The following is a 55785-nucleotide window of genomic DNA, read 5'->3' on the forward strand; positions in this document are numbered from 1 at the left end:
AACTCCTGCACCGGCCGAAGAAGAAAGTGGCGGCTGGCGCAGCTGGTTCGGCCTGGACAAGAAGAACGAAGAGGCGCCGCCGGCGTCCGACGCGCCGCCGCCCCCGCCCAGCAACTGAAGTCCCTGTCATGAAGAAGTCGAAGTTCCTGCCTGTTGCCACCGCTCCGCGCCTGCTCGTGTTGTCGTTGACCTTGCTGCTGGGCGCCTGCGCCACCGAGGCGCCGCCGGAGAGCCCGGCCGTGGCCACCCGCACACCGGCGCAGATGCTGGCCGCCGTACAGCAGGCCGGACAGGGCCAGGACGAACGCGAGCTGGACGTGCAGCCGCTGCGTGACAACGAAGTGGAAGATCTGCGCGAGATGGCCGTCGCCGCCACACGTCGTGGTGAAAACGACGCCGCTGCCGCTTCGCTGGACCAGGCGCTCGCGATCGTGCCGCAGGATCCGGCGGTGTTGCAGGAGCGTGCCGAGGTGGCCCTGCTGCAGTCCGACTTCGATCGCGCCGAGGCCGACGCCCTGCGCGCGATCGCGCTGGGGTCGGAAGTCGGCCCCTGGTGTCGCCGTCATTGGGAAACCGTGCACCAGGTGCGTGCGCGTCGCCACGAGGTGGCGGCAGCGCCGATCAAGCGGCCCAACGAGGAAAAGCTGGCCGAGCAGGCGCGCGCACTGGCCGACATCGATCGCGGCATCGGCGAAGCCAGGGACAAATTGGCCGCCTGCACGGTCCCCGGCATCAATAGAATGTAAGTCCCCGCACGGCGCGTCCTGTCGCCGTGCCCCGGATTGTCGAGACGATGTCGCAACTTGCCCATGCCAGCCGCGAAGCGCTCAGTGAAGGTGGCGCGCTCGCCAGCCGGCTCGAAGCCTTTGTTCCGCGCGAGGCGCAGCAGCGCCTGACGGGCGCCATTGCCGATGCGTTCGACAGTCGCGACGCGCTGATTGCCGAAGCCGGCACCGGCACCGGCAAGACCTTTGCCTACCTCGTGCCGGCGTTGCTGTCGGGCCTGAAGACGATCATCTCCACCGGCACCCGCGCGCTGCAGGACCAGCTGTATCACCGCGACCTGCCGCGGGTGCGCGAAGCGCTGGGCGTGGGTTTGAAATCTGCGCTGTTGAAGGGCCGCGCCAATTACCTGTGCCGCTACCGCCTGGAACAGGCCAAGGGCGAACCGCGCCTGATTGGCTCGTTCACCACGCGCGACCAGGTGGATCAGTTCCAGCGCATCATCGCCTGGGCCGGCCGCACCCAATTTGGCGACATGGCCGAGCTGGCCGCGCTGCCGGATGATTCGCCGCTGCTGCCGATGGTGACCTCGACCACCGACAACTGCCTGGGCACCGAGTGCCCGTTCTGGGAAGAGTGCTTCGTGGTGCAGGCGCGGCAGCGTGCGCAGGCCGCCGATGTGGTGGTGGTCAACCATCATTTGTTGCTCGCGGATCTGGCGCTCAAGCAGGAAGGCTTCGGCGAAATCCTGCCCGGTGCGCAGGCCTTCGTGATTGACGAAGCGCACCAGCTGCCGGAACTGGCGGCGAACTTTTTCGGCGAAAGCTTCGGCATGCGTCCTTTGCAGGAACTGGCGCGCGACTGCCTGGCCGAATGCAAGGACGTGGCCGGCGCACTGGCCACCTTGCAGGATCCCGTGCAACGCCTGGAGCAGGCGCTGCGCGAACTGCGCCTGGCGATGGAAGGCCTGCCCACGCGCGGCACGCGCGAACGCGCGCTGGGCAAGCGCGAGGTGGCCGAGACCTTCGGCAGCGTGCTCAATGTGCTGGGCGAGCTGTCGATCGCCGTGGTCGACATGGCCGAATCCTCGCTGGGCATGGACGCCTGCGCCGCGCGCGCGCAGGAGCTGTCCGCACGGCTGGCGCGCTGGCTGGGCGAGGACGAACCGATTCCCGGCTTCGACGATGAACCGGTCGCGGCCGATGCCGGCGATGTGTTCTGGTACGAACTGACCCCGCGCGGCTTCCGCTGCCAGCGCACCCCGCTGGATGTGTCCACGCCGTTGCGCCAGCACCGCGAACAGTCGCGCGCGGCCTGGGTGTTCACCTCGGCCACGCTGGCGGTGGGCGGCCGCTTTGATCACTACGCCGAGCGCCTGGGCCTGGATGATCCCACCACCTTGCTGCAGGCCAGCCCGTTCGACTGGCCGCACCAGGCGCTGTGCTACCTGCCGCCCTCGCTGCCCGATCCGGCCTCGCGCGAGTACGGCAGCGCGATGATTGCGGCGGTGCGGCCGGTGCTGGAAGCCTCGCAAGGGCGGGCCTTCCTGCTGTTCGCCTCGCACCGCGCGCTGCGCGAGGCCGCCGATGCATTGCGCGGTGGCCCGTGGCCGTTGTTCGTGCAGGGCGAGATGCCGCGCGCGACCTTGCTGCAGCGCTTCCGCGAATCCGGCAACGGCGTGCTGCTGGGCGCCGCCAGCTTCCGCGAGGGCGTGGACGTGGCCGGCGATGCGCTGTCGGTGGTGGTGGTGGACAAGCTGCCGTTCGCCGCGCCGGACGACCCGGTGTTCGAAGCGCGCCTGGAGGCGATTCGCCGGCAGGGCGGCAACCCCTTCCGCGACGAGCAGCTGCCGCAGGCGGTCATCGCGCTGAAACAGGGCGTGGGCCGGCTGATCCGCACCGAGCGCGATCGCGGGGTGCTGGTGCTGTGCGATCCACGCCTGCTGGGCAAGAGCTATGGCAAGCTGTTCCTGGAATCCCTGCCGCCCTTCACCCGCACCCGACAGCTGGACGATGTGCAGGGCTTTTTTGCACCAGAATCGCTGCCACTGACGCCAGGAGCAGGACCATGACTGACAAACCGCGCGTGCATGGCCTGGGGGGCGTGTTCTTCAAGGCCGACGATCCCAAGGCGCTGTCCGACTGGTACGGCCGCCATCTGGGCCTGGATGTGTCGCAATGGGGTGGCGCGATGCTGCCGTGGAAGCGCGCCGACACCGGCGAGGAAGCGCTGACGATCTGGTCGCCGTTCAAGGCCGACACCACGTATTTCGAGCCAAGCCAGAAAAGCTACATGCTCAATTTCCGCGTCGATGATCTGGAAGGCATGCTGGACGCGCTGCGCGCCGAAGGTTGCCAGGTGCTGGAGCGACGCGAGGATGGCGAGCAGGGCAAGTTCGGCTACGTCGTGGATCCCGAAGGCGGACTGGTGGAATTGTGGCAACCGCCCGTCGCGGATGACGCCACATCATGAAACTGCTCGCGTTCGAAACGGCAACCGAAGGTTGCTCCGTGGCGCTCTACCTGGATGGACAGGTGCGCGAGCGCTTCGAAATCGCACCGCGGCGACATGCCGAGCTGGCCTTGCCGTGGGCCGAGGAATTGCTGGCCGAGGCCGGCGTGGCACGCAGTGCGCTGGATGCGATCGCGATCAGTCGCGGGCCGGGCGCGTTTACCGGCGTGCGCCTGGGTATCGCCCTGGGCCAGGGAATCGCGCTGGCCATTGATCGGCCGCTGGTGCCGGTGTCCACGCTGAAGGTGGTGGCGGCTTCGCTGGTGCTGCCGTATGGCACGGAACCGGCGGGCGGCAAGCAACGGATCTTCGCCGCCATCGATGCGCGCATGGGCGAGGTGTACGTGGGTGCGTTCCAGCGTGACGGCGCGGATCTGGTGGCGCTGTCCGACGAGATCGTCGCGGCGCCCGATGCGGTGTCACTGCCCGATGACGGACGCTGGCATGGCGCGGGCACGGGCTTTGCCGCGTTGGAAGGTGCGCTGCTGACGCGGCTGCAGCCGCAGTTGGCGAGCGTGGATGCGAGCGTGTTGCCGCATGCCTCCGACCTGGCGCAATTGGCGTCGTTGGCGTTTGCGCGCGGCGAGGCGGTGGCGCCGGAGTTGGTGGAGCCGGCTTATCTGCGCGACAACGTGGCATTGACGCTGGCCGAGCAGGAAGCGTTGCGCGCTTCCAAGTAACGCGGCTCACTCATCCCGCACTTCACCACCCGGCAGAAACTTCCACGTCCGCGTGACATGCAGGATATCCACCTGCTCGCTGGTGTCCGGCAACGGCGGGAACGGCGTGGACAACTGCACGATCCGCAACGCGGTGGAATCCAGCAACGGCACCCCGGATGACTGGATGATCCGCGTCTGCTCGACGGAGCCATCGCGGCGCACTGCCACGCTGATCACCAGCGTGCCACTCAAGCGTTTGCGCCGCGCCTCATCTGGGTAGTTCAGGTTGCCGACCTGCTCGGCGCGATCCACCCACGCACGCAGGTAGTTGGCATACACGTACTCGCGCGTACTCGCCGAGACGAACTTGCGCTTGGGGCGCTTGGCGTACAACTCCGAACGCAGATGGATCTCCGCGGCCAGCCGCGCCATCTCCGCATCGTGTTCAATCTTCTTGTCACCCAACGGCAGGTCCGTGCGATCCGGCACCGGCCGCGTCTGCGCCTGCGGCGCCTGCTGCGCACTGTTGCGGGTGGCAATCACGCGTTCCTGCGGTGGCGGTGCGGCCGTGGGCGATTGCGCACGCAGCGGCTGCGGCGCCAGCCCGGTCTGCGCCTGCGGCACCCAGCCGGCCTGGCTGTCGCGCGGGCGCTGGGATGTGTCACGGTCGCCGCCGCCCTGCTGGTTGGCGGCAGCCAGGAAGTCGGCTTCCTTCGGCGTCAACGGGGTCTGGGTCTGGCTCAGGATCACGTCCAGCGTCGGCACCACCGGCGCGCTGCGCTCCAGGGTGAAACCCACGCCCAGCACCAGCATGCCGTGCAGGATCAGCGACAACGCCAGGGTGGCGCCCAGCCGTTCGTTCTCGCTGACGCGAGGCGGCGGGACAGCAACGGCATTCATTGCGCGGCGGCGAGCTTGCGTTCGATGGCGTCGAACAGCAGGGCGGCGATGTTCAAGCCGAACTGCGCGTCCAGTTCGCGCACACAGGTGGGGCTGGTGACGTTGACCTCGGTCAGGTAGTCGCCAATCACGTCCAGGCCGACAAAGATCATGCCGCGGCTCTTCATCGCCGGGCCGACCTGGCTGGCAATCCAGCGATCGCGATCGCTCAGCGGGCGGCCTTCGCCGCGACCACCGGCGGCCAGGTTGCCGCGGAACTCGTCGCCCTGCGGAATGCGCGCCAGTGCATAGTCCACTGGCTCGCCGTCAATCAGCAGCACGCGTTTGTCGCCGTCCTTGATGCCGGGAATGAAACGCTGGGCCAGGGTCAAGCGACCATCGGCAATCAGGGTTTCCAGGATCACGTTGGTATTGGGGTCGCCGGCCTTCACCCGGAAGATCGAACGCCCGCCCATGCCATCGAGCGGCTTGAGCACCGCCTCGCCATGTTCCTGCACGAATGCCTTGAGTTCGGCGGCGCTGCGGCTGACCAGGGTCGGCGGGCAGCATTGCGGGAACAGCAGCGCGGCCAGCTTCTCGTTGAAGTCGCGCAGGCCCTGCGGGTCATTGACGATGAAGGCGCCGGCCGCCTGCGCCACCGACAGGATGTGGGTGTCGTACAGATACTCGGAGTCGACCGGCGGATCCTTGCGCATCAGCACCACCTGGCCCGGCCCGAAGGCCTGATCGGTCGGCTCGCCCAGCTGGAACCAGCCGGCCTTGTCGTCCTGCACGGTCAGCGGCGCGGTGCGCGCCATCGCCACCCCGGCACGCAGCGACAGCCCGCCAGGCAGGACGTAGTGCAGGCGATGGCCGCGGCGCTGGGCCTCCAGCAGCATCGCGAAGGTGGTGTCCTTGGCAATCTTGATGGACCCGATCGGGTCCATGACGACGATGACATCGAGGGGCATGGGGGTGGCAAGCGCGCTGCGGAACAAGGAGCAGGATGTTAGCAGGGGCGGCACCTTGGACTCCCTCCCCCGCACGGCGGGGCAGGGTGGGGGTGGGGCGGAGCCGAGCCAGCGTCTTCACGCGTTCGCGAGGGTCAGGACTGCGACGCGCGTCGCATCGGCGTGTTCAGCAAGACCCCTCAAATGTGCCTCGCTTGACAGTCCGCGTCCGTACTGGAATAAAGAGCCCATCGCAGCGGTGCCGGTAAGTCTAATGAAGCACCGCGCGCACGGGGAACCAATTGATGACGCAGAACGCTGACCGGGCCGGGGCATTGAACGGCCTTCGGGTCATGGTGATCGATGATTCGAAAACCATCCGCCGCACCGCGGAGACCCTGTTAAAACGCGAAGGTTGCGAGGTGGTGACGGCGACGGACGGTTTCGAGGCCCTGGCCAAGATTGCCGACCAGCAGCCGCAGATCATCTTCGTCGACATCATGATGCCGCGCCTGGACGGCTATCAGACCTGTGCGCTGATCAAGAACAACCAGGTCTTCAAGAGCACGCCGGTGATCATGCTGTCCTCCAAGGACGGTCTGTTCGACAAGGCGCGTGGCCGCATCGTCGGCTCCGAGCAGTACTTGACCAAGCCGTTCACGCGCGAGGAACTTCTCGACGCGATTCGCGCCCACGTTAGTACCTGAGCGCGGACCTGAACGAAGTGAGCATGTCCATTCCCAATTCGCGAGCAGGGGGCGGGCCATGATCCGCACACCATTCGACATCCTGGCCGAGTACGAGCGCCGCAGCCTGGCCCACGCCGTGGCATTGCCCGCGCGCGAGGAAGCGCCGGACCAGTGGCGTGGCGTCGGTTACCGCGTCGGCCAGCGCCGCTTCGTCTCCAACTTCGGCGAGGTGGTGGAAATCGTGCCGCTGCCGCCGATGACGCCGGTGCCGGGCGCGCAGCCGTGGCTGCTGGGCATCGGCAACCTGCGCGGCAACCTGTTCCCGGTGATCGACCTCAAGCAGTTCCTCGAGGGCGAGCGCACCGTGTTGCACGAAGGCCAGCGCGTGCTGGTGATGCGCCAGCCTGGCGGTGACGTCGCGCTGACCATCGATGAGCTGTACGGCCAGCGCAGTTTCAATGAAGCCCAGACCACCGAGCCGGGGAGCTTGGCCGAAGGGCGGTATGCACACTTCGTCGATCGTGCCTTCCACGGCGACGAACATGATTGGGGGGTGTTCGCGCTTTCGTTGTTGGCGCGCACGCCGGAGTTCCGACAAGCCGCGCTCTGACGCGGCCTTTCAGCACGTCTTTTCCAGGGGTTTCGAACAATGAGCACGGCCGCGGATTCTCCCACTCCCAGCAAGCTGGGCAGTTTTGGCAGTACGTTCTGGCTGCTCCTGCTGATCCTGGCGGTGGTGGCCTTCGGCGCCAACACCGGCGTGGCGACGTGGCAGGGCAGTCGCCTGTCCGGCGCCAGCACCAGCGCATCGGATTTGCGCGTGCTCTCGCAGCAGCTGGCCAACCAGGGCCGTGAGGCCGTGGCCGGCAACGCCGACGCGTTCAAGTCGTTCAAAGACACCAACCAGCGCATCGATGAAGCGGTCGCCACCTTGGAAAGCCGCTACGGCAGCGAGCGCGACATCGCCGGCCCGCTGACCCAGCTCAAGACCACCTGGTCGCCGCTGGACAAGAGCGCCGAGCAGATCATCACCTCCGAAACCGCGGTCCTGGCGCTGGCCGGTAACGCCGACCGCTTCACCACCCAGGTGCCGCAGCTGCAGGCACAGTTGAACGAAGTGGTGCGCGCCATGTCGCAGGGCGGCGCGCAGTCCTCGCAGATCTACAGCGCACTGCAGCAGGTGGTGTTGGCCGGCACCATGGCCCGCCGGGTAACGGAAATCCGCGCCGGCGGCACCGGCGCCACCATGGCCGGTGATGCACTGGGCCGCGACTCGGTGCTGTTCGGCCAGGTGCTGGACGGCCTGCAGAACGGCAACCCGGATCTGGGCATCGCACCGGTCCGCGGCGCCGCCACCGGCTCGCTGCAACAGGCGCAGAGCCTGTGGGCCAACATGAAAAAGGATCTGGACGCGATCCTGGGCAGCTCGCGCAACCTGTTCGCCGCGCAGTCGGCGGCCGCCGCGCTGACCAACGGCTCGACCAAGATGCTGGAAGACAGCTCCTCGCTGTTCAACGCGTTCACCGCGTTCGGCTCGGTGCGCGATACCCGCCTGTTCCCGAACTTCTGGATCTCGATCGGCGCCGGCATCCTGCTGGTCGTGTCGATCGGCGGCTTCCTCTGGACCTTCTACCGCAGCCGCCAGCGCGAGCAGGATTCGCGCTACCAGACCCAGGTGGAATTCAACAGCCGCAACCAGCAGGCGATCATGCGGCTGCTGGACGAAATCTCCTCGCTGGGTGAAGGCGATCTGACCGTCAAGGCCTCGGTGACCGAGGACATGACCGGCGCCATCGCGGACGCCATCAACTACGCCGTGGACGAACTGCGCAACCTGGTGACCACCATCAACGACACCTCGGTGCAGGTGGCGGCCTCGACCCAGGAAACCCAGGCCACTGCGCTGCAGCTGGCCGAAGCGGCAGGCCACCAGGCCGACCAGATCAACACCGCTTCCGAACGCATCAACGAAATCGCGGTCAGCATCGACCAGGTCTCGCGCAACTCGACCGAGTCGGCCGACGTGGCCCAGCGCTCGGTGTTGATTGCGACCGAAGGCGCCGGCGTGGTGCGCGAAACCATTCGCGGCATGGACCAGATCCGCGACCAGATCCAGGAAACCTCCAAGCGCATCAAGCGCCTGGGCGAGTCCTCGCAGGAAATCGGCTCGGTGGTGGAACTGATCAACGACATTTCCGAACAGACCAACATCCTGGCGCTCAACGCGGCCGTGCAGGCGGCATCGGCCGGTGAAGCCGGTCGCGGTTTCGCGGTCGTGGCCGACGAAGTGCAACGCCTGGCAGAACGCACCTCCAATGCAACGCGCCGCATCGAATCGCTGGTGCAGGCCATTCAGGCCGATACCAACGAAGCGGTCAGCTCGATGGAACAGACCACCGCCGAAGTGGTGTCGGGTGCACGCCTGGCCGAGGACGCCGGCACGGCGCTGGGCGAAATCGAACGCGTGTCCAGCGACTTGAACGACCTGATCAAGACCATCTCCGGCGCGGCCCAGCAACAGGCCGTGGCGGCTACCGACATCACCGAAACGATGGGCGTGATCCGCCAGATCACCTCGCAGACATCGCTGGGCGCCAAGCAGACGGCCGACTCGATCGGTCACCTGGCGCAACTGGCGACGGACCTGCGTCGTTCGGTCGCCGACTTCAAGCTGCCCGGCTGAGGAACACGCACGAAATGAGCGCATTGCGTGAAGCCATGAGTCATGCCGTACTTGGCTGGGTCAAACCCGAGCTGGACGAAACGCTGCGCCTGGCGCGCGGCGAAATCGAAGCCTTTGTCGAAACCCCGAGCGATACCAGCCGCATGCGCTTCTGCGTGGGCTACCTGCACCAGGTGCAGGGCACCCTGCGGATGGTGGAGCTGTACGCACCGGCAATGGTCGCCGAGGAACTGGAGCTGCTGGCGCTGGCGCTGCAGGAAGGCGCGGTGGCCGATCGCGACGAGTCCTGCGCCACGCTGATGCGCGGTGCGGTGCTGCTGCCGGATTACCTGGAGCGCCTGCAGGACGGCCATCGCGATATCCCGATCGTGCTGCTGCCGCTGCTCAATGAAATCCGCAGCGCGCGCGGCGCGCCGGTGCTCAACGAGAGCATGTTGTTCCCGCCGGGCAGCCAGCCGGACGAAGCCTCGCAGCCGAGCGAGGAAGAAATCGATCACGCGCGCAGCAGCATCAGCGGGCGCAACCGCGAACTGCTCGACACCGTCGGCAGCGCGGTCAAGGAAGAACTGCTGCGGGTCAAGGACGCGCTGGATCTGCATCTGCGCACCCGCGACAACCCGGCCACCCTGCAACCGCAGGTCGCCGAACTGGGCAACGTGGCCGACACCCTGGGCATGATGGGCCTGGGCGTGGCCCGCGACGTGGTGCTGCAACAACGCGACGCCCTGCGCGAAGTGGCCGAAGGCCAGCGCCAGGCCGACGAAGGCACGCTGCTGGATATCGCCGGCGCGCTGCTCTATGTCGACGCTTCGCTGGATGATCAGGTCGCCCGTCTGGGTGGCCCGGTCAACGACGGCGGCGCCGATGGCAAGCTCACCGATTCGCAGCGCACCGTGGAAGTGCTGGCGCAGGAAGCGATCATCAACTTCGCCGCCGCGCGCGAGAAGTTCGTCGCCTTCATCGAGACCAACTGGGAACACAGCGAGCTGGCCGAAGTGCCGCGCCTGCTCGACGAAGTCACCGGCGCCATGCGCATGCTGGAACTGGGCCAGGCCGGCGACTACGTCACCGGCGTGCGCCGGTATGTCAGCAACGAACTGATCGGCAAGCGCCGCATCCCCGGTGGCCAGCAACTGGACACCCTGGCTGACGCGCTGGCCAGCCTGGAGTACTACCTGGAAGCGTTGCGCGAGCGCCGCCCCAATCGCGAAGACATTCTGGAGATTACCCGCAGTAGCCTGGAAAACCTGCGCTACTGGCCGCTGCCGGCCGAGCTGCCCAAGCAGGGGCATGCCGCTTCGGCCGCGCCGATCGTCAGCACGGCCGCCGCCACGGCGGTGAAGGAAACCGTGCCGGCTGAAACCCCCGTCGCGGTGAGCAGCAGCGCCAGCATCGAGCGCGCCGCGCCGGTGGAAACCGCTGCCGCCAATCCGTTTGATCCGGTCGGCTTCGAGTTTGCCGAAGACACGCCGATGGAAGCCATCAGCGACGTGCCCGTGCATTGGGAGCCGGTGGAACTGGGTGTGGAAAGCGCGCACGCGCCGGTGTTCGACGAAACCGCCGCGGTGTTCGCCGATATCCAGGCGGCCGCCGCCACCCTGACTCTGGAACAGGACAGCGCACCCGTCGCTGCGCCGCTGCCGCCCGAGCCGACCCCGGAACCCGCGCCGGTAACGGCCGGCATCTCCGCGATGGCCGGTGGCTTCGATGGCGAAGCCGGCGACATCGACGATGAAATCCGCGAAGTCTTCCTGGAAGAATTCGACGAGGAAATCGTCAACCTGCGCCAGCTGCTGCCGGTCTGGCGCAATGCGCCGGACGATCTGGATCGCCTGCGGCCGATTCGCCGCGTCTTCCACACGCTCAAGGGCAGTGGTCGCCTGGTTGGCGCCAAGACTCTGGGCGAGTTCAGCTGGAAAATCGAGAACACTCTCAACCGCGTGCTCGATCGCACGCGTCCGCCGAGCACCGCCGTGGTGGTGTTGCTGGAGCAGGTCTGTGACGTGCTGCCGCAGCTCAATGCCGCGCTGCGGGGCCAGGCGCCGGTCAGTGCGGATCTGGAAGGCCTGAAGGCCATCGCTGATCGCGTCGCCGGTGGCGAGGAAGCGTTCTACCAGGCCAAGGCCGAGGGTTCCGCTGCCATCGCGGTGGAAGCGGGCAGCGCGAACGACAGCGGCGTTGCCGACAACACCGGCGAAGTCGCCGTTGCAGCGCCCGGCGCCGCCACGGAGTTCGAACCGGTCACCGATGGCACGCCCGCATCGGTGGACGCGGTGCTGCGCGAAATCCTGGAAGCCGAAGTCGCGACCCATCTGGACACCGTCAACACCTGGCTGGCCCATTCCAGCGTGGCGGCGCAGAAGGCCAGCGAGCCGCTGCTGCGCGCCATGCATACGATGAACGGCGCGTTCGCGATGGCCGACGTGCCGGAGATCATCGAGGTCACCGCGCCGGCCGAGCAGTACATCAAGCGCCTGCTGGCCGCCTCGGCGACACCCTCCCAGGAAGGCATCGTGGCGTTGGCCGCGACCGCCACCGCGATCGCCCGCAGCGTGCACGCGCTCAAGCAGCCGGCGCCGCGTATTCCCGTGTTTGCCGAACTGGCCGCGCGCCTGGCGGCATTGCGCGATGGCTTGCCCGATGTGCGCGCAAGCGTGCAGACAGTCAACGACGGCGCGCAAGGCACCTACGCCGGTGCGTTGGGCGTGGGCGAGGGCATCGTGCCGCTGGCCGACCTGCACCTGGCGCCGCACGATCTGTCCGCGTTCCTGGATCCCGAACACCAGGCGGCCAGCGCGGAGTTGTACGAGGAAGTCGTGCTGCATGCGCCGCACGAACCCTCGCTGCGCAACCCCAATGACTTTGTCGACAACATCGTGGCCGATCTGGTCGGTGACGATGCCGACGCCGCGGTTCCGCCGGTCAAGGGCGCCGCCGACGGCGTGCAGTACTTCGACGTCGAGTTCTCCTACTCCATGCGTTCGCGCCAGGAAACGGCGCCCGCCAACGAGGACGACGGCGACCTGGCCAGCCTGGAACGCCAGGCCGAAGCCGACGAAGATCTGGACGTGGAAGCGATCAGCCTGGAAGACGCTGCGCTGGAAGAGGCCGCGCTCGATTCCGGTGCCGTGCCCAGCGACGAGGACATCGCCGCCCTGGTCGCCGAACTGGATGCAGCCGAAGCACCGGCGGTGTCCGACGATCTGGTGGTGGAAGAGATCACCCTGGAAACGCTCGACGCGGCCGAAGTGGATGCGATTCCGGCCGTGGCCGAGGAAAGCCCGCTGGAAGCCGCCTTCGCCGGCGAAGCCTCCAACGAAGCCGACGCCGAAGCGGCGGCCGCCGAAGCGGATGTCGCCGAAGCGGATGTCGCGGTGGAAGAAATCGCCGCCAGCGTTCAAGACACGCCCGTGGTGGAAGAGATCGCCGCGCTGGAATCGGTCGATGCCATCGAGCTGACCCCGGTGCAGGACGCGGACATCGAGGAGGTCGTGCTCGAGAGCGCGCCCGGAGCCGAGGCCGAGGCCGAAGTCGCGCCTATCGAAGTACTGGAAGAAACAGCGCCGGAAGCGGCGCTGGTCGTGGAAGCACCGCTGCAGGACGAGTTGGAAGACGTCGCGACGCTGGAGCAGGTGGCAGCGCCCGTCGACGAGCCGGTTGCCGATCTCCCGGCGACCCTCGCATCCGAGGAGGCAGACGTGGCCAGTGCGGTACCGTCGGAAGATCAACCCGAAGACGCACTCGACATCGCCGGTCTGGATCTGGACCTGGTCGAGATCTTCATTGAAGAAGGCAACGACCTGCTTGATCACTCCGACGACCTGCTCGCCAAGTTGCGCGAGACGCCGGAAGATCGCAGCCTGGTTACCAGCCTGCAGCGCGACCTGCACACGCTCAAGGGCGGTGCGCGCATGGCCGGCATCCACGCGGTCGGCGACTTGGGCCATGCGATCGAGTCGATGCTGGAATCGATCGTCGCCCAGCGCACCGAACTGGATCGCCCCGGCATCGGTCTGCTCGAGCGCGGCTTTGACGCCCTGCACGAGCAGCTGAAGCGGGTGACCGCACGCCGCAATGCCGGCATCCCCGAAGGCATGATCGCCGAGTTCAACGCGCATGCCCGCGGCCAGGAACTGCCGACCCGCGCCGAAGCGCTGCCGGAAGAGCCCAAGGCTCCGGTCAACCTGGCGCCGTTGTCGGCCCCGGTGGAAACCGAGTTCAACGCGCAGGACGAAGAGTTCTTCCCGCACAGCCAGCAGGAACAGGTCCGCGTTCGCGCCGACTTGCTCGACCGCCTGGTCAACCACGCCGGCGAAGTGGCTATCTACCGCGCCCGTCTGGAACAGCAGCTGGGCGCCTTCCGCGGCGCGATGAGCGAACTGGATCGCACCAACATCCGTCTGCACGACCAGTTGCGTCGACTGGATCTGGAAACCGAAGCGCAGATCGTGGCGCGCTACCAGCGCGAACACGACCGTCCGGACACCACCTTCGATCCGCTGGAACTGGATCGCTTCTCCACCCTGCAACAGCTCAGCCGCGCGCTGGCCGAATCGGCCGCCGACTTGAGCGGCCTGCAGGGCGTGCTCGACGATCTGGCCCGCAACTACGACGGCCTGCTGCACCAGCAGTCGCGCGTCAGCTCGGAACTGCAGGACGGCCTGATGCGTGCGCGCATGGTGCCGTTCGAAGGCATCGTGCCACGCCTGCGCCGCGTGCTGCGCCAGGCCGCCACCGATACCGGCAAGCAGGTGGCATTGAAGCTGGACGGTACCCACGGCGAACTGGATCGCAACGTGCTGGAGCGCATGACCGCGCCGCTGGAGCACCTGCTGCGCAACTCCGTGGCCCATGGCCTGGAAGAGCCGGCCAAGCGCAAGGCCGCCGGCAAGCCGGAAGAGGGCACGGTGCAGGTCAGCCTGCGTCGCGAAGGTTCGGAAATGGTGTTGCACGTCACCGACGACGGCGCCGGCCTGAATCGTGCGGCCATCCGCAAGCGCGCCGAACAACGCGGCCTGCTGCAGGAAGGCGCGGTGATCGACGACATCGATCTGGATCGCCTGATCCTGGAATCGGGTTTCAGCACCTACGACAGCGTCAGCCAGCTGGCCGGTCGCGGCGTGGGCATGGACGTGGTCTACAACGAAGTGCGCCAGCTCGGCGGCACGCTGGACATCGTCTCGCGGCCGAAGGAAGGCGCGCAGTTCATCCTGCGCCTGCCGCAGACCCTGGCGGTGACGCAGGCAGCGTTCGTGCAGATTGGCGAAACCCAGTTCGCTGTGCCGGTGGCGTCGGTCAGTGGTATCGGCCGCATCAGCCGCGAGCGTTTCGAAGCCAGCGGCGGCAGCTACGTCTACGGCGGCGAAGAGTACGCGCTGTACAACCTCGGCGATCTGGTCGGCCACGCGCCGGCCCGCGCCGAAGGCCAGGCCCAGGTGCCTCTGCTGCTGATCCGCGCCGGTGACATGCGTGCGGCGGTGGCGGTGGATCAAGTGCTGGGCAACCGCGAAATCGTGGTCAAGCCGGTCGGTCCGCAGATTGCCTCGATTCCGGGTATCTACGGCGCCACCATCACCGGCGACGGCAGCGTGGTGGTCATCCTCGACATCGCACCGCTGGTGCGTCGTCACCTGGCCCAACCGGCGCAGCCGGCCAGCGCCGCCGCGGCCACCGATCAGCGGCGCGTGCCGCTGGTGATGGTGGTCGACGATTCGCTGACCATGCGCAAGGTGACCGGCCGCGTGCTGGAGCGCCACAACTTCGAGGTCAGCGCCGCACGCGATGGTGTCGAAGCACTGGAACGCCTGGAAGAACGCGTACCGGATCTGATGCTGCTCGATATCGAAATGCCGCGCATGGACGGTTACGAGCTGGCCACGGCGATGAAGGCCGACGCCCGCTTCCGTGACGTGCCGATCGTGATGATCACCTCGCGTACCGGCGACAAGCATCGCCAGCGCGCCTTCGACATCGGTGTGCAGCGCTACATGGGCAAGCCGTACCAGGAACTGGATTTGATGCGCAACGTATACGACCTGCTGGGTATCGCCCGTGTCCGTGAGTGAAGCCTCGTCTGACATGAGCAAGCGCGTCGCCCTGCTGGCGCGTCCCGGTGCAGCGCGCGAGCATCTGCGCGCGGCCCTGCACGAAGTGGGCGCGGAGATCGTGCTGGAAGACGATCCCAACGACATCGACGCACAGACCCTGGGCGACGCCTCGCCGCAGGTGGTGCTGGTGGCGCTGGAACCGGCGATTGAAGAAGGCCTGGAAAAGCTGGACGCGGTGTTGATTGATCCGTCTGTGGCGGTGATCTTCGACGAAGCCGAACTCGCCGCGCGTCGCCAAGGCTGGGAAGCGCAGCGTTGGTCGCGTCATCTGGCGGCCAAGATCCACGGCCACGCCGACGTGCTGCCGCCGGGCCGCGAAGAGGAACCGTCGCTGCATCTGGAGCCGGGCCTGCCCATCACGCCCGCGCAGTTGCATGCCGACGCCGGCATCGAAAAGCACATGGAAGAAGCGGTGGACCTGGCCTGGGAACTGCCGCAGGACGATTTTGCCTACGCGCCGCCGGCCAATCCGCCGGCCGCGGTGGTGGATGCCGACGACTGGCTGCGCACGGCCACGCCGAGCGACGCCGCTGCACACGTGGCGAAGTCCGCGCCACCTGCCGCCAGTGAACCACCGCCGCTTGCCGCGCCCACTGGCGGCAAGTGGGAACTGAGCCTGGAACCGATTGAAGCGGTCAGCCTGCAGACCAAGCGCGCCGCCGGCGCGGTGGTCGCCTTTGCCGGCATCGGTGGCCCCGATGCGGTGCGCAAGCTGCTGGCCGATCTGCCCGCCGACTTCCCGCGCCCGCTGATCGTGCACCTCAAGCTCGATGGTGGCCGCTACGACAACCTGGTCCGGCAGATGGCGCGCGTGTCGACCATGCCGGTGGCGCTGGCCGAGCCGGATCATCCGGCCCAGCCCGGCCATGTCTACGTGCTGCCCGGCGACGTCAGCCTGCGCGTGGACAATGGCGCGATCGGTTTTGTCGCCGGTGGCGATCTGCGCGAAGCCATCGCGCAGCTGCCGCCCAAGGACAGTGGTGTGTTGCTGCTCAGTGGCAGCGATGTGCAGTGGGTCGACATCGTCTGGCCGCTGGCCGCCAAGGGCGCCTGGATTGCCGGTCAATCCACTGAAGGCTGCTACGACCCGGCCGCATCGCAAGCCTTGGCCGCACGTGGCGGCACGCTCGCTTCGCCGGTCGACCTCGCGCGCTCGCTCAGCACGCAGTGGCCGCATTGATCTTCTCGCACGAACACGTTGCCTAGCAGCAGGAAAATCCCATGGCTTCCAATGACGAAATCCGCGGCGTCCTGGTGCAATCCGGCGAAGAACGCCTGCTGTTGCCCAACGCCACCATCGCCGAAGTGCTCTCGCGCGCCCCGGTCACGCCGATCGATGGCGCGCCCGCGTGGCTGGCCGGCCGCATCGACTGGCACGGCTGGCAGGTGCCGCTGGTCGCCTTCGCGCAGATGACCGGCCTGCCGCTCGGCACCTCGCAGGCTCAGAACAAGATCGTCGTGCTGAAGGCGTTGGGCGGCAATCCGGATTTGCCGTACTACGCGCTGCTCACGCCGTCGTTCCCGCGCCTGGTCTCCGTGCCGCGCGACGGCCTGCTGGCCGACGCAACGGAAGAAGAATTGCCCGTAGGCGTGCAGGTGCGCGTGCTGCTGGGCGATGAAGTGGCGATTCTTCCGGATCTGCAGGCGGTGGAGAAGCAGATTTCCGAGGCGTTGGCGCGGGCGGCGTAAGCGCCGCAAGTCGCCGTGCTTCATCCGGGTCCGGCGACCCGACCCGTGATCAGGTTTGGCCCGTGATCAAGAAGATCGTCGGCGTGCTTGCCTTGATGGGGTTGTTGGCACCCTCCGTGTTGATGGCGATGGTCTGGACACCGATCAATCTGGTTGCAGCCATCGCCATTGTCGTGTCCTGGCTCGCCCTGTCCAAGCGGGCGCCCGGAGTTTCCCGCCTTGGCGCGGCCATCGCCGCATTGCTGCTCACCTTTCCGCTCTATCCGCACTGGATCTGGAACAGCAATGACAGGGGCTGGCATTTCCACGTCGGCACTCAGATCAGCAATCTTGGAGAAGACTGGCTCGGCTTTGCCGGCATGTTTGTTTACTGCCTCATGCTGTTCGCGGTCGTGCGATGGGCATTCAAGGCCACCAGGACACACCTCAATCAGGACGCCTTGCCTGCACCGGGGCCGGGCCAAATTTGACACGCTTTGCACAGCCCTGAATTCCCGCACAGCCACGCGTGGAAATTCATCATCCGTTGGCGACCCCGGTGCCAGCGTTGGCGCACCCAAGCACAAGGAGGACACCATGAAGATCAGGATGCTGCTGCCCCTGTTGTTGTTGACGGCCGGCGCCGCGCAGGCGCAACAGACCGTGCATACCCAGGCATTGACCGAGTACCAGGGCGGCGCCAAGACCGCGCAGATCCAGGGCGATGCCGCGGGCAGCCCGGTGACGGTGAACTATGGCCAGGCGGCCGCGCTGTCCAATGCGCGCGACTATCAGGTGACCGTGGCGGATCTGGATGCGAATGGCGATGGCGTGATCAGCCGCAGCGAGGTGCCGGAGAGCCATGCCTTGAGCAGCGAGTTCAAGCTAGTCGATGCCAACCGTGATGGCCGCATCACGGCGGCGGAGTTGGCAGCCTGGAAGTAAGCGCCGGAAAGTGGGCCGCGAGCGTCTCGCCCCCATCCCAGCCTTCCCCCGCGATGCGGGGGAAGGGGCGGATAACGGGGACCAATAGTTGGCTAACCGAGGTCGCCGAAGCGGGCCTGCAGCGCGGCAATCGCGGCCAGCCCGGCCGTTTCGGTGCGCAGGATGCGCGGACCCAGTTGCAGGCCGACGAAGCCGGAGGCCCGCAGGGCTTCGCGATCCCGCGGCGACCAGCCGCCTTCGGGGCCGATGGCGATCACCACTTTCGATGCCGCCGGCGCCGGCATCGTCGCCAGCGACAGTTCGCCTTGCGGATCCAGGATCACGCGTAGCGCTTCGCTGTCGGTCGCCTGCGCCGCGGCCAGCAGCGGGCCGGCCTGCGCCAGGGCCGGCACGATCGCGCGGCCGCTCTGCTCACAGCCGGCGATGATCACGCTGCGCCAGTGGGTCATGCGTTTGGCCAAGCGGTCGCCATCGAGCTTGACCTCGGTGCGCTCGGCATCCACCGGCACCACTGCCGCGACGCCCAGTTCGGTCGCCTTCTGAAGGATCAGGTCCATCTTCTCGCCGCGTGCGATGCCCTGCAGCAGGGTGATGTGCAGCGGCGATTCGTTGTCGACCACGCGCGAAGACAGCAGTTCGGCAGTCACTTCGCGCTTGCTCACCAGCGACAGGCGTGCGGCATAGTCGCGACCATCGCCATTGAACAGCACGCAGTCTTCGCCCTCGCGCGTACGCATCACCCGCAGGTGATTGGCTGCGGCTTCCGGCAGTGCCAGGCTGCGGCCCACGGTCAGCGCCGTATCCACAAAGCAACGGGTCAGGCGCATGCGGTGGCTTCCTCGATGACGGCGGCGGTGGTGCGGGCGAGAAGTTCCAGCTGCTCTTCGTGCACGCAGTACGGCGGCATCCAGTACAACACATCGCCCAAGGGGCGCAGCACCACGCCACGTTCCAACGCCGCGCGATAGGCGCGCAGGCCCACCCGCAACGCCGGTTCGAACGGTCGCGCACGATCGCCGTCGCGGCACAACTCCACGGCCAGGATCATCCCGGCCTGTCGCACCTGCGCCACATGCCGGTGCCCGGCCAGTGGCGCCGCCAGTTCCGCCATGCGTGCCGCCGTGCGCTGGTTGCGTGCAATCACATCATCGCTGGCAAAAATATCCAGGCTGGCCAAGGCCGCCGCACACGCCAGCGGATTGCCGGTGTAGCTGTGCGAATGCAGGAACGCGCGTTCGCGCGAGTCGTCCAGGAATCCGTCGTAGATCACCTGCGTGGCCAGCACCGCCGCCAACGGCAGGAAGCCGCCGGTCAAACCCTTCGACAGGCACAGCAGATCCGGCATCACGCCACTTTGTTCACTGGCGAACAGGGTGCCGGTGCGGCCGAAGCCCACCGCAATCTCGTCGGCGATCAGGAACACGCCATGCGCATCGCACAACTCGCGCGCACGCCGCAGATAGGCCGGATGGTGCATGCGCATGCCGCCGGCGCACTGCACGCGCGGTTCCAGGATCAGCGCACAGACTTCGCCCGGATGCTGATCGAGCAGGTCGGCCAGCGCATCGGCCGCGCGCAGGGCGCAGGCCTCCTCACTCTCGCCGGGTGCCGCGTTCCAGGCATCGGGGGAAGGGGTGAACAGGGCCTCGGCCAGCAGCGGCGCATAGATGCGCCGGTAGAGCGGGATGTCGCCCACCGCCAGCGCGCCCAGGGTCTCGCCGTGGTAGCCGTTCTCCAGCGCGATGAAGCGGGTGCGGCGGCACTCGCCACGGTTGACGAACCAGTGGAAGGCCATCTTCAGCGCCACCTCCACCCCGGCCGAGCCATTGTCGGCGTAGAACACCTTGGCCAGCGGCGCGCGGCCGGCTTGGTGCGGCGCCAGGGCGAGCAGGCGTTCGGCCAGTTCCACCGCCGGTGGATGGCTGAATCCGGCCAGGATCACCTGTTCCAGCTGCCCGGCCTGGCGGGCGATGGCTGCGCCGATACGCGGTTCCGCATGCCCGAACAGGTTGGTCCACCAACTGCTGACCGCGTCCAGATAGCGGCGGCCGTCCTGGCCAATCAGCCAGGCGCCTTCGCCGCGTGCAATCGGAACCAGCGGCAAGGTGTCCGGATGCTCGCGCATCTGCGTGCAGGGGTGCCAGAGCACCGTCAGATCGCGGCTACGCCAAGTGTCGGCCTCTGTTAGCATTCTGATTACATGATCCGTTTCAGCCATCCCGCCATGATATCGGCGCGCCCCTCGTCCCGCCCGTTGGCCGCCCTGGCCGGGGTGCGCGCATGAGCCGTCGCCTGCCGATCATCCATGCCATCACCCCGCAGGCCGAAGGCCAGCACAGGCGGGTGGTGGAGGAGCTGGACCTGGAATTCAGCAATGGCGAGCGCCGTCGCTTCCATCGCCAGCGGGCCGAAGGGCCGGGTGCGGTGGTGGTGGTGCCGATGCTGGATGAAAACACCGTGCTGCTGGTGCGCGAGTACGCGGCCGGCATGCACCGCTATGAGCTGGGCCTGGTCAAAGGCCGCATCGATGCCGGCGAGAGCGCGGACGAGGCGGCCAATCGCGAGCTGAAGGAAGAGGCCGGCTACGGCGCGCGTCGCCTGGACGTGCTGCGCAGCCTGACCCAGGCACCCCTGTACATGAGTCACCAGTCCTGGCTGGTGGTGGCAAGAGACCTGTATCCGGAGCGTCTGCCCGGAGATGAACCCGAGGAGTTGGAAGTAGTGCCGTGGAAATTAGATGCCCTTGACCAGCTGATGCTGCGCGAGGATTTTTCGGAAGGTCGTTCGCTTGCGGCTTTGTTCATTGCCCGCGAATGGCTGCGCAACCCGGCATGAAACGGATGACATCGGACTTGCACGAAGCCGTACTGGTCATCGCCCGCGAGGCGGGCGACGCCATCATGGCGATTTATGGCGACAGCTTTGACGTCACCCACAAGGCGGACGCCAGTCCGCTGACCGCCGCCGACCTGGCCGCGCACCGCGTGATCATGGAAGGCCTGAAGCGGCTGACCCCGGAGTGGCCGGTGTTGTCGGAAGAAGAAGCCGACATTCCCTGGAGCGTGCGCGCGGGCTGGCACACGTACTGGCTGGTCGATCCGCTCGACGGCACCCGCGAGTTCATCAAGCGCAACGGCGAGTTCACCGTCAACATCGCCTTGATCGAACAGAACGAACCGATTTTCGGCGTGGTGCACGCGCCGGTCACCGGCGAGTTGTGGCACGCCGAACTGGGTCGCCATGCCTATCGCCGCCGTGGCCAGGTGGATGAGCAACTGCGTACACGCGCGCCGGCCAAGGCGCCGCTGAAGGTCGCCGCTAGCCGTTCGCATCGCGATGCGCGTACCGAGTCTGTGCTCCAGCGGATGGGCGACATCCAGGAAGTGTCGCTGGGTTCTTCGCTCAAGTTCTGCCGCATCGCCGAAGGCTCGCTGGATGTCTATCCGCGCTTCGGGCCCACCTCCGAGTGGGACACCGCGGCGGCGCAATGCGTGCTGGAAGCCGCCGGTGGCGCACTGCTGGCGCCGGATGGTCGCGCGTTCCGCTACAACCGCCGCGAGACCCTGTTGAACGGCGACTTCATCGCGCTGGGCGATCCGTCGCTGCCGTGGCGGCGCTGGCTGGAGGATGACGCGCTTGAGCAGACCGCCTGAGGCGACGGGCTGGCCCGCGCTCGTCGCGGGACAAGGGGATGTCCGCGAACTGCTCGACATCATGGCGCGGCTGCGCAATCCCGAGGGCGGCTGCCCGTGGGATCTGGAGCAGGATTTTTCCACCATCGCGCCGTACACGATCGAAGAAGCCTATGAAGTGGCCGACGCCATCGACCGCGGTGACCTGGCCGATCTGAAAGACGAACTGGGCGACCTGCTGCTGCAGGTCGTCTTCCACGCGCAGATGGCCAGCGAGCAGGGCGCGTTTGCCTTCCGCGATGTGGTGGCTTCGATCTGCGACAAGATGGTGCGTCGGCATCCGCATGTGTTCGGCGATGCGAGTTTCGAGGACGCCGAAACGCAGACCGTCAACTGGGAAGCGATCAAGGCGGCCGAACGCGCAGCGTCCGGCAAGCACGATGAATCCGCGCTGGCCGGCATCTCGCGTGGCCTGCCCGAATGGCAGCGTGCGGTGAAGCTGCAATCGCGCGCCGCGCGCGTGGGCTTCGACTGGCCGGGCCCTGCGCCCGTCATCGACAAGCTGCACGAGGAAATCGAAGAAGTGCGCGCCGAGTTCGCACAGGCAGCAGTCGCGGAGAACCATGACCGCCTGGAAGACGAACTGGGTGATCTGTTGTTTGTCGCGGCGAACCTGGCCCGCCACGCCAAGGTCGATCCGGGCGCGGCACTGCGTCGCGCCAACCAGAAATTCGAGCGCCGCTTCCGCGCGATGGAAACTTTCGCTGCCGAAGCCGGCACGCAGATGTCGGCGCTGAGCCTGGAAGAACAAGAACTGCTGTGGCAACGCGCCAAGCAACAAGAACGGGCATGACCGCCCCATGCAGACCTTCCTGCTCTTCCTGCTTACCGCCATCGCCGAAATCGTCGGCTGCTACCTGCCATGGCTATACCTGCGCAAAGGCGGCAGCATCTGGCTGCTGGTGCCGGCCGCCGCCAGTCTGGCTTTGTTTGCTTACCTGCTCACCCTGCACCCCGCCGCCTCGGGTCGCGTGTACGCGGCATACGGCGGCGTCTACATCAGCGTGGCCATTTTCTGGCTGTGGGCGGTGGATTCCATCAAGCCCACACGCTGGGATTTGCTGGGCGCCGGCCTGTGCCTGGCCGGCATGGCCGTGATCATGTTCGCCCCGCGCGCGGCCTGAAGCAGGCTGTCCGGTTTCCCGGCAGGGGCCGTTTAGGCCTGTGTACCCATCGCGGGAACGAACACGATGAAGCCTCGCCTGCTGTCACTGCCGTTGCTGCTGGTCTTGCTGGCCAGCCTCCTGTCCGCATGCGAACCCGCGCAGAAGCCAGCGGAACGCGTCGCGGCCGCCCCGGCCAAAACCAGCCCCCTGCCGCTGTTCGACACCTTTGGCGACCTGCATCGCGATATCGGCACGCAGGTGCCTGCGGCGCAGCAGTACTTCGATCAAGGCCTGCGCATGACGTATGGCTTCAATCACGAGGCGGCGGGACGCGCATTCGCCGAAGCGGCGCGACTGGATCCACAGTGCGCCATCTGTGTATGGGGGCAGGCGCTGGTTCTGGGGCCGAACATCAACCTGGCGATGGACCCGGCGCAGGCCAGGGACGCCACCGCGCTGGCCGCGCGTGCGGCCAGCCTGGCCGGCAATGCCCGGCCTGCGGACCGGGCGCTCATCCAGGCGCTGGTCACGCGTTATCGCGACCCTGCGCCCGAAGATCGCACGCCGCTGGATCGCGCCTACGCCGACGCCATGGCGCAGGTGGTCGCGCAATTCCCGGACGATGACGATGCCGCCACCCTGTACGCCGAAGCACTGATGGATCTGTCGCCGTGGGCGTACTGGAACGAGGGCGGCACGCCAGCGGCGTCGACGACGCGCCTGCTGGGCGAACTTGAACGCGTGCTGGCGCGCAACCCCCGCCACATCGGCGCGATGCACTACTACATCCACGCCACCGAGGCTTCGCCCGAGCCGCAACGCGCGCTGGAGTACGCCAACACGCTCGCCGCGCTCGCGCCTGGCTCCGGCCACCTGGTGCACATGCCCGCGCATGTCTACATCCGGGTGGGTCGCTATCACGACGCCACGCTGGCCAACTTCGCCGCGTCCACGGCGGACAAGGACTTCCTGGCGGTGTGCCGTGGCAGCAATGGGGTGTATCCGCTCGGCTACGTGCCGCACAACTGGCACTTCGCGACCATGACCACCGGGCTCACCGGCTCGCGCGGGCTGGCGATGCAAGCGGCGCATCAGACTGCGCAGCGCGCCGATCAAGCTGCCATGGCGCAGGCGCCGATGCAGTTCATGCAGCAGTTTGCGGTGGCGCCCGATCTGACACGGGTTCGCTTCGGGGCGTGGGACGAGATCCTCGCGGATACGTCGGCGCCTCCCGCGCTGCCGTATCCCACCGCCATCCGGCATTTCGCCCGCGGCATGGCGCACGTGCGCAAGGGCCAGCTGGACGAAGCCGCACGCGCCGCCGAAGCGCTGCACGCCATTGCCGGTGATCCGGCCATGGCGCAGGTGAGCTTCTTCGATATCAACCGCGCCGACAGCGTGCTGCGCGTGGCCGACGCGTTGCTGCGCGGCGAACTGTTGCGCGCGCAAGGCCAGCCTGCACCCGCGCTGGCCGCATTGCGCGAGGCCGTGACCGCCGAGGATGCGCTGGCCTACAACGAACCGGCCGACTGGCCGCTGCCGGTTCGCCCCTATCTGGGTGCGGCCCTGCTGGAAGCGGACCAGGCACGGGACGCGGCCACCACCTTCGAGCAGGATCTGAAGACCTATCCCGAAAACGGCTGGTCGCTGTTCGGTCTGGCCCAGGCGCAGACCAAGCTGGGTCAGGCCGATGCCGCGCGTGAGACATCGCGGCGCCAGGTGGCCGCCTGGCAATGGGCGGATGCACCGTTGGCAGCAGCGCGCTACTGAAGGACACTAGGCTCCGCCACGCCACCACACCGTGGCAGGAGCCCGCCATGAGCCGCTTCGCCAGTTTCCGCGAGTTCTATCCGTTCTACCTCAGTGAGCACAGCAACCGCGTGTCGCGGCGGCTGCATTTCATCGGCAGTTGCGGCGTGCTCCTGCTGCTGGCGTGGGCGATCTATCGCGGCAATGCCTGGTGGCTCCTGGCCGCGCTGTTCTGCGGTTACGGCTTCGCCTGGGTGGGGCACTTCTTCTTCGAGAAGAACCGGCCCGCCACCTTCAAGCATCCGTTCTATTCGTTTGCTGGCGACTGGGTGATGTTCAAGGACATCCTGCTCGGACGAGTGAAGCTCTAGAGCGTCGGCGTGGGACTCGCCGCACCACCCGGCTCATAGAACATCAGGAACGCAGCACCGACGATCAGCGCGAACGCCGCGTAGTGGTTCCACTTCAGCGGCTGCCCGAGATACCAGGTCGAAAAGCCGGCGAACACCACCAGCGTCAGGATCTCCTGGATCGTCTTGAGCTGCACCACCGAGTACACCGTGCTGCCCAGCCGGTTGGCCGGCACCATCAGCGAGTACTCGAAAAAGGCGATGCCCCAGCTGGCCACGATGGCCAGCAGCAGCGGCGAGCTGCGGTACTTCAGATGGCCGTACCAGGCGAAGGTCATGAAGACGTTGGAAGCCAGCAGCAGGACCAGGGGCAGGACGCGGGCGAGCATGGTGACGGGCCGGACGATAGCGGGACGCGCAGCTTACGCGGACCGCCGGAGCCCGCCAAACGGGGCGGTCGGGCCCGGCGGACCGACTACCGGCCGGGCTCATCCCTACCAAACGCTGAACACCGGATTGATCTTCACACGGCCTCAACCGGATGCCCGGTAGCTTCACAAAGCTGAAGTCAAAGGAGCTTCTAATGCGCCATTCACAGGAAACTGCAGGGCTGGTTCTGGTGGTCGAGGACAACCGAAACATCTCCGAGATGGTCGGTGAGTATCTAGAGGGTCGTGGATTTGAGGTGGATTACGCCTCGGACGGGCTGGACGGTTACCGGCTCGCCACCGAGAACAGCTACGACGTGGTCGTGCTGGATTTGATGCTGCCGCGCATGGACGGCATGGAAGTCTGCAAGAAGTTGCGCAATGAAGCGCGCAAGTCCACGCCGGTGCTCATGCTCACCGCACGTGACACGCTGGACGACAAGCTCACCGGCCTGAGTTCCGGTGCCGATGATTACCTGACCAAGCCGTTCGCCATCCAGGAACTGGAAGCGCGTCTGCGCGCCCTGATCCGGCGCGAGCGCCGGCAGGTGGGCGCCGAGGTGCTGAAGGTCGCCGACCTGGTGCTGGATCCGGTCAGCATGCGCGCCACCCGTGGCGGCAACGAGCTGATGCTCTCGCCAATCGGTCTGCGCCTGCTGACCATCCTGATGCGTGAGTCGCCGCGGGTGGTGACGCGGCAGGAGATCGAGCGTGAGATTTGGGGCAATGGCCTGCCCGATTCGGACACGCTGCGCAGCCATCTGTACAACCTGCGCAAGGTGATCGACAAACCCTTCGACAAGCCCCTGCTGCACACCGTGCAGAGCGCGGGTTATCGAATCGCGGACATCGGCTGATCGTCCCGGCGGTGCGCGGCCACTGGCCGCGCGCTTGGCCGCCGTGTGATGATTCCGCGCCGAACGGACTGGAGCCGAAATGCCGCAGGGGTTGCCGCGCAAGCTTCGTATCGCCTTCATCCTGCAGGCCGTGATGGTGAGCCTGGCGATCGTGCTGGGTGTGTATCTGATCTCGGCGGTCATCAAGCACAGCCTGATGAACACCGCGCTGCAGGAAGAGGCCACCCACTTCTGGGAGCTGTACGACGCCTCGACCGCGCAGCCGCCGCCCAACACGCACAACCTGCGTGGCTACCTGGTGGTGAAGGGGCACTCCAACCTGGTGCTGCCGGACAACCTACGCGCGCTCAAGCCCGGCTTCCACGAGCTCAAGGACGACGACATGCTGGTGCTGGTGGACGAGCAGCCGGCCGGTCGCCTGTACCTGGTGTTCCTGCGTTCGCAGGCCGAGCGGCTGGCGTTCTATTTCGGCACGCTGCCGATCATCCTGACCCTGATCGCGATCTACGCGGTGTCCTGGCTGACCTACCGGGCGTCCAAGCGCCTGGTCTCGCCGGTGAGCTGGCTGGCGCGGCAAGTGGCCATGTGGGATCCGCGCAGGCCGGATGTCAGTGCGCTGGCACCGGAGAAACTGCCGGCCGAAGTGCAGGGCGAAGCGCGCCAGCTGGCGCAGGCCCTGCACGGCCTGTCCGAGCGCGTGGCCGCGCATGTGGCGCGCGAGCGCGACTTCACCCGCGACGCCAGCCATGAACTGCGTACCCCGCTGACGGTGATCCGCGTGGCCAGCGACATGGCCATGGCCGAGGAGGCCTCGCCGCGCGTGGCGCGTTCGCTGCAACGCATCCAGCGCGCCGGCCGCGACATGGAGGCGGTGATTGATGCCTTCCTGATCCTGGCGCGCGAGGCCGAAGTGGAGCCGCAGCGCGAGGACTTCGACGTGGCCGACGTGGTGCTGGACGAAGCCGAGAACGCGCGCACGTTGCTGATCGGCAAGCCGGTGGATCTGGAAGTGACCTGCAACGCCAAGCCGCGCCTGCATGCGCCGCCGCGCGTGTTCCAGGTGGTGATCAGCAACCTGCTGCGCAACGCCTGCAGCTATACCGACGAAGGCCGCATCGATGTGCTGGTGGAGGCGGATCGGATCTGCGTCAGCGATTCCGGCATCGGCATGTCGCAAGAGGCGATGCAGCGGGTGTTCGAACCCTTCTACCGGGTCGACCCCACCCGCCCGCGCGGCAGCGGCCTGGGCCTGTCGATCGTCAGCCGCCTGTGCGAACGCTTCGGCTGGAAAATCGAGCTGGAAAGCGAGTTGGGCAAGGGCACGACCGCCACGATCCGCTTCGCGTAGTCCAGGCTGCGCCTGGACTACCCCAAAGTTTGCTTCTGCAAACCTTGGGCCCCGCTATGTACTTCCACACCCCCATTCGCACCTGCGGTGCGAATCGCCCCCTGACTCAGGGGCGCGTTTCCATGCTGCGCATGGGATCCCCAAAGTTTGCTTCTGCAAACCTTGGGCCCTGCTATGTACTTCCACACCCCCATTCGCACCTGCGGTGCGAATCGCCCCCTGACTCAGGGGGCGCGTTTCCATGCTGCGCATGGAATCCCCAAAGTTTGCTTCTGCAAACCTTGGGCCCCGCTATGTACTTCCAAACCCCCATTCGCACCCGCGGTGCGAATCGCCCCCTGACTCAGGGGGCTGTTGGCCTGCTGAATGGTTGCATCGGGATTGCGGCTTGCTGTCAACGCGTTTGCGGGGCATGCGTTAATGCGGACGTATCCCCACTCGACCATCGCCCTTCATGAGCCAGCCGTCCCGTCCGTCCCCGCGTCCGACTCCCCGCCGTGCTTCGCCCTGGATTTCCCGCATCGTCATCGGCGCGGTTGCGCTGGCCGTGGTCGGCGGTGGCATCTGGTACTGGCAGGGGCGCAAGGCCGAGGCGGCGGACGGGGCGTATCGCACCGCGCCGGTGGAACGCGGCAACATCCGCGTGGCCATCTCCGCCACCGGCACCTTGAGCGCGATTTCCACGGTCACCGTGGGCAGCCAGATTTCCGGCCAGGTCACCGACGTGCGGGTCGACTTCAACAGCCCGGTCAAGAAGGGCGATGTGCTGGCGCGCATCGATCCCAAGACCTACGAAGCCCAGATCGAGCAGGGCACCGCGCAGATTGCCGCTGCGCGCGCGTCGCTGGCGCAGGCGCAGGCCACCTTGCGCAACGCCGATCTGGACTACCAGCGCAAGGCCGACCTGGGCACGCAGAAGCTGGTCGCGCAAAGCGACGTGGACCTGGCCCGGGCCGCGCGTGATCAGGCGCGCGCGCAGCTCAACTCCGCACAGGCGCAGATCAACCAGCAGACCGCATCGACCCAGACCACCCGCGTCAACCTGGAGCGCACGGTGATTCGTTCGCCGGTCGACGGTGTGGTGCTGACCCGCAGCATCGAACCCGGGCAGACGGTGGCCGCCAGCCTGCAGGCGCCGGAGTTGTTCACCATCGCCGAAGACCTGCGCAAGATGAAGATCGAACTGGCCGTGGACGAAGCCGACATCGGCCAGGTCAAGGTCGGCCAGGGCGTGTCGTTCACCGTCGACGCCTTCCCGGACCGGCAGTTCCGCGGCCTGGTCGAACAGGTGCGCCTGGCGGCGACCACCACCAACAACGTGGTGACCTATCCGGTGGTGGTGACCGTGGACAACGAGGACGAGACCTTGCTGCCCGGGCTGACCGTCAACGCCGAGATCGAAGTGAGCAAGCGCGACAACGTGCTGACCGTGTCCAACGCCGCGCTGCGCTACAAGCCCAACGATGACACCGCCGCGCCGGCCGCACCGCGCGGCGCCGCGCGTGGCACCGGCATGGCCGACGAACTGCAGCGCATCGCCGGTACGCTCGCGCTCAAGCCCGCGCAGCAGGCCGCATTCGATGAAGCGTTGTCGGCCATCCGCGAACGCCAGGCTGCGCGCACCGCGCAGGCGCCGCAGCAATCCGGCGGTGGCAGCGTATTTGGCGGTGGCCCGCCCGGCGGTGGACCGCGCTCCGGCAACAACAGCGGTGGCGCCAACCTGCAGGCGCAGATGCGCCAGCGCATGGCCGAACGCTTCCAGCAAGACTTCGCCGCCTTCCGCGCCAGTCTGGATGCGGCTCAGCAGAAGCGCTGGGACAGCGAACTCAAGACCCTGCTGGGCGCCAAGCGCGCACCGCTGTACAAGCTGGTGGCCGGCAAGCCGCAGGCGGTGACCGTGCGCATCGGCGCCACTGATGGCAGTGCGACGGAAATCGCCGGCGATATCAAGGAAGGCGATTTGATTGTTGTGGGCGAGCGGGCCAAGGAATGAGCGCCGCGAGCACGACCGAAGATCGCGTGCCGGTGATCGAGACACGCGCGCTGGGCAAGGTGTACTCGGCCGGCAGCGAAGCCGAGGTGGTGGCCTTGCACGGCGTGGACATGCGCATCCACCGCGGCGATTTCGTCGCCATCATGGGGCCGTCCGGTTCCGGCAAGTCGACCCTGATGAACCTGATCGGCTGCCTGGATACGCCCACCTCCGGCAGCTACTACTGCGATGGCGTGGACGTGTCCACGCTGGACGCGGAGGAGCTGGCGATCCTGCGACGCGACAAGATCGGCTTCGTCTTCCAGGGCTTCAACCTGCTGCCGCGCATGAGCGCGCTGGAGAACGTGGCCATGCCGCTGGGCTATGCGCAGGTACCGCCGCACGAGCGCAGCGAGCGCGCCCGCCAGGCGCTGGCCGCGGTCGGCCTGGCCGAACGCGGTGGCCATCGCCCGACCGAGCTGTCCGGTGGCCAGCAACAGCGCGTGGCCATTGCCCGCGCGCTGATCAACGAACCGCCGATCATCCTCGCCGACGAACCCACCGGCGCGCTCGACAGCCGCACCGGCGAGGAAATCCTGGCCCTGTTCAAGCGCTTGCGCGATGAGGGCCACACCGTGGTGCTGATCACCCATGATGCCGAAGTGGCGGCGCACGCGGATCGCACGCTGGTGATGCGCGATGGCGAACTGCATGAGCAGGAGGCCGGCGCATGAATTTCACCGATATCCTGCGCACCGCCATCTTCGCCCTGCGCGGCAACTGGATGCGCAGCGCGTTGACCTCGCTGGGCGTGATCATCGGCATTGCCGCGGTCATCGTGATGGTCTCGGTAGGGCAGGGCACGCAGGCGGAAATCGACAAGCTCGTGTCCGGCCTCGGCTCGCAGCGACTGGACATCAATCCCGGCGCCGGCCGTGGCGGTGGCGGCGTGCGCCAAAGTTCGAGCAGCTACTTCACCCTGCGCGAGGGTGATGTGGATGCGATCCGCGAGCAGATTCCGGAAGTGCAGTACGTGGCCGGCGCACTGCGTGGCAGCAGCCAGGTGGTGTACGCCGAAAACAACTGGTCCAGCAGCTGGCAGGGCGTGCAGCCGGACTACTTCGACATCAACAGCTGGACCATCGCCAATGGCGAAGGCTTCGACGCGCAGGCCTACAGCAGTGCCGGCAAGTCGGTGATCCTGGGTGAGACGGTGCGCCGCGAGTTGTTTGGCGAAGAGACTGGCGTGGGCCAGACCGTGCGCATCGGCCGGGTGCCGTTCACCGTGGTCGGCACGCTGGCGCCCAAGGGCCAGGGCGGCTTTGGCCAGGATCAGGATGACGTCATGATGGTGCCGCTGGAAACCGCGCGCCGCCGTCTGACGGGCGCGATGGGCCTGCCGCCCAGCGCGGTGATGCAGATCGCGCTGACCGTCAGTGACGCCAAGGATCTGGGGTACGTGCAGGGCGAAGTGGAAGCCTTGCTGCGCCAGCGCCACAAGATTGCGCCCGGCGATGACGACGACTTCAACGTGCGCAACATCTCCGAAATCGTCGCCACGCGTACCGCCACCACGCGGCTGATGTCGTTGTTGCTGGGGGCGGTGGCGACCATCTCGCTGATCGTCGGTGGCATCGGCATCATGAACATCATGCTGGTGTCGGTGACCGAACGCATCCGCGAAATCGGCCTGCGCATGGCGGTGGGTGCGGGCCCGGGCGATGTGCGCCGGCAGTTCCTCGCCGAGGCCATGTTGATTTCGCTGATTGGCGGCGTGTTGGGTATCGCGATCGGCATCGTCGGTGCGCTGCTCGTCGGCAAATTCAGTGAACTGCCGGTGGCATTGAACGGGCAGGTGATTGGCCTGGCCGCGGGCTTCTCGGTGGCCACGGGTCTGTTTTTCGGCTACTACCCGGCACGCAAGGCCTCGCAACTGGATCCGATCGAGGCGCTGCGCCAGCAATAGCAGGCTGCGGCCCGCACCATGCCATCATCCGGATATGGACCCCGCTACCTACACGCAGCTGCGACAACAAGCGCAACGACTGTGTCGGCGCGCGGCCGACGTCGAAGACCTCGTGCAGGACGCGCTAATCGCCGGCCTGGCAGCGGGTCGCAGTGATGCGCCCTGGTTGAGTGGAACATTGCGCAACCTGGCGGCGATGCAGGCACGCGGCGCGGTTCGCCGGCGTCGCCGTGAGGCAGCCGTCGTAGCGGACGTTGACGCTGACACCTGTCCGCCCCTGTCCGAGCCGCCATGCCTTGGTATCGGCGCAACCGCCTGGCCTGACGCCTGGCAGGCGTGGCCCGCCTCGCTGCGCCGCGTCGCCGTGCTGGCGCTGCATGGCATGTCCGCCGAGGAAATCCGCTATGTCCTGGGCTTGAGCGATGAGGCCTTCCGCCAGCGCCTGAGCCGGCTGCGCAAGGCGCTGGCCCGGCTCTCACGCGAGCAGCGCGCCGAAAGCCTGGCCCTGGCGTACGTCCGCGATCCGGCACGCAGCGTCGATCTGCAGTTTGGTCTGGTCCGTCGCGCCCTCAAGGCTGCGTTGCAGGGCCAGGACGGCATGGCCACGCATGACACCGACGGCCATCTGCTGGTCATTCGCGGACATGGTCACGAATGGCCCCCGCGCGGCAACGGATGAGTGGGACAACACCCAAGGAGGAATTCCCATGCTTACGAATTGCAAGGTCGGCGCCATCGTGTTCTTTGTCCGCGAGCTGGCGCGCTCGGTGGCGTTTTACCGCGACACGCTCGGGTTGCCGATCACCGCCATCGACGGCCATGACGGGCCGTTTGCGATGGCCGACGTCGGCGACCTGACCCTGGTGTTCCTGGTCCAGGACGCCAAACCCGGCGACTCGCCGGTGGTGGGGTTCCGGCTGGACGGTGGCATCGACGACTACGCGGAGAAGCTGGCCGCGCGCGGCGTGGAAATCGTGGTGCCGGTGAGCGAATCGCCTGATGGCGGTTTGTCGCTGGACTTCGTTGACCCGGATCGCAATCTGCTGAGCCTGCATCAAGGCCCGGAATTGCCAAGGCGGCTGTGACCTCAGGCCGCTTTCGGCTTTGGCTCAATGTAGGAGGGGCTTTAGCCCCGAAGCTCGCTGGCAATCCGCGCTCGTGCGAATTGGATGTGCAAATTCCACGGGCTCCGGATGCCCTACGAGCTTCGGGGCTGGTATTCAACAGACGAATGTCTGGTCAGCCCCTCCTACAAAGCCATCTCGCCCATGCAACGGTAAACCCGTCGCGGCCATGCAGCCCAAGAACCGTCGCGCCCATGCACGCGGCTAGCTTTGCGCCTGCGCCTGTTCCTTGCCCCAGGCTTCCATGCGCCGCTGCATTTCTTCGGGCGACACGTCTTCCACGTGGGTGGACAGCGACCATTTGTGGCCGAACGGATCCATGACGGTGCCAATCCGATCGCCCCAGAATTCCTGCGTCACCGGGCGGTTCTCGCGCGCGCCGGCCTTGAGCGCGCGGGCAAAGGCGGCGTCGGCGTCTTCGACATAGATCATGAAGCTGGCGGTGCCGCCGCCGCGCGAATTGGGCGACAAGGCATTCATGTCGGGCCATTCGTCGGACAGCATCACCACGGTGTCGCCGATGCGGATTTCGGCGTGACCGATCTTGTCGCCCATCGGCAGCCGGTACACCTCTTCGGCGCCAAAGGCATCGCGGTAGAAATCCAGTGCGCGGGCCGCGTCATCGACGATCAGATAGGACGTGACGCTGTGATACCCCTGCGGTTTGTAGGTGGTGGTGCCCATGGCGAACCTCCCAGTGTGGGAGCGCGACGCTAACGCCGGCGGGGTTATGCCGGCGTCTAATTCCCGGGCCGTGGTTCAGTGCACGTACGGCGCCAGCAGTTGCTTCCACAGGGCGTAGCCCGACGCATTCATGTGCAGGCGATCCTGGATGAACAGCGATTCGCGCGGTTGACCCTGCGCATCCAGCATCGGCGTGAACACATCCACGAACACCGCGCCGCGTTGCTGCGCCGCGCGCTGGACCAGGGCGTTGGCCTGGCGCTGGGCTTCGAGCAGATGGGCGCGCGACGGGCTGGGCTTGGTCGAGATGATCACGATCCGCGCGCTCGGCAAGCGCTTGTGTACGCGGTCAATGAAGGTGGCGGTGTCCTGGCCCACCTGCTCGGCTGTGCGGCCGTTCGCCAGATCGTTGTCGCCGGCGTACAGCACCACCGTCGAAGGGTGATAGGGATAGACAATGCGATCGGCGTACCAGGTGCTGTCGCGGACTTCCGAACCACCAAAGCCACGGTTGATCACCACGGCATCGGGGAAATCCTGCGCCAGGCTGTCCCACAGGCGGATCGAGGAACTGCCGACAAACAACACCGCGTCGCGCGGCGGCGGCTGCGCCTGATCCTGGGCGGCAAAACGCTGCATGTCCTGCGCCCACTCGGCGTTGGAAACTTCCGCCGGAATCTGTGGCTCGCGGTCGAGCGAACCCGGCGGCTGGCTGGCGCAGGCGACCAGTACCCACAGGAGCAACCCGGCCAGCAGGAAGCGGGAAGCAGAACGACGGTCAGCGATGCGGGGCAAGGTCACTCTCCGGTGTGGGGACGCAGGGACAGGGTTGGCGGGGCGGCGTCAAGCTGACGTCAAACTGTCATCGCAGCGGCCGTTTCCCGCCTGATCGGCAGCGGCGAGCCGCGCCAACCCGGTCAGAAGCCCAGTAAACAAGGCAAATCCAGCCACTGCAAACGGCGGGTCACCGCAATGTGGCAAGATCCGCCTTTCGCCCGACACCCCATGCAGTCCTCCATGGCCGACGAAATCGGACACATGCCCCGCGGCCCAGGCCGCATCCTCAAAGCGGCCATCTGGTCCATGCAAGGCCTGCGCGCCGCCTGGCTGCATGAGTCCTCGTTCCGTCTCGAGGTCTATCTGTGCCTGGTGCTCACCCCGCTTGCGCTCTGGCTGGGCGGGAGCGCGGTCGAACGCGTCCTGCTGATCGGCAGCTGCCTGCTGGTGCTCTCGGCCGAACTGCTGAACTCGGCAGTGGAAGCGGTGATCGAGCGCTACGGCCCCGAGCACCATGAACTGGCCGGCCGCGCCAAGGACATGGGTTCGGCGGCGGTGTTCGTGCTGATGATGAATGTGCTGCTGTGCTGGGGCCTGATCCTGGGTCCGCGCCTGTTCTGATCTTTTTCCCTTAGTGACAAGGTTTTGATTGCATGAGTCTTGAGTTCCTGGCCGACCCCAACGTCTGGCTGACCCTGGTAACGCTGAGCGCGCTGGAAATCGTGCTGGGCATCGACAACCTGGTGTTCATTTCGATCGCCGTCAGCAAGCTGCCCGAAGCGCAGCGCCCGACCGCGCGCAAGTTCGGCATCGCGGTGGCCTGCATCACGCGTATCGCCCTGCTGGTGTCGCTGGCGTTCCTGGCGCGCATGCAGTCCGATCTGTTCAGCGTGGCCGGCATGGGCATCTCGGTGCGCGACCTGGTGCTGATCCTGGGCGGCATCTTCCTGCTGGTGAAGGGCGCCATGGAGATCAAGGAACTGATCACCGGCGGCGAAGACGAAGACCCGACCACCTCCAAGGCCTCGGGCGTGTTCGGCATGGTGATCCTGCAGATTGCGATCATCGACATCGTGTTCTCGCTGGACTCGGTGATCACCGCGGTCGGCATGGCCCAGCATATTCCGATCATGGTCGCGGCGATCCTGCTGGCGGTGGCGGTGATGTTGCTGGCGGCCAATCCGCTCGGCCGTTTCATCGACGCCAATCCGACCATCAAGATGCTGGCGCTGGCCTTCATCGTGCTGATTGGCGTGGTGCTGATCCTGGACGGCCTGGAAATCCATGTGCCCAAGCCTTACGTCTACTTCGCCATGGGTTTCTCGGTGATGGTGGAATGGCTCAACCTGCTGATGCGCCGGCGTGCGGCCAGCAAGCACATCCCGGGCGCAGGCGACTGGTAAGCCTGTCGCGTCCACGCGCTGTTAACGAGGCCCCGGCGAGAGTCGGGGCCTTGTTTTTTTGGCTTGGTTGCATCCGTCATCGGCGGGTGCTGCAATGCCGCCGTCCCCCGCCCAAGGAGTGGTGTCATGCGTGTGTACGTCCGTTGCCTGGTGTTGCTTGCGCTGGCCGTGCTGCTGTCCGGCTGTGGCTACAACACGATCCAGCAGAAGGATGAGGCGGTCAAAGCCGGCTGGTCCGAAGTGCTGAACCAGTACAAGCGCCGCGCCGATCTCATTCCCAACCTGGTCAAGACCGTGCAGGGCTACGCCCAGCAGGAACGCCAGGTGCTGACCGACGTCACCAACGCGCGTGCGCGGGTGGGGCAGATCAATGTCAATGCCGACGATCCGGCCTCGCTGGCGCAGTTCCAGCAGGCGCAGGGTGAACTGGGCAGTGCGTTGTCGCGCCTGCTGGTGGTCACCGAGAACTATCCGAACCTGAAATCCGATCAGTCGTTCCGCGATCTGCAGGCGCAGCTGGAAGGCACCGAGAATCGCATCACCGTGGCGCGCGGGCGTTACATCCAGATGGTGCAGGACTACAACACATACATCCGTTCGTTCCCGCAGGTGATCACCGCCAAGATGTTCGGCTACAAGGAAAAGCCGAACTTCACCGTGCAGAACGAAGCGCAGATCTCCGAAGCGCCGCAGGTGGATTTCGGCACGCCGCCGCCGGCGCCCAGTGCACCGCCCGCTCCGGCACCGCAGCCGGCTCCGGCACCGCAACCGGGGAACTGAAATAGCCGCTCGGCTCGCCATGCGCGCACCGTGGTTCGGTCGCGCACTGGTCGCCCTGTGCCTGCTGGCCGCGGCGAATGTGCCGCTGGCCGCACAGGAACTGGCGGCCATTCCCGCGCTCGATTCGCCAGTGGTGGATACCACCGGCACCCTGGATGCGGCCACCCGCCAGCAATTGGAACAGCAGGCGCTGGCCCTGCAGCAGCGCAAGGGCAGCCAGCTGCAAGTGCTGGTGGTGGCAAGCACCGAGCCGGAAGGCATCGAGCAATACACCCAGCGCGTGTTTGATCAGTGGAAGCTGGGACGCAAGGGCGTGGACGACGGGGTGTTGCTGATCGTCGCCAAGGACGATCGACGCGTGCGCATCCAGCCGGGCTATGGCCTGGAAGGGGCGATTCCCGATGCCATCGCCAATCGCGTGATCCAGGAATACCTGGTGCCGAAATTCCGCCAGGGCGATTTTGCCGGCGGCATCGACGATGCCAGTGCGCAGCTGATCAAGTTGATTGACGGCGAGCCGTTGCCGCCGCCGGTGAGCGACAACCACAGTGGCCAGGGTCAGCACGGCGGCGGCGGCAACTGGCTGTTCGTGCTGATTGCCGGCTTTGTCGCCGCGACCATGGCCAAGGCGATCTTCTCGCGCGCGCCGGCCGGCGTGCGCGGATTGATTTCGGGCGCCGCCGGTGGCGGCGTGGCCTGGCTGTTTTCGTCAGCCCTGCTGCTGACCGGCATTGCCGGCGTGGTCGGCCTGGTGCTGGGCCTGCTCGCGGTGTCCTCGCCGGGCCGCTACGCGCGCCACGGCGGTTGGGGTGGCTGGGGCGGCGGTGGCTTCGGCGGTGGTGGCGGCGGCTGGGGTGGGGGAGGCGGCGGATTCGGTGGCGGCGGCTGGGGCGGTGGTGGCGGCATGTCCGGAGGCGGTGGCGCCTCGGGGAGCTGGTGATGCGCCTACTCCGACATCTGTTTCCGCCTTCGGCCGGCCGGCTGTTCCCGGCCGAGAGCCTGCAGCGCATCGCCGACGCCATCCACGAGGGCGAGCAGCGGCACACCGGCGAGGTGATGTTCGCGGTGGAGTCGGACCTGCCGGTACTGGCGGTGCTGCGCGGGGTGGATGCACGGACCCGCGCCCACGAGGCATTCGCGCGCCTGCGCACCTGGGACACCGAAGCCAACAACGGCGTGCTGATCTACCTGCTGCTGGCCGACCATCGCATTGAAATCGTCGCCGACCGCGGGCTGCGCGAGCGGGTCAGCGAGGCCCAGTGGCGCGGGGTCTGCCAGCTGATGGAAGACCATCTGCGCGCCGGTGAGGGGGAGGCGGCGGTGGTGCGCGGCATTGCCGCGGTCTCCGACCTGCTGGCCGGGTTCTATCCGCAGGATGGCAGCCGGCCGGATGAAGACGAGCTGCCCAACCAACCGCATATTTTCTGACAAGGCTCGCACCCGCGGGCGTGCTCGCCCAGAATAGGGGCTTCCAAGCCGGCCGTATCCGAGGCGCATGATCTACCTCCACCAGATTGACCCGATTGCCCTGTCGCTGGGCCCGTTGAAGCTGCACTGGTACGGCTTGATGTACCTGCTGGGATTCCTCGCCGCCTGGTGGTTGGGGCGGCGGCGCGTCGCCGAAGGACGTCTGCCGGGCGTGGACGCCAACGGCTTTTCCGATCTGCTGTTCTATTCGATGCTCGGCGTGGTGCTGGGCGGGCGCATCGGCTACATCCTGTTCTACGGTTTCGAGGGCTTCCTCGCCCATCCGCTGTCGATCTTCAAGGTATGGGAAGGCGGCATGAGCTTCCACGGCGGCCTGATCGGGGTGATGCTCGCGGCGCTGTGGTGGACGCGCCGGCAGCGCCTGCACTATTTCGACACGATGGATTTCGTCGCCCCGCTGGTGCCGCTGGGCCTGGGCTTTGGCCGGCTTGGCAATTTCATCGGCGCTGAGTTGTGGGGCAAGTACACGCGCGCGGACTGGGGCGTGATTTTCCCCACCGATCCGGCGCTCAAGCAGTACAGCGCCGAACAGTTGCAGGCGGCCTATGCCAGCGGCGCCTTGAACGGTTTTGCCCGCCATCCGTCGCAGCTGTACCAGGCGTTCCTGGAAGGCCTGGTGATGTTCGTGGCGCTGTGGTGGTTCTCCAGCAAGCCGCGTCCGCGCTATGCGGTGTCCGGATTGTTCGCGCTGTTGTACGGCGTGTTCCGTTTCGTGGTGGAATTCGTGCGCGTGCCCGATGAGCAACTGCAGTATCTTGCGTTTGGCTGGTTGACCATGGGCCAGCTGCTCAGCGTGCCGTTGATCCTGCTGGGCCTGTATCTGTTCTGGCTGTCGCGTCGTTCGCCCACGCTGGCGCCTGCCGCCAAGGAAACCGCATGAAGGCTTATTTGGATCTGCTGCGCCATGTGCTGGAACACGGCGCCGAAAAATCCGATCGCACCGGCACCGGCACGCGCAGCGTGTTCGGCTGGCAGATGCGCTTCGACTTGAACGAAGGCTTCCCGCTGGTCACCACCAAGAAGCTGCACCTGCGCTCGATCATCCACGAGCTGCTGTGGTTCCTCAAAGGCGAAACCAACATCGCCTACCTGAAGGAAAACAAGGTCAGCATCTGGGACGAATGGGCCGATGCCAACGGCGAACTGGGCCCGGTCTACGGCAAGCAATGGCGGCACTGGGCCACGCCGGACGGCGGCGAGATCGACCAGATGAAGTGGGTGGTGGACGAGATCAAGCGCAATCCGGATTCGCGCCGCCTGATCGTCAGCGCCTGGAACGTGGCGGAATTGCCGCAGATGGCATTGATGCCTTGCCACAGCCTGTTCCAGTTCTACGTGGTCGACGGCAAGCTCAGTTGCCAGCTGTACCAGCGCAGCGGCGACATTTTCCTGGGCGTGCCCTTCAACATCGCCAGCTATGCCTTGCTGACCCATATGGTGGCGCAGGCCACCGGCCTGGGCGTGGGCGATTTCGTCCACACGCTGGGTGACGCGCATCTGTACTCCAACCACTACGAGCAGGCGCGCGAGCAGTTGACCCGTACGCCGCGTGCGCTGCCCAAGCTGCAGTTGAATCCGGACGTGACCGATCTGTTCGCGTTCGAATTCGACGACATCGAAATCCTGGGCTACGACCCGCACCCGGCCATCAAGGCGCCGGTCGCGGTCTGATCCCTTCGCCATGTCCGACTTTGAATTGAGCCTGCCGCGCGGCGCGGCGTACCTGCGCGAACACTATCTGCGCTGGTGGTGGTTCCGCAGCGGTTGGCGGCGCTGGCTGTGGCTGGCGTCGGTACTGCTGGCGCTGGTGGCGGTGGTGGTGGCATTCACCGCCTCCACGCAGACCCTGCTGCTGTCAGCGGTGGTGGTGGCCGCGGCCGGGTTCGCGCAGGCCGTGGTGCCGTGGCTGGAATTCCGTCGCTGGAAGCGCAACGCACTCGGTGGCCTGGAGACGATGCCGGATCTGCGCCTGTCGCTGATCGACGGCGTGCTGCGCTTCGGTGCAGGTCCCAGCGTGCGCTACGACGTCGCTGGAGACGTGATTGATGTGCCGGGTGGGGTGTTTGTCTACGAGCGTGGCCAGGCGGGTCGGCATGTGTTCCTGCCGCGCCGGTGGCTGGCGGATCCCAAGGTGCTGACGCTGCTGTCGGCGTGGCGGCCCGAACGCGCCTGGCGTTGATCGGCGTGCGCGGCGCAGGGTGGTCGACCCCGATGCAGGTGCGGCTTACGGTGTGACCGGTGGCGCGCGCTTGCAGTTTGCGCAGCGGAAATACGCCGCCGCGCCGGGATAGTCCACGGTCATCACGAAATGGCGAAAGGCGTTGCCGCCCAGCGCACCATCGACGCGCGCATCCATGAAGCTGGACATGAAGTCGTGGAAGTTGCGGTCTTCGCGGTGAGTGAACCACACCGGGCCGACCTTGTAGCCGGCGATGATCACTTCGGGTACTTCGATCATCGCCGAGCCCATGCCGGCCTGCGCATCTTCGATCACGCGCCACTCCGGATGCGCCTTGCGCCAGGCACGGAACACACTGTCGGCAATCATGCTGGTGGCGCGTTCGGCCGGGCCGTCCTCGCCCAGCGCGATCAAGGCGGATGGATTGAGCACGGTCATCGCGCCGGTATCCAGCAGCAGCGAGTAGGTCTTGCCGGCGATGCCCACCTGCATCCGTGGAAACGCCGCCTGGCGCTGTCCCTGTGCGTCGGTCTTGAAACCCAGCGGCAGGCGTCTGGCCTCGGCGGTGGGTTTCCAACCTGGCAGTTCCAGCCGGAACACCTGCCCCGGGTAATCCCAGGTCCAGATGCGCCCATCGAACCAGGCCTGTCCCAGCATGCCGTCGTCGTCACTGGTGCCCGGCAACTGCCGCCCCGCCAGTTCGGCGGGCAACACCATCATCCGGCCACCGTCGGCCAAGGGCGGCGGTATGAACGCCGCCAGCGCAAACGTCGGCAAGCGGGTGGTACGCGCGCGGTCGCCCACTTCGCGCAGCGCCAGCGGGTCGGCCAGCGGTTCACTGATCAACTTCAGCCGTTCGACCGCAGCCTGCTTGATGAAGAGTCCGCCACCGGTGTCGGTATACAGGCGCAATTCCTGGCCCAGGCCGTCGCTGGCCTGCAGGTAGACGCGGTCGGCTTCGAAGCGCGCGGGCAGCACCTGCGCCAGCACCGGCGCCGTCGACAGCCACAACAGCAGACCACCGGTGCGGCCCAGCAGGGTCAAAGGCATCCGGACTTCCCATGTTCGAGCCATGCCGCGAAACTACCCGGGTCCCGGCCCGCCCGCAATCGCCCATGCCTCTGCTGTCACTCATCGCCGCGCTGGATCGCCACAATGCCATCGGCCGCGACAACGACCTGCCGTGGCGGCTGCCTGACGACCTCAAGCGCTTCAAGGCGCTGACGCTGGGCAAGCCGGTGCTGATGGGGCGCAAGACCGCACAATCGCTGGGACGTGCGTTGCCCGGGCGGCGCAACCTGGTGCTGAGCCGCAGCGGCCAGCTGCCGTTCGAAGGGATGGAAGCAGTGACCAGCCTCGATGACGCCCTCGCCTGGTCAGGCAGCGAAGGCGTGGAGGAGATCTGCGTGATCGGCGGCGGCGAGATTTACGCGCAGACCTTGCCACTGGCCGACGCCCTGTACCTGACCCATGTCGATACCGTGGTGGAAGATGCGCACGCGTTCTTCCCGGCCATCGACGCGGCGCAGTGGGACATCGTCCGGCGCGAAGCACATGCCGCCGACGCCAGGCACGCCTTCGCCTTCGAGTTTGTCGACTACCTGCGGATTCGCTGACGGTCGCGACGACCGGCTCAATCCTTCTCGCGCGGATCCCCACCCGGCACATCGCGGCCCGCCACCTGCACCAGCCGGACGTCGTCGGTATCCAGCTGCAAGGCAGTGAGCTTGCCGCCCCAGACCGCGCCGGTGTCGATCGCGTGTACGCCGTGGCCAATCATCAGGCCCAGGGTGGACCAGTGGCCGCAGACGATTTTCAGATCGCGTGCTGCCCGGCCGGGCACTTCGTACCAGGGGTACAGGCCCTGCGCCTGGGTACCGGGCGCGCCCTTCTCTTCGATGGCCATGCGCCCGCGCGGGGTGCAGTAGCGCATGCGGGTCAGCACGTTGATGATGGCGCGTGCGCGGTCGTAGCCGGCCAGGCCGCTGGACCAGTTGGGCTTGTCGCCATACATGTTGCGGAACAGCTTGCGGTAACCATTGCCGTGCAGCTGCTGCTCCACTTCCTGCGCATAACGCTCGGCCAGCGCGCTGGTCCACTGCGGCGCCAGGCCGGCATGGATCATCATCCAGCCCAGTGAGCGGTCGACGTGGACCAGCTTCTGTCCACGCAGCCAGTCCAGCAGCACGCGCGCATCGTCGGCCAGCACCACGCGCTGCAGGTCCTGATTGACCTTGCGCTGTTCGTCCGGGGTGCGCTCACCGATGGCCAGCAGCGACAGGTCATGGTTGCCCAGCACCACCACGCTCTGTTCGCGCAGCGAGTGCACCAGGCGCAGGGTTTCCAGCGACTGGCCACCGCGGTTGACCAGGTCGCCGCAGAACCACAGGCGATCCTGCGCGGGATCGAAGCGCAGCTTTTCCAGCAGCCGTTGGGTGGCGTCGTAGCAGCCCTGCAGGTCGCCAATCGCCCAGACCGCCATCAGTGCAGGGTCCGCGGAATGGAGAGGGTGAACTCCGGAATCGGCGCATCGAAATGGGTGCCGTCGCCGGCCACCATGTCATAGCGTCCCTTCATGGTGCCAATGTCGGTTTCCAGCACCGCGCCGGAGGTGTACTCGAAGTCCTCGCCCGGTTGCAGCCAGGGCTGTTCGCCGACCACGCCGGCGCCTTCCACTTCGCGCACCTGGCCATTGGCGTCGGTGATGATCCAATGCCGTCCGAGTACCTGCGCCGCGGCCTTGCCGCGATTGTGGATGCGGATGGTGTAAGCGAAGACGTAACGCCCTTCCTCGGGCGCGGACTGATCGTCCAGGAACCGGGTGGCTACGTCGATATCGATGGCGTAGTCATGTTTCATGGTGACAGTGTATTCACTGCCGCGTGAAACGGGAAACGCCGTTTGCTCAGTCGGTGATGGCGCTCGCGTGGGGCAGGTTGGCCAGACGGACAAAGCCAGCCACTTCCACCTGTTCGGCGCGTGCGTCGGGGCTGATGCCGGCGGCTTCCATCTCGCTGCTTTCGCAGACGCCGGACAGTGCATTGCGCAGCGTCTTGCGGCGTTGGCCGAAGGCGGCACGCACGATGTCGCTGAAGCGGGCATGGTCGTTGACGCGGATGTCCTCGCGCGGTTTGGGCGCCATCCGCACCACCGCCGAGTCCACCTTGGGCGGTGGCCGGAACGCGCCCGGCGGCACCACGAACAGCGGCGTCACCTGGCAGTACGCCTGCAGCATCACGCTCAGTCGCCCGTAAACCTTGCTGCCGGGTCCGGCGGCCATCCGGTCCACCACTTCCTTCTGCAGCATGAAGACCATGTCGGTGATCGCCTCGGCATGTTCCAGCGCGTGGAAGAGGATTGGCGAGGACAGGTTGTAGGGCAGGTTGCCGACCAGGCGCAGGCGCTCGCCATTGGCGAGCTTGCCGAAGTCCACGGACAACACGTCCTTGTGGATGATGGTCAAGCGGCCCACGCCCTCGGAGGCTTCCATCAACGGCGTGATCAGATCGCGGTCGAACTCGATGGCGGTCAGTTCGCCATGCTTGCGCAACAGCGGAAAGGTGATGGCGCCCTGGCCAGGGCCGATCTCCACCAGGCGGTCGCCGGGTTGCGGATTGACTGCCAGCACGATCCTGTCGATGTAACTGCGATCGGTCAGGAAGTGCTGGCCCAGGGATTTTTTGGGCGGTGCCTTGAAATGCGACATGGGCCCATTATGGGTGATGGCGACGGCGTTGCAGCGCGATGCGTGCGCACTGCCCGGTGGCGGCGAACAGACTGGAGGCATCGGCCAGGCCGCGGCCAGCCAGTTCCAGCGCGGTGCCGTGATCCACGGCCACGCGCGGATAGGGCAGGCCCAGGGTCAGATTGACCGCATGCTCGAAGCCGCTGTACTTGAGCACCGGCAGGCCCTGGTCGTGATACATCGCGAGCACGGCATCGAAGCCGGACAATTTCTGCGGCAGAAACGCCGTATCGGCGGGCAGCGGACCGACCAGTTGCCAGTCCTGCGCACGCAGCTCGGCCAGCACCGGTTCGATGATCTCGATTTCCTCGCTGCCGAGGTGGCCGGCTTCCCCCGCATGCGGGTTCAGGCCGAGCACGGCGATCACCGGATCCGCGATGCCGAAATCGTGGCGCAGCGCATCGCGGGTGATGCGCAGGCAATCGCGCAGCAACGCCGGCTGGATGGCATCGGCGACCTGCCGCAGCGGCAGGTGGGTGGTGACCAGCGCCACCCGCACGATGTCGTTGGCCAACATCATCACCACCTCACGGCCGGCATGGCTGGCGAGCAATTCGGTGGTGCCGGTGTAGGCAATGCCGCCGGCGTTGATGGCGGCCTTGTGCACCGGGCCGGTGACCATGCCTTCGAACTCGCCGTCCAGGCAGGCCTGGGCCGCTGCGGTCAGCGCCTGGATGACGCTGGCGGCATTGCGCGGATCGGTCTGGCCGAACACGCTGGAGACGGCGTGCGGAATGGGCCGCACGCGCAGATCGCCGGGGCGCTCGGTGGCCTCGTGCTCATTGCGCAGCCGCAGGGGCAGAGAAAGGGCCTGGGCCGCGGCCTGCAACACCTGCGGGTCGGCCAGGGCGACCAGGCGGCAATCCTGGCGCGGGATCTGCGCCAGGCGTACGCACAACTCGGGACCGACGCCCGCCGGCTCGCCTGGAACCAGCGCAAGCGCCGGCAGCATGTCAGCTGCCGGAGGGTTCGGTGGTCGGTGCGGCCGGGGGAGCGACCGGCGCGTTGACCGGGGTGCCGTCGGTGGCGGCGCCTTCGCCGGTGCGCACATTGACGTAGGCTTCGCCACGCATTTCGGCCAGGAAGCGGTTGTACTCGTCTTCCAGCTTGCGGCGGCCAATCGTCTCGCGCACCTGCGCGCGCTGGTTCTGGTTGGTCACGTCGGTCTGGCGCGTTTCCACGCGCTGTACGATGTGCCAGCCGGCATCGGTGCGGAACGCCTGGCTGACCTGGCCATCATTGACAGCTTGCACGGCCTGGCCGAATTCCGGCCCGTAGGCGTCGGCCGGGAACCAGCCCAGATCGCCGCCTTCGCCGCGGCTGTTCGGATCTTCCGAGGATTCCTTGGCCACTTCGACAAAGTCGGCGCCGCCGGCGATGCGCGCACGCAGCGTGTCGATCTTGGCCTTGGCGGCGTTGGCATCCTGGGTGGGGCTGATGCGCACCAGGATGTGGCGGGCGTGGTATTCGGTCACCGTCTGCTGCGGACCCTGCGAACCATCGCGGGTTTCCACCAGCTTGAGGAGCTGGAAGCCGCTGGCGCCGCGAATCGGGCCAATCACCTGGCCAGCCGACATGGTCTTGAGCGTTTCGACGAACGCGGTCGGAATTTCATCGACCGAACGCCAGCCCAGATCGCCGCCTTCCAGCGCGTTGGGGCTGTCGGAATAGCGAACGGCGGCGGCGTTGAATTCCATCTCGCCCTTGTCGATCAAGCTCTTCACGCCTTCAATCTTCTGCTGGCCCGTGGCGATCTGCTCGGCGGTAGCGCCGTCGGGCAGGGCGACCAGGATGTGCGCCAGGTGGTACTGGGTGCGGGTGGCTTGGGACTGGCTGGCCAGGGCGGCATCGACTTCGCCCTCGCTGACCTGGATGCGGCTCTGCGCAAAGCTCTGGCGCAGGCGCTGCACGGTGATCTCGTCGCGCAGGGTGGCGCGGAAATCGGGGAACGAAATGCCGTCGGCCGCCAGACGCTGACGCAGTACGTCGACCGACATGTTGTTCTGCTGGGCCACGCTGGCGACGGCGTTGTTGACCTCTTCGTCGTTGACGTGGATGCCGGTGTTGGCGGCGCGCGCCACCTGCAGCTTGACCAGGATCAGGCGCTCCATGACCTGGCGTTGCAGCACCGCCTGGGGCGGCAGTTGGCCGGGCTGGGTGGCGTACTGCGCGACCACGTTGTTGACCGCGCGATCGAGTTCGCTCTGCAGGATGACGTCTTCATCCACGACGGCGGCGATGCGGTCCAGGGGCTGCGTGGTCTGCGCCCACAAGGGGGCCGCGGTGGTCGACAGCAGGGCGGCCGCAACAAGAGCGGCAAAGGGGCGGCACAGCTTGGATTTCATAGGGTTACGTCCGGCACATTGGGGTCATCGTCCGGGTCCGGCGTCGTATTGCTCGGCGGGACGAGATAGAGGTCGTCTCGGTAATAGCCGAGAATACCACGGCGCAAGGTGCGCTCCGTATCTTGGCCAGCCGAGCCGAGGCCCTTGAGGACAAACTCCACCTGGAAGGAGTTGTTCATCTCTCCCTCGCGGTTGCGCACATAGCGGCGCACCACGGCGCGCACCGCCAGGCAGCAGCTGTCCCACTGGACGCCACCGATGGCCTCCAGCAGTTTGTTGTCGTCAAAGGAGTGGTAGTAGCGGCCGACCACGCTCCAGGACGGGGAGATCGGGTACAGGAACGAGAAATCGGCCTGCTCCAGCAAGTCGCGGCGATAGCGGTAGCCCAGGTTGATGACGCCATCGTCGCCGGTCAGGTAGCGGATGCGCAGGCTGGCCAGATCCTGTTTGCGGATCTTGGGGTCCCACTGGTAGGCCGCGCCGAGCTTCCAGCGGTCGTTGGGCGCAAAGGTGGCATCGGCCACCCAGGCCGACTTGCCTTTCTCGGTGGGTGCTTCGCGCGGCAGGGTGACCAGGCTGTCATCGAAATAGCGGATCTGGCCAAAGCTCAGGGCCAGCTTTTCGAAGCCGTCGGTCTGGCGCAGCCAGCGTGAGGTCAGCGCCAGGGTCAGCTGGTTGGCATCGGCCTGCCGGTCCGGACCCGAGTAGCGGTTGTCGCGGAACATCTGCCCCCAGCTGAAGGTGAAGGCGCGCGTATCGAACACCGGGATGGCGTCCTGATTGCGGTACGGCACATTCAGGTAGAACAGGCGCGGCTCCAGCGTCTGCAGGAAGTTTTCGCCGCGGATTTCGGTTTCGCGATCAAAGAACAGGCCGGCGTCGAGCGAGCCAATCGGCAGGCTGCGGGTGGGGTTTTCCTCGTAGTACGGCGCCAGCATGGCGTCGGTCACCGAGCCCGCCGGGATGCCCAGCTCACTTGCGGCACGGGTGATGGCGAGCGAGCGAGCCAGCGCCGGCTCCAGCTTGTAGTCGGTGTAGCGCCAGGCCAGGGTCGGCGTGACAAACCAGGAGGCGCCCTGCAACGGCATCGAGATGTACGGCTTGAAGTCCAGCCGGGTGCCGTCGGGGCGCCGGTTGTGCTGGAAGCGCACGCCTTCGGCGTAAACGCCGGCCGAGAACCACTTGCTCAACGGCTTTTCCCAGTTGAGATAGGCGCGCGGCAGGCGGTTGTAGGGCAGCGAGAATTCGCTGGAGGTGAAGTCGGTCAACTGCCAGGCATCGGCCATGATGCCGGCATTCCAGCCCTTGCCCACGCCGTACACACCGATGGTGCTGGTGGTGGACGCGGCGGACAGGCCAATCAGCGTATTGCTGAAGTCTTCGGTGTAGCGCGAATCACTGAACCAGATCAGGTTGGCGCGGGCCTGCCAGTACTGGCTGATGTTGTGGTAGCCGCTGTAGTTGAACATCCCGCGGCTGTCATCCGGGTCGGGATTGATCGCCGGATTGAAGTCGTCCTCGTGGGTCCGCTCTTCCAGCAGGTCATCCTTGGGCATGTAATTGCCGCGCAGGGTGCCTTTGCCGCCGCGATACAGGTAGCGGAATTCAGCGCCCAGCGAAGGGCCGCGCGCGCTCATCCAGCGCGGATACAAGGTGGCGTCGTAGTTCGGCGCCAGATTGAGATAGATTGGCTGGCGGTAATCGAAGCCATTGCGACCGGACTTGGCGATGGCCGGGTACAGCAGGCCGGTATGGCGTTGATCGTCCACCGGGAACTTGAAATAGGGCACGTACAGCACCGGCACATGGCCCAGGCGCACGGTGGCGCCACGCGCCACACCCCAGCCGCTTTCCGTATCCACATCAATGCGATGGGCGCGCAGTTCCCAGCGCCGGTCATCGGGATCACAGGTGGAATAAGTGGAGTGGTATAGCTTGCCCTGCGGGCCGGTCATGTCGATGCGATCGGCGCCGCCATTGCCGCGCCGTTCGACCAGCTGGTACTGCACGTTGTCGATCTGGTGGCGGTCGGCGTTCTGGTCGCCGCGCGCGCTCTCGGCCACGATGCGGATGCCGGCGTCCTGATAGCGGACATGGCCATCGGCGGCATAGGTGTCCGATTCCTGGTCGTACTTCAGATTGTCCGCGCCCAGGAACTGATCGCCACGCACCAGCGCGACGTTGCCGCTGTATTCCAGGCTCTGGTCGGTGCCGCCCAGCTTGTCGCCCTGTACCGTGGTGTCCTGGGCAGCGCGCGCTGCGCGCCCCTGTTCGGTATTGGCGCTGGCATTGGCTTGGGGTGCGTCCTCGAAGACCGGCACCGGGTCCTGGATCGGGCACAGGGCCCAGCTTTCGGGCTTGTCGTCCGCCAGCGCCGGCAAGCACAGGGCGATACTGAAAGGCAGAGGGAGCAAGCGAAGGACTGGACGCACGCGGTACCGGACTCCGGGTTGGGCGGTTCTTCAGGTGGGGGACTTCGGACGCGCAGGCTTCAGAAGCGGTCGCTAGCTTGCCGTATCCCTTGCATGCGGGCAATGAAGGCATGCCGGCGGCGTCGGATGAGGTTCATCCAGTTGCGGTCGCTTCAGCGCAGTTCGTCCACGTGGGCGGCGCTGCATTCGCGCAGGGCTTCCAGGTCGTAGCCACCCTCGAGCAGGGAGACGATCCGGCCGGCGGCATGTCGACGGGCCACCTGGCGCAACTGCCGGGTCAGCCAGGCGAAGTCTTCGGTTTCCAGCATTAGGTCGGCGAGTGGGTCGCGCATATGCGCATCGAATCCTGCAGAAATCAGCAGCAGCTGTGGCTTGGATTCTTCCAGCGCCGGCAGAAGTTGGTCGGCCCAGGTGTTCTGGAAGCGGAAGCCGCCGCTGCCCGGCGGCAACAGGGCGTTGTGGACGTTGCCGGCGCCGCGCTCGTAGACCGCACCGCTGTGCGGAAACAGGCCGGACTCGTGGCTGCTGAAATAGGCCACGCGCCGGTCGTTGTAGAAGATGGCCTGGGTGCCGTTGCCGTGGTGGACGTCGAAGTCGACGATCGCCACCCGTTCCAGGCCATGCTTCTCCAGCGCATGCGCTGCGGCGATGGCGATGTTGTTGAGCAGGCAGAAGCCCATGGCCGTGTGCGCGGTGGCGTGGTGCCCGGGCGGGCGCACCGCGCAGAAGGCGGTATCGGCGTCGCCGCGCATGACTGCATCCACGGCGGCGATGCCCGCCCCCGCGGCGCGCAGGGCGGCGGCGCGCGAGGCCGGCACCATCACCGTGTCGGGGTCGAGCTGGCGCGTCCCTTCGAAGGGAGTATCGAGCAGCTCGCGCAGCAGGTCGTCGTCGTGGACGCGGCGCAAATCACCGAGCTTGGCCAGCGGCGCCTCGCGCCAATCCAGATCCCCATGCTGCGCGCGCAAGGCTTCCAGCACCACCTCCAGCCGGGCCGGCCGTTCCGGATGCCCGGCGCCAGGATCGTGGGCCAGACAGTCGGGGTGGGTGTAAATGATCACGTCGCGGTGTGCCTCAGACAGGGCGCCGGCGTTCGTGGTTCCAGAGCACTTCGCCGTGACCGTCGGCGCGGGCCAGCACGCGGGCCAGCACGAACAACAGATCGGACAGACGATTGAGATAGCGGATCGCTTCCGGGCGAACGGCATCGTGGCGCGCCAGGGTCACCGTCTCGCGTTCGGCGCGCCGGACGATGGTGCGCGCCAGGTGGCAGCGCGCGGCGGCTTCGCCGCCGGCCGGCAAAATGAAATCCTTGAGCGGCGGCAGGGCATCGTTGTAGTGATCCAGCCGGGCCTCCAGCGCGTCCACATCCTCGCCGGTGATCGCCGCATGGCCGGGGATGCACAACTCGCCACCCAGATCGAACAGCTGGTGCTGGATCACGGTCAGCAGGGCGGCCACATCCTCGGGCACCTGCGGCGCGGCCAGTACCACCCCGATGGCGGAGTTGGCTTCGTCCACGGTGCCGTAGGCAGTGACGCGCGCGGAGTCCTTGCCTACGCGCGAACCATCGCCCAGACCGGTACTGCCGTCGTCACCGGTGCGGGTGTAGATCTTCGACAGGCGATTGCCCATCGGATCAGCGCACCGACTTGTCGTGCGCCTGGCCGATGCGTGCCAGCTGCTGCACGCCCACATGGGCGATCACGGCCAGGCCCACATAGATGGCGGCCACGCGCAGGTACGGCAGGAACCAGTCGCTGTAGTTCTTCCACCAGCCGGCCAGCGTCGGCTCGCTGACGCTGCTGCTCATCCAGTAGAAGCTGCCCTGGGCCAGCAGATGGCAGACCGCCACCGAGGCAAACAGGCTGACCACCACGATGGCCAGGCTGCGGCCGAAGCGTTCGCTGCTGTAGTAGCGACGCGCCAACAGGCCACCCGCCCACAGCGCCAGGTGCGCCGGCAGCAGGAACCAGTAACCCGGCGAGACACAGTAGTGCGTCCAGAAGTTGATGCCCTGGCCGGAAATCACCACGTAATCCACCAGCACCGCCAGGCCCATGAAAAGCGGGAAGGCCCAGCGGCTCCAGCCGCGCAGATAGAAGCCGGCCAGGAAGAACACCGCCCAGGAGGCGTCCGGGATGCCACCGAAGTGGGTCAGCGTGGCAGGCAGGTGCAGGCGCGTGGTGACCAGCAGCAGCGCGAGCACAAGCAGGATGGCGGCGCGTTGGGACGAGTTGTTCATGCGGGCAGGTTCCGGGGTCTCAGCGGCGCATTCTAGCGCGGTTGACCGGGCGCGGCCCCGCCTTCCCTTATCATGGCGGCATGACGGAACGACAGCATGATGTGGTGATCGTGGGCGGTGGCCTGGTCGGCGCCAGCCTGGCCATCGCCCTGGCCCGCCACGGCACGCGCGATGTGGCGCTGGTGGAAGCGGCTCCGCCGACGGCGATGCCCGCGGTCTTTGATCAACGCAACCTGAGCTTCGCCGCCGCCACCGTCAACGCGCTGGCTGCGTTGGGGGTGATGCAGAAGTTGCAGGCCCCCACCGGGGCCATCCGCCGCATCCACATCAGCCGCCAGGGCGACTTCGGGCGCGTGCGCCTGGACGCCGCCGACTATGGGCGTGATCGATTCGGCGAGGTGGTGGTGGCACGCGACTTCGGCGCGGCGCTGGAACGCCGGCTCGAGGAACTGCCCGGACTGACCCGCTATCGTCCCGCCACCTTTGTCGGCCTGGCCGAAACCGATGGCTTGATGCGACAAGTGCGCCTGCATACCGGCACCGGCGAACAGATCATCGGCACGCGCCTGCTGGTCGCCGCCGATGGCACCCGCAGCGCGGTGCGCGCAGCGCTGGGCATCCGCACGCACACCCATGACTACGACCAGACCCTGTTCGTGGCGCGCGTGCGTGCCGAACAGGCGCCGGACGGCACGGCTTACGAGCGCCTGACTGCGCAGGGTCCGACGGCATTGCTACCGCGCGGGGATCGCCACTACGGCGTCGTCCACGGTGTGCCGACGGCTGAAGCCGACGCGGTGGCTGCGCTCGATGAAGCCGCCTGGCTGGCCCGCCTGCAGGCCAGCGTGGGCTGGCGCGTGGGGCGCTTGCTGGCCAGTGGTGAACGCAGCGCCTACCCGATTGCGCGGGTGCTGGCCGATGCGGTGATCGAACATCGTGCGGTGGTGTTGGGCAACGCCGCCCAGACCATCCACCCGATCGGCGCGCAGGGTTTCAATCTGGGCCTGCGCGATGCGCTGACCCTGGCCGAGTTGATTGAGGCCGCCGAGGATCCGGGCGCCGCTGCGCTGCTGGCCCACTACCACCGGCGTCGCGAAGAAGATCGCCGGCGCACGCTGGCCTTTTCCGACGGGCTGGCGCGCCTGAGCGCCAATCCCGCGCCGTTGATGCGACCCCTGCGCAGCCTGGGCATGGCGGCCATCGATGCCTCCGGCACTTTGCAGGCCTATCTGGTCGGCGGGGCGATGGGATTCCGCGGCGACGTGCCGATGTTGTGTCGCGAGGTGGCGGCATGAGCCGGCGCGGCCAGATTGATGCGGTGATTGTCGGTGGCGGCGTGGTCGGCGCGGCCTGCGCATTGGCGCTGGCGCAACAGGGTCAGGAAGTGGCGCTGGTGGAAGGTCGCGCGCCGGCGCGTTGGTCGTCGGAGCAGCCCGATTTGCGCGTCTACGCATTCGCGCCTGACAACGCGGCCTTGTTGGACAGTCTGGGCGTATGGCCATCCATCGTGGCTGCGCGCGTGCAACCGTATCGGCGCATGCGCGTGTGGGATGCGGCAGGCGGTGCCGAGCTGGCCTTCGATGCCGATGCGTTGGGACGTGCGCAACTGGGCTGGATTCTGGAAAACGCGCTGCTGGTGGATCGCCTGTGGGCGGCCCTGCCTGCCGCTGGCGTGCGCTTGCATTGCCCGGCCACGGTCGAGGAAGTGGAGCAGGATCAGGATGGTGTGCGCCTGCGTTTGAGCGATGGAAGCCGGCTGGATGCGCGCCTGGCGATTGCCGCCGACGGCGCTGCCTCGCAGCTGCGGCGCAGCGCCGGCATCGATGTGTCCGATCACGACTACGACCAGCGCGGCGTGGTCGCCTTCATCGAGACCGCACACGCACATGAAGCAACGGCGTGGCAGCGTTTCCTGCCGGGCGGTCCGCTGGCGGTTCTGCCGTTTGTCGAAGGCCGCAGTTCGATTGTCTGGACTTTGCCGACCGCCGAAGCCGAGCGCGTGATCGCATTGAGCGACGAAGCGTTTGCCGGCGAATTGCAGTCGGCCCTGGGCGGACGCCTGGGCGCCATGCAGCCAGTGTCAGCGCGGGTGGCCTTTCCGCTGCGTCGACAACTGGCGCGCCGGTTTGTGGAGGATCGCATCGTGCTGGTTGGCGATGCCGCTCATGTGGTGCACCCGTTGGCGGGGCAGGGCGTCAACCTGGGCCTGCGCGATGTGTCCGCGTTGCGCGAGCTCGTCATCGCCGCTCAGGCGCGCCGCGTCGACTGGACCGCGCCGCATCGGCTGGCGCGTTGGGCGCGCGTGCGACGCAGCGAGAGTCTGGCCGCGGCCTACACCTTCGAAGGCATCAACCGGGTCTTCTCCAACGATGAAATGCACCTGACCCTGCTGCGCGGTCATGCCTTGGGCCTGGCCGGCAAACTGCCGGCATTGGCCAACCTGCTGTGGCGACGCGCTTCGGGCCTGTAGTCTCAGCCCGGCAGGAACGGAAACACCAGCTTCAACAAACCGGCGAGTCCGTCTTCGGCGGACTTGGCGATGGTCTCGGCGCCCAGGCTGTTGAGCGCCTGGCGGGCATCCTGCCAACGCAACTTGGCCACGTCCTTCTTCAGCAGATCCGCAATCGCTTCGGACGTGGGCGCCAGCTTGTTCAGTTCGTTGCGGATCTGCACCGGATCGGTCTGCAGGTAGCCCCAGCGCTCGGCAATTGCCAGCAGCGTATCGAAGCGCACCGCCACCACCTCGCGATTGCGCTCATACACCGGCAGCGCCCCCACATCCAGGATGGCCTGCTCGAACTGTTGCTGGTCATCCGGATGCTCGATGCGAATGGCCAGGAAGCCCTCCTTGCGGCTGCGCTCACTGACATGCTTGGCGCCGGCGCGCAGGTTGGCCTCGCTCAGGACGGTGGCGACGATCCGCTGCAAGGCCGCCTCGCGCTGCTCCGGCACCAGCGCGCGCCAGCGGGCGTAGGCATCGCGCCGCAGCGCACGCACCTTGGCCGGCGTTACCCGCAGTTGTCCGGCGACGGTGAAATTGGAATCCGCCCGCGCAATCGCGCCATCGCGCTCGAGCAGCATGAAGATCAGCAGTTCCAGATCGCGCTTGGTCAGCGACTGGAACCCCTGCAACAAGGTCAGGCGCAGGAACTCCTGGCCGAAGGCAGCGGGGTCTTTCAGATCGATGGGCGACATGGTGGCTCCTGCAACAGGGGAATCAGCGCGGTGTGGGCGGTCGGGCATGGTGACACGGCCGGTGCCAGCGGCTGAGACTAGCGGGCGCCATGCTCCCGGCCCGGCACATCGCTGCGGAAAACCTCGACTGCGCCACGGTCCTGCAGGGTCACGTACACCGTGCGCCCGTCGTGTCCGCCAAAGGCCACGTTGGTCGGCTTGCGGCCCTTGAGCTGCACCTCGCGCAGCAGGCCACCCTGCGGCGTCAGGATCGCGACGGTGCCGGCGCCATACCGGGCGATGTAAAGATTGCCCTGCGCATCGCTGCGCATGCCATCCAGGCCATGGTCGCTGAACTGATGGATCAGCTGTTTGCCGGTGATGCGGCCTTCGCCATCCAGCGCGTAGCGCCACACCCGCCGCTGCACGCTTTCATTGACGTAGAGCGACCTGCCATCGGGACTGACTTCCACGCCATTGGTGGTGCCCATGCCGGTTTCCAGCAGATGGGTGCTGCCGTCGGCATCAATCCGCCACAGTTGGCCGCTGTCATGCTTCCAGTCCGGATCGCTGGCATAAAGGCGTCCGTCCGGCGCCAGCGCAATATCGTTGGGCTGGTGCATGCGCGGTTCGTGCGCGAACGTACTGACCTCGCCGTCCGGGCTGACGCGCAGGATGTTGTGGCCGCTATAGTCGGCCACCAGCATATGACCGTGGCGATCGAAGCGGATGCCGTTGCCCGTGCTGCCCTCGGGCAGGGTGACGAACAGGCTGGCCTGTCCGCTGCCATCCGGCTGGGCGCGTACACGGCCAATGGTGCCGTCTTGTCCGAAGCTCACCAGATACAGATCGCCATCCGGGCCCACGGCCGGCCCTTCAATTCCCGCGCTGAAGATGCCGTCGCCGACGTAATCGCGTGCCTCGAACAGCGGCGGCTCCGCTGCGAAGACGGGCGAGGCTAGCAGGAGGGCGAGCCCGGACAGGCACCAGCGACTACAACCGGGCAATCGATTCATCAGGCGAGGGCAGCGAAGGAGACGCCCGGAGTATGCCAGTGGCCGGGTCAGCGCGCGCCGCGCAGCGTGGCAAACACCGTGATCTCTTCGCGGTCGTGGTAGAGCTGGCGCGCGCGCACGATCAGATCGCGCTGCGACTGTTCGGCGAACAGGTCCAGGCACAGCCGGGTTTCATCCCAGCGCTTCTTCATCGGCAGCTTCAGGTTGAAGATCGCGTGCCGGCACCAGCCCTCGCGGAACCAGCTGGCCATGCGCTCGGCCACACGCCGCGGCTGCTCGACCATGTCGCAGACCATCCAGTCCAGCGGCTGCGCGGGCTTCCAGTGGAAGCCATCGGCACGCAGATGCTCGACCAGGCCGGTGTCCAGCACATGCTGGCGCAACGGGCCGTTGTCGACACTGGTCACGCGCAGGTGCTCGCGCGTCAGCACCCAGGTCCAGCCGCCCGGTGCCGCACCCAGATCCGCAGCGGTCATGCCGGGCTTGAGCAGGCGCTCGCGCTCTTCCGGTTCCAGCAGCACGCGGATGGCTTCTTCCAGCTTCAACGCCGAACGCGAAGGCGCGTCCGGCAGCAACTTCAAACGCGGGATACCGAGCGGCAAGGGCGAGGCATCGTGCGGATCGGCGATGGCCAGGAACAGATGATCGCCCTGCACGAACACTACATGCAGGCGCGGCAAGCGGGCGTCATCGCTGGCGCTCAGGCGCCCGGCCTTGCGCAACGCCGGACGCAGCGCGTTGCCGAAACTGCGCGCCAGGCCGGCCAGCGGCTTGGCCGCGTCGGAATCGGGATGCTCGACGAACAGATCGCCAAAGCGCTGCGGATGAGCTTCGAGCGCCTGCAGGATCGGGGTGATGCGATCCTTGGGATCGATGCCGCGCAACTCGGCGATCAGCATCAGCTTCGTCCGGGCGAACACCAGATCCTGCCAGGGCAGGTTGCGGCGCAAGTTGTCGGCTTCCTCACAGGCATAGATCACGTAGCCGTCATTGCGTTGCGCGCGTGCATAGCCCGCCGCGCCGGCCAAGGCCGCCTTCTCCGTCAGTTCGGCAGCCAGTTCCGGTTCGAAGCCCTGGCGACAGTAGGCGAGCAATCCGCTGGCATTCA

55 protein-coding genes and 3 pseudogenes (2 of these 58 running past the window's edge) are annotated in these 55785 nt (G+C 66.8%); 38 read left to right on the forward strand and 20 right to left on the reverse strand.

The annotated features are described in order from the left end of the window. The 5 genes in view from mrcB to tsaB are tightly spaced (at most 47 nt apart) and all read left to right on the forward strand, a layout consistent with a single transcriptional unit that may run on beyond the window. A protein-coding gene (gene mrcB, locus B5X78_RS12665; RefSeq protein ID WP_079724889.1) for a penicillin-binding protein 1B crosses the window boundary here: on the forward strand, positions 1-118 show its 3' end. 2300 nt of this gene lie to the left of the window's left edge; the window shows 118 of its 2418 coding nt (coding positions 2301-2418); its start codon lies off the left edge, out of view; its stop codon occupies positions 116-118. Between the two features lie 10 nt (positions 119-128). After that, the gene (locus tag B5X78_RS12670; protein ID WP_229730723.1) at positions 129-746 is read left to right on the forward strand and encodes a tetratricopeptide repeat protein; all 618 of its coding nucleotides are present in this window, start codon (positions 129-131) and stop codon (positions 744-746) included. A gap of 47 nt (positions 747-793) precedes the next feature. Beyond that, positions 794-2794, forward strand: a complete 2001-nt coding sequence (yoaA, locus tag B5X78_RS12675; RefSeq protein ID WP_079724890.1) for a DNA repair helicase YoaA — start codon at positions 794-796, stop codon at positions 2792-2794. Then, complete coding sequence (locus B5X78_RS12680) at positions 2791-3195, forward strand: VOC family protein (RefSeq protein ID WP_079724891.1); 405 nt, start codon at positions 2791-2793, stop codon at positions 3193-3195. The genes yoaA and B5X78_RS12680 overlap by 4 nt, the downstream gene beginning before the upstream one ends. Then, positions 3192-3914 (forward strand): tRNA (adenosine(37)-N6)-threonylcarbamoyltransferase complex dimerization subunit type 1 TsaB, encoded by a 723-nt coding sequence (tsaB, locus tag B5X78_RS12685; protein ID WP_079724892.1) that lies wholly within the window; start codon positions 3192-3194, stop codon positions 3912-3914. The genes B5X78_RS12680 and tsaB overlap by 4 nt, the downstream gene beginning before the upstream one ends. Positions 3915-3920: 6 nt before the next feature. Here tsaB and B5X78_RS12690 read toward each other — a convergent pair whose 3' ends face one another. Both B5X78_RS12690 and gshB read right to left on the reverse strand, forming a co-directional pair. Then, a complete protein-coding gene (locus tag B5X78_RS12690) occupies positions 3921-4796 on the reverse strand; it encodes an energy transducer TonB (protein WP_079724893.1) in 876 nt (291 codons plus the stop codon). Further along, positions 4793-5746 (reverse strand): glutathione synthase, encoded by a 954-nt coding sequence (gene gshB, locus B5X78_RS12695; RefSeq protein WP_079724894.1) that lies wholly within the window; start codon positions 5744-5746, stop codon positions 4793-4795. The genes B5X78_RS12690 and gshB overlap by 4 nt, the downstream gene beginning before the upstream one ends. Positions 5747-6030: 284 nt before the next feature. Here gshB and pilG point away from each other — a divergent pair, with 284 nt between their 5' ends. The 9 genes and pseudogenes from pilG (at position 6031) to B5X78_RS18630 (ending at position 17817) form a co-directional block, all read left to right on the forward strand. Continuing rightward, the gene (pilG, locus tag B5X78_RS12700; protein ID WP_079724895.1) at positions 6031-6432 is read left to right on the forward strand and encodes a twitching motility response regulator PilG; all 402 of its coding nucleotides are present in this window, start codon (positions 6031-6033) and stop codon (positions 6430-6432) included. Between the two features lie 61 nt (positions 6433-6493). Beyond that, positions 6494-7024: a chemotaxis protein CheW gene (locus B5X78_RS12705; protein ID WP_079726174.1), complete on the forward strand. Its 531-nt coding sequence runs from the start codon at positions 6494-6496 to the stop codon at positions 7022-7024. A gap of 39 nt (positions 7025-7063) precedes the next feature. Next, complete coding sequence (locus B5X78_RS12710; protein WP_079724896.1) at positions 7064-9097, forward strand: methyl-accepting chemotaxis protein; 2034 nt, start codon at positions 7064-7066, stop codon at positions 9095-9097. 14 nt (positions 9098-9111) lie between these two features. Continuing rightward, positions 9112-11745, forward strand: a pseudogene (locus B5X78_RS18910) (Hpt domain-containing protein); the annotation flags it as partial. 669 nt (positions 11746-12414) lie between these two features. Beyond that, positions 12415-15162 (forward strand): annotated as a pseudogene (locus B5X78_RS18915) (response regulator); the annotation flags it as partial. Positions 15163-15175: 13 nt separating this feature from the next. Further along, positions 15176-16384 carry a chemotaxis protein CheB gene (locus B5X78_RS12720; RefSeq protein ID WP_079724898.1) on the forward strand — a complete coding sequence of 403 codons (1209 nt, stop codon included), beginning with the start codon at positions 15176-15178 and terminating at the stop codon, positions 16382-16384. A 41-nt stretch (positions 16385-16425) separates the two neighbouring features. Continuing rightward, positions 16426-16893, forward strand: a complete 468-nt coding sequence (locus B5X78_RS12725) for a chemotaxis protein CheW (protein ID WP_079724899.1) — start codon at positions 16426-16428, stop codon at positions 16891-16893. 62 nt (positions 16894-16955) lie between these two features. Beyond that, complete coding sequence (locus tag B5X78_RS18470; RefSeq protein WP_139381555.1) at positions 16956-17363, forward strand: hypothetical protein; 408 nt, start codon at positions 16956-16958, stop codon at positions 17361-17363. 106 nt (positions 17364-17469) lie between these two features. After that, positions 17470-17817 carry an EF-hand domain-containing protein gene (locus B5X78_RS18630; protein ID WP_176140857.1) on the forward strand — a complete coding sequence of 116 codons (348 nt, stop codon included), beginning with the start codon at positions 17470-17472 and terminating at the stop codon, positions 17815-17817. 92 nt (positions 17818-17909) lie between these two features. Here B5X78_RS18630 and B5X78_RS12740 read toward each other — a convergent pair whose 3' ends face one another. Together B5X78_RS12740 and bioA are read right to left on the reverse strand one after the other, a co-directional pair. Then, complete coding sequence (locus B5X78_RS12740; RefSeq protein ID WP_079724902.1) at positions 17910-18644, reverse strand: 16S rRNA (uracil(1498)-N(3))-methyltransferase; 735 nt, start codon at positions 18642-18644, stop codon at positions 17910-17912. Continuing rightward, on the reverse strand, positions 18635-20035 hold the full coding sequence (gene bioA, locus B5X78_RS12745; RefSeq protein WP_139381556.1) for an adenosylmethionine--8-amino-7-oxononanoate transaminase: 1401 nt from the start codon (positions 20033-20035) through the stop codon (positions 18635-18637). Before bioA ends, B5X78_RS12740 begins: the two co-directional genes overlap by 10 nt. Before the next feature lie 62 nt (positions 20036-20097). Between bioA and nudE the strand changes: the two genes are divergently transcribed. The 6 genes from nudE (at position 20098) to B5X78_RS12775 (ending at position 24735) form a co-directional block, all read left to right on the forward strand. Beyond that, the gene (nudE, locus tag B5X78_RS12750) at positions 20098-20652 is read left to right on the forward strand and encodes an ADP compounds hydrolase NudE (RefSeq protein ID WP_079724904.1); all 555 of its coding nucleotides are present in this window, start codon (positions 20098-20100) and stop codon (positions 20650-20652) included. Continuing rightward, complete coding sequence (gene cysQ / locus B5X78_RS12755) at positions 20649-21470, forward strand: 3'(2'),5'-bisphosphate nucleotidase CysQ (RefSeq protein WP_079724905.1); 822 nt, start codon at positions 20649-20651, stop codon at positions 21468-21470. The genes nudE and cysQ overlap by 4 nt, the downstream gene beginning before the upstream one ends. After that, the gene (gene mazG / locus B5X78_RS12760) at positions 21454-22302 is read left to right on the forward strand and encodes a nucleoside triphosphate pyrophosphohydrolase (RefSeq protein WP_425478723.1); all 849 of its coding nucleotides are present in this window, start codon (positions 21454-21456) and stop codon (positions 22300-22302) included. The genes cysQ and mazG overlap by 17 nt, the downstream gene beginning before the upstream one ends. Before the next feature lie 7 nt (positions 22303-22309). Next, the gene (locus B5X78_RS12765) at positions 22310-22633 is read left to right on the forward strand and encodes a YnfA family protein (protein WP_079724907.1); all 324 of its coding nucleotides are present in this window, start codon (positions 22310-22312) and stop codon (positions 22631-22633) included. Positions 22634-22699: 66 nt separating this feature from the next. Beyond that, positions 22700-24385 carry a tetratricopeptide repeat protein gene (locus B5X78_RS12770; RefSeq protein ID WP_229730724.1) on the forward strand — a complete coding sequence of 562 codons (1686 nt, stop codon included), beginning with the start codon at positions 22700-22702 and terminating at the stop codon, positions 24383-24385. A gap of 47 nt (positions 24386-24432) precedes the next feature. Further along, on the forward strand, positions 24433-24735 hold the full coding sequence (locus B5X78_RS12775) for an Mpo1-like protein (protein WP_079724908.1): 303 nt from the start codon (positions 24433-24435) through the stop codon (positions 24733-24735). Here the strand turns inward: B5X78_RS12775 and B5X78_RS12780 are convergent. Then, positions 24732-25103: a DMT family protein gene (locus tag B5X78_RS12780; protein WP_079724909.1), complete on the reverse strand. Its 372-nt coding sequence runs from the start codon at positions 25101-25103 to the stop codon at positions 24732-24734. The genes B5X78_RS12775 and B5X78_RS12780 overlap by 4 nt on opposite strands. Positions 25104-25297: 194 nt before the next feature. On the opposite strand from B5X78_RS12780, the gene B5X78_RS12785 reads away from it, so the two are divergent. From B5X78_RS12785 to B5X78_RS12815, 7 genes are all read left to right on the forward strand, one after another. Beyond that, positions 25298-25999, forward strand: a complete 702-nt coding sequence (locus B5X78_RS12785; RefSeq protein WP_079724910.1) for a response regulator transcription factor — start codon at positions 25298-25300, stop codon at positions 25997-25999. A gap of 79 nt (positions 26000-26078) precedes the next feature. Further along, complete coding sequence (locus B5X78_RS12790; protein ID WP_079724911.1) at positions 26079-27347, forward strand: sensor histidine kinase; 1269 nt, start codon at positions 26079-26081, stop codon at positions 27345-27347. A 454-nt stretch (positions 27348-27801) separates the two neighbouring features. Further along, the gene (locus tag B5X78_RS12795) at positions 27802-29340 is read left to right on the forward strand and encodes an efflux RND transporter periplasmic adaptor subunit (protein ID WP_079724912.1); all 1539 of its coding nucleotides are present in this window, start codon (positions 27802-27804) and stop codon (positions 29338-29340) included. Next, positions 29337-30053 (forward strand): ABC transporter ATP-binding protein, encoded by a 717-nt coding sequence (locus B5X78_RS12800; RefSeq protein WP_079724913.1) that lies wholly within the window; start codon positions 29337-29339, stop codon positions 30051-30053. Before B5X78_RS12795 ends, B5X78_RS12800 begins: the two co-directional genes overlap by 4 nt. Then, a complete protein-coding gene (locus B5X78_RS12805; RefSeq protein WP_079724914.1) occupies positions 30050-31285 on the forward strand; it encodes an ABC transporter permease in 1236 nt (411 codons plus the stop codon). The genes B5X78_RS12800 and B5X78_RS12805 overlap by 4 nt, the downstream gene beginning before the upstream one ends. A 34-nt stretch (positions 31286-31319) precedes the next feature. Continuing rightward, the gene (locus B5X78_RS12810; RefSeq protein WP_079724915.1) at positions 31320-31964 is read left to right on the forward strand and encodes an RNA polymerase sigma factor; all 645 of its coding nucleotides are present in this window, start codon (positions 31320-31322) and stop codon (positions 31962-31964) included. A 28-nt stretch (positions 31965-31992) separates the two neighbouring features. Next, positions 31993-32370 (forward strand): VOC family protein, encoded by a 378-nt coding sequence (locus tag B5X78_RS12815; protein ID WP_079724916.1) that lies wholly within the window; start codon positions 31993-31995, stop codon positions 32368-32370. 243 nt (positions 32371-32613) lie between these two features. On the opposite strand, the gene B5X78_RS12820 is transcribed toward B5X78_RS12815, so the two are convergent. Continuing rightward, entirely contained in the window at positions 32614-33093 is a 480-nt protein-coding gene (locus B5X78_RS12820) for a VOC family protein (RefSeq protein WP_079724917.1), read from the reverse strand. 75 nt (positions 33094-33168) lie between these two features. After that, positions 33169-33732, reverse strand: coding sequence for an SGNH/GDSL hydrolase family protein (locus B5X78_RS12825; RefSeq protein ID WP_079726176.1), 564 nt, complete (start codon positions 33730-33732; stop codon positions 33169-33171). Positions 33733-34110: 378 nt separating this feature from the next. Here B5X78_RS12825 and B5X78_RS12830 point away from each other — a divergent pair, with 378 nt between their 5' ends. The 8 genes from B5X78_RS12830 (at position 34111) to B5X78_RS12865 (ending at position 39720) form a co-directional block, all read left to right on the forward strand. Next, the gene (locus B5X78_RS12830) at positions 34111-34491 is read left to right on the forward strand and encodes a diacylglycerol kinase (protein ID WP_079726177.1); all 381 of its coding nucleotides are present in this window, start codon (positions 34111-34113) and stop codon (positions 34489-34491) included. 32 nt (positions 34492-34523) lie between these two features. Then, complete coding sequence (locus tag B5X78_RS12835; protein ID WP_079724918.1) at positions 34524-35273, forward strand: TerC family protein; 750 nt, start codon at positions 34524-34526, stop codon at positions 35271-35273. A gap of 126 nt (positions 35274-35399) precedes the next feature. Further along, a complete protein-coding gene (locus B5X78_RS12840; protein ID WP_079724919.1) occupies positions 35400-36053 on the forward strand; it encodes a LemA family protein in 654 nt (217 codons plus the stop codon). Between the two features lie 19 nt (positions 36054-36072). After that, positions 36073-36993 (forward strand): TPM domain-containing protein, encoded by a 921-nt coding sequence (locus tag B5X78_RS12845; RefSeq protein WP_079724920.1) that lies wholly within the window; start codon positions 36073-36075, stop codon positions 36991-36993. After that, positions 36993-37481 (forward strand): TPM domain-containing protein, encoded by a 489-nt coding sequence (locus B5X78_RS12850; protein WP_079724921.1) that lies wholly within the window; start codon positions 36993-36995, stop codon positions 37479-37481. Before B5X78_RS12845 ends, B5X78_RS12850 begins: the two co-directional genes overlap by 1 nt. Positions 37482-37548: 67 nt before the next feature. Further along, entirely contained in the window at positions 37549-38421 is an 873-nt protein-coding gene (lgt, locus tag B5X78_RS12855) for a prolipoprotein diacylglyceryl transferase (protein WP_079724922.1), read from the forward strand. Beyond that, positions 38418-39212 carry a thymidylate synthase gene (locus tag B5X78_RS12860; RefSeq protein ID WP_079724923.1) on the forward strand — a complete coding sequence of 265 codons (795 nt, stop codon included), beginning with the start codon at positions 38418-38420 and terminating at the stop codon, positions 39210-39212. The genes lgt and B5X78_RS12860 overlap by 4 nt, the downstream gene beginning before the upstream one ends. A 10-nt stretch (positions 39213-39222) precedes the next feature. Next, positions 39223-39720: a hypothetical protein gene (locus B5X78_RS12865; RefSeq protein ID WP_079724924.1), complete on the forward strand. Its 498-nt coding sequence runs from the start codon at positions 39223-39225 to the stop codon at positions 39718-39720. Positions 39721-39765: 45 nt separating this feature from the next. On the opposite strand, the gene B5X78_RS12870 is transcribed toward B5X78_RS12865, so the two are convergent. Further along, a complete protein-coding gene (locus B5X78_RS12870) occupies positions 39766-40770 on the reverse strand; it encodes a hypothetical protein (protein WP_079724925.1) in 1005 nt (334 codons plus the stop codon). 65 nt (positions 40771-40835) lie between these two features. Between B5X78_RS12870 and B5X78_RS12875 the strand changes: the two genes are divergently transcribed. Next, the gene (locus B5X78_RS12875; RefSeq protein WP_176140858.1) at positions 40836-41336 is read left to right on the forward strand and encodes a dihydrofolate reductase; all 501 of its coding nucleotides are present in this window, start codon (positions 40836-40838) and stop codon (positions 41334-41336) included. Between the two features lie 23 nt (positions 41337-41359). Here the strand turns inward: B5X78_RS12875 and B5X78_RS12880 are convergent. The 9 genes and pseudogenes from B5X78_RS12880 to B5X78_RS12920 form a co-directional block, all read right to left on the reverse strand. Further along, positions 41360-42202 (reverse strand): annotated as a pseudogene (locus B5X78_RS12880) (symmetrical bis(5'-nucleosyl)-tetraphosphatase); the annotation flags it as partial. Next, the gene (apaG, locus tag B5X78_RS12885; protein WP_079724927.1) at positions 42202-42579 is read right to left on the reverse strand and encodes a Co2+/Mg2+ efflux protein ApaG; all 378 of its coding nucleotides are present in this window, start codon (positions 42577-42579) and stop codon (positions 42202-42204) included. The gene apaG and the pseudogene B5X78_RS12880, both read right to left, overlap by 1 nt. Before the next feature lie 46 nt (positions 42580-42625). After that, positions 42626-43426 carry a 16S rRNA (adenine(1518)-N(6)/adenine(1519)-N(6))-dimethyltransferase RsmA gene (rsmA, locus tag B5X78_RS12890; protein ID WP_079724928.1) on the reverse strand — a complete coding sequence of 267 codons (801 nt, stop codon included), beginning with the start codon at positions 43424-43426 and terminating at the stop codon, positions 42626-42628. Between the two features lie 7 nt (positions 43427-43433). Then, the gene (pdxA, locus tag B5X78_RS12895) at positions 43434-44417 is read right to left on the reverse strand and encodes a 4-hydroxythreonine-4-phosphate dehydrogenase PdxA (RefSeq protein ID WP_079724929.1); all 984 of its coding nucleotides are present in this window, start codon (positions 44415-44417) and stop codon (positions 43434-43436) included. Position 44418: 1 nt separating this feature from the next. Further along, positions 44419-45810, reverse strand: coding sequence for a peptidylprolyl isomerase (locus B5X78_RS12900; RefSeq protein ID WP_139381557.1), 1392 nt, complete (start codon positions 45808-45810; stop codon positions 44419-44421). Beyond that, positions 45807-48242, reverse strand: coding sequence for an LPS-assembly protein LptD (lptD, locus tag B5X78_RS12905; protein ID WP_079724930.1), 2436 nt, complete (start codon positions 48240-48242; stop codon positions 45807-45809). The genes B5X78_RS12900 and lptD overlap by 4 nt, the downstream gene beginning before the upstream one ends. Before the next feature lie 152 nt (positions 48243-48394). After that, complete coding sequence (locus B5X78_RS12910) at positions 48395-49303, reverse strand: histone deacetylase family protein (RefSeq protein WP_079724931.1); 909 nt, start codon at positions 49301-49303, stop codon at positions 48395-48397. 13 nt (positions 49304-49316) lie between these two features. Continuing rightward, entirely contained in the window at positions 49317-49877 is a 561-nt protein-coding gene (locus tag B5X78_RS12915; RefSeq protein ID WP_079724932.1) for a cob(I)yrinic acid a,c-diamide adenosyltransferase, read from the reverse strand. Positions 49878-49881: 4 nt separating this feature from the next. After that, positions 49882-50487 carry a hypothetical protein gene (locus tag B5X78_RS12920; protein WP_079724933.1) on the reverse strand — a complete coding sequence of 202 codons (606 nt, stop codon included), beginning with the start codon at positions 50485-50487 and terminating at the stop codon, positions 49882-49884. A gap of 80 nt (positions 50488-50567) precedes the next feature. Between B5X78_RS12920 and ubiH the strand changes: the two genes are divergently transcribed. Together ubiH and B5X78_RS12930 are read left to right on the forward strand one after the other, a co-directional pair. Next, positions 50568-51782, forward strand: a complete 1215-nt coding sequence (gene ubiH / locus B5X78_RS12925) for a 2-octaprenyl-6-methoxyphenyl hydroxylase (RefSeq protein ID WP_079724934.1) — start codon at positions 50568-50570, stop codon at positions 51780-51782. Then, a complete protein-coding gene (locus B5X78_RS12930; RefSeq protein WP_079726180.1) occupies positions 51779-52957 on the forward strand; it encodes a UbiH/UbiF family hydroxylase in 1179 nt (392 codons plus the stop codon). Before ubiH ends, B5X78_RS12930 begins: the two co-directional genes overlap by 4 nt. A gap of 2 nt (positions 52958-52959) precedes the next feature. Here B5X78_RS12930 and B5X78_RS12935 read toward each other — a convergent pair whose 3' ends face one another. The 3 genes from B5X78_RS12935 to rlmM all read right to left on the reverse strand — a co-directional run. Further along, complete coding sequence (locus tag B5X78_RS12935) at positions 52960-53682, reverse strand: hypothetical protein (protein WP_079724935.1); 723 nt, start codon at positions 53680-53682, stop codon at positions 52960-52962. Positions 53683-53759: 77 nt separating this feature from the next. Further along, entirely contained in the window at positions 53760-54677 is a 918-nt protein-coding gene (locus tag B5X78_RS12940; protein ID WP_079724936.1) for an SMP-30/gluconolactonase/LRE family protein, read from the reverse strand. A 47-nt stretch (positions 54678-54724) separates the two neighbouring features. Beyond that, positions 54725-55785, reverse strand: the 3' portion of a protein-coding gene (rlmM, locus tag B5X78_RS12945; protein ID WP_079724937.1) for a 23S rRNA (cytidine(2498)-2'-O)-methyltransferase RlmM. It continues 1 nt past the right edge of the window; only the last 1061 of its 1062 coding nucleotides appear in the window; its start codon straddles the right edge of the window (only 2 of its three bases are visible, at positions 55784-55785); the stop codon is at positions 54725-54727.

It is taken from the genome of Pseudoxanthomonas indica (assembly GCF_900167565.1).
In the GTDB taxonomy this organism is placed as follows: Bacteria; Pseudomonadota; Gammaproteobacteria; order Xanthomonadales; family Xanthomonadaceae; genus Pseudoxanthomonas_A; species Pseudoxanthomonas_A indica.

Coding starts and splice junctions, on each gene's coding strand:
- B5X78_RS12765 (WP_079724907.1), top strand. CDS start 22,310: ATGCAGACCTTCCTGCTCTTCCTGCTTACCGCCATCGCCGAAATCGTC.
- B5X78_RS12850 (WP_079724921.1), top strand. CDS start 36,993: ATGCGCCTACTCCGACATCTGTTTCCGCCTTCGGCCGGCCGGCTGTTC.
- B5X78_RS12690 (WP_079724893.1), bottom strand. CDS start 4,796: ATGAATGCCGTTGCTGTCCCGCCGCCTCGCGTCAGCGAGAACGAACGG.
- B5X78_RS12835 (WP_079724918.1), top strand. CDS start 34,524: ATGAGTCTTGAGTTCCTGGCCGACCCCAACGTCTGGCTGACCCTGGTA.
- lgt (WP_079724922.1), top strand. CDS start 37,549: ATGATCTACCTCCACCAGATTGACCCGATTGCCCTGTCGCTGGGCCCG.
- B5X78_RS12775 (WP_079724908.1), top strand. CDS start 24,433: ATGAGCCGCTTCGCCAGTTTCCGCGAGTTCTATCCGTTCTACCTCAGT.
- B5X78_RS12870 (WP_079724925.1), bottom strand. CDS start 40,770: ATGCCTTTGACCCTGCTGGGCCGCACCGGTGGTCTGCTGTTGTGGCTG.
- B5X78_RS12935 (WP_079724935.1), bottom strand. CDS start 53,682: ATGTCGCCCATCGATCTGAAAGACCCCGCTGCCTTCGGCCAGGAGTTC.
- B5X78_RS12795 (WP_079724912.1), top strand. CDS start 27,802: ATGAGCCAGCCGTCCCGTCCGTCCCCGCGTCCGACTCCCCGCCGTGCT.
- yoaA (WP_079724890.1), top strand. CDS start 794: ATGTCGCAACTTGCCCATGCCAGCCGCGAAGCGCTCAGTGAAGGTGGC.
- B5X78_RS12930 (WP_079726180.1), top strand. CDS start 51,779: ATGAGCCGGCGCGGCCAGATTGATGCGGTGATTGTCGGTGGCGGCGTG.
- B5X78_RS12710 (WP_079724896.1), top strand. CDS start 7,064: ATGAGCACGGCCGCGGATTCTCCCACTCCCAGCAAGCTGGGCAGTTTT.
- B5X78_RS12815 (WP_079724916.1), top strand. CDS start 31,993: ATGCTTACGAATTGCAAGGTCGGCGCCATCGTGTTCTTTGTCCGCGAG.
- B5X78_RS12860 (WP_079724923.1), top strand. CDS start 38,418: ATGAAGGCTTATTTGGATCTGCTGCGCCATGTGCTGGAACACGGCGCC.
- B5X78_RS12720 (WP_079724898.1), top strand. CDS start 15,176: ATGAGCAAGCGCGTCGCCCTGCTGGCGCGTCCCGGTGCAGCGCGCGAG.
- B5X78_RS12830 (WP_079726177.1), top strand. CDS start 34,111: ATGGCCGACGAAATCGGACACATGCCCCGCGGCCCAGGCCGCATCCTC.
- B5X78_RS12920 (WP_079724933.1), bottom strand. CDS start 50,487: ATGAACAACTCGTCCCAACGCGCCGCCATCCTGCTTGTGCTCGCGCTG.
- B5X78_RS12780 (WP_079724909.1), bottom strand. CDS start 25,103: ATGCTCGCCCGCGTCCTGCCCCTGGTCCTGCTGCTGGCTTCCAACGTC.
- B5X78_RS12845 (WP_079724920.1), top strand. CDS start 36,073: ATGCGCGCACCGTGGTTCGGTCGCGCACTGGTCGCCCTGTGCCTGCTG.
- B5X78_RS12725 (WP_079724899.1), top strand. CDS start 16,426: ATGGCTTCCAATGACGAAATCCGCGGCGTCCTGGTGCAATCCGGCGAA.
- pilG (WP_079724895.1), top strand. CDS start 6,031: ATGACGCAGAACGCTGACCGGGCCGGGGCATTGAACGGCCTTCGGGTC.
- B5X78_RS12805 (WP_079724914.1), top strand. CDS start 30,050: ATGAATTTCACCGATATCCTGCGCACCGCCATCTTCGCCCTGCGCGGC.
- rsmA (WP_079724928.1), bottom strand. CDS start 43,426: ATGTCGCATTTCAAGGCACCGCCCAAAAAATCCCTGGGCCAGCACTTC.
- B5X78_RS12900 (WP_139381557.1), bottom strand. CDS start 45,810: ATGAAATCCAAGCTGTGCCGCCCCTTTGCCGCTCTTGTTGCGGCCGCC.
- B5X78_RS12825 (WP_079726176.1), bottom strand. CDS start 33,732: ATGCAGCGTTTTGCCGCCCAGGATCAGGCGCAGCCGCCGCCGCGCGAC.
- B5X78_RS12875 (WP_176140858.1), top strand. CDS start 40,836: ATGCCTCTGCTGTCACTCATCGCCGCGCTGGATCGCCACAATGCCATC.
- gshB (WP_079724894.1), bottom strand. CDS start 5,746: ATGCCCCTCGATGTCATCGTCGTCATGGACCCGATCGGGTCCATCAAG.
- B5X78_RS12940 (WP_079724936.1), bottom strand. CDS start 54,677: ATGAATCGATTGCCCGGTTGTAGTCGCTGGTGCCTGTCCGGGCTCGCC.
- B5X78_RS12865 (WP_079724924.1), top strand. CDS start 39,223: ATGTCCGACTTTGAATTGAGCCTGCCGCGCGGCGCGGCGTACCTGCGC.
- B5X78_RS12915 (WP_079724932.1), bottom strand. CDS start 49,877: ATGGGCAATCGCCTGTCGAAGATCTACACCCGCACCGGTGACGACGGC.
- apaG (WP_079724927.1), bottom strand. CDS start 42,579: ATGAAACATGACTACGCCATCGATATCGACGTAGCCACCCGGTTCCTG.
- B5X78_RS12790 (WP_079724911.1), top strand. CDS start 26,079: ATGCCGCAGGGGTTGCCGCGCAAGCTTCGTATCGCCTTCATCCTGCAG.
- B5X78_RS12770 (WP_229730724.1), top strand. CDS start 22,700: ATGAAGCCTCGCCTGCTGTCACTGCCGTTGCTGCTGGTCTTGCTGGCC.
- cysQ (WP_079724905.1), top strand. CDS start 20,649: ATGAAACGGATGACATCGGACTTGCACGAAGCCGTACTGGTCATCGCC.
- B5X78_RS12680 (WP_079724891.1), top strand. CDS start 2,791: ATGACTGACAAACCGCGCGTGCATGGCCTGGGGGGCGTGTTCTTCAAG.
- B5X78_RS12740 (WP_079724902.1), bottom strand. CDS start 18,644: ATGCGCCTGACCCGTTGCTTTGTGGATACGGCGCTGACCGTGGGCCGC.
- ubiH (WP_079724934.1), top strand. CDS start 50,568: ATGACGGAACGACAGCATGATGTGGTGATCGTGGGCGGTGGCCTGGTC.
- bioA (WP_139381556.1), bottom strand. CDS start 20,035: ATGGCTGAAACGGATCATGTAATCAGAATGCTAACAGAGGCCGACACT.
- tsaB (WP_079724892.1), top strand. CDS start 3,192: ATGAAACTGCTCGCGTTCGAAACGGCAACCGAAGGTTGCTCCGTGGCG.
- B5X78_RS12800 (WP_079724913.1), top strand. CDS start 29,337: ATGAGCGCCGCGAGCACGACCGAAGATCGCGTGCCGGTGATCGAGACA.
- B5X78_RS12840 (WP_079724919.1), top strand. CDS start 35,400: ATGCGTGTGTACGTCCGTTGCCTGGTGTTGCTTGCGCTGGCCGTGCTG.
- B5X78_RS12785 (WP_079724910.1), top strand. CDS start 25,298: ATGCGCCATTCACAGGAAACTGCAGGGCTGGTTCTGGTGGTCGAGGAC.
- pdxA (WP_079724929.1), bottom strand. CDS start 44,417: ATGCTGCCGGCGCTTGCGCTGGTTCCAGGCGAGCCGGCGGGCGTCGGT.
- B5X78_RS12670 (WP_229730723.1), top strand. CDS start 129: ATGAAGAAGTCGAAGTTCCTGCCTGTTGCCACCGCTCCGCGCCTGCTC.
- B5X78_RS12810 (WP_079724915.1), top strand. CDS start 31,320: ATGGACCCCGCTACCTACACGCAGCTGCGACAACAAGCGCAACGACTG.
- B5X78_RS18630 (WP_176140857.1), top strand. CDS start 17,470: ATGAAGATCAGGATGCTGCTGCCCCTGTTGTTGTTGACGGCCGGCGCC.
- B5X78_RS12820 (WP_079724917.1), bottom strand. CDS start 33,093: ATGGGCACCACCACCTACAAACCGCAGGGGTATCACAGCGTCACGTCC.
- nudE (WP_079724904.1), top strand. CDS start 20,098: ATGAGCCGTCGCCTGCCGATCATCCATGCCATCACCCCGCAGGCCGAA.